Source organism: Streptomyces sp. NPDC048473, assembly GCF_043200155.1.
Taxonomy (GTDB): domain Bacteria; phylum Actinomycetota; class Actinomycetes; order Streptomycetales; family Streptomycetaceae; genus Streptomyces.
In genome coordinates, this window is sequence record NZ_JBICXE010000015.1 from 111,172 (window position 1) to 165,902 (window position 54,731).

Annotated in this window: 54 protein-coding genes, 1 tRNA gene and 1 pseudogene (2 of these 56 only partly in view); 26 read left to right on the forward strand and 30 right to left on the reverse strand. The window is 70.4% G+C overall.

The features are described from left to right. Both ACGFU7_RS23945 and ACGFU7_RS23950 read right to left on the reverse strand, forming a co-directional pair. A protein-coding gene (locus ACGFU7_RS23945; protein ID WP_393698068.1) for a hypothetical protein crosses the window boundary here: on the reverse strand, window positions 1-11 show its start. The gene continues 232 nt to the left of window position 1, outside the view; 11 of the gene's 243 nt are visible here — the first part of the coding sequence; the start codon lies at window positions 9-11; the stop codon falls past the left edge of the window. Then, window positions 8-256 carry a hypothetical protein gene (locus ACGFU7_RS23950; protein ID WP_114245784.1) on the reverse strand — a complete coding sequence of 83 codons (249 nt, stop codon included), beginning with the start codon at window positions 254-256 and terminating at the stop codon, window positions 8-10. The genes ACGFU7_RS23945 and ACGFU7_RS23950 overlap by 4 nt, the downstream gene beginning before the upstream one ends. Before the next feature lie 135 nt (window positions 257-391). Here ACGFU7_RS23950 and ACGFU7_RS23955 point away from each other — a divergent pair, with 135 nt between their 5' ends. Both ACGFU7_RS23955 and ACGFU7_RS23960 read left to right on the forward strand, forming a co-directional pair. Further along, on the forward strand, window positions 392-1,030 hold the full coding sequence (locus tag ACGFU7_RS23955) for an AAA family ATPase (protein ID WP_393698070.1): 639 nt from the start codon (window positions 392-394) through the stop codon (window positions 1,028-1,030). Between the two features lie 310 nt (window positions 1,031-1,340). Further along, the gene (locus ACGFU7_RS23960) at window positions 1,341-2,204 is read left to right on the forward strand and encodes a hypothetical protein (RefSeq protein ID WP_393698071.1); all 864 of its coding nucleotides are present in this window, start codon (window positions 1,341-1,343) and stop codon (window positions 2,202-2,204) included. A 349-nt stretch (window positions 2,205-2,553) separates the two neighbouring features. On the opposite strand, the gene ACGFU7_RS23965 is transcribed toward ACGFU7_RS23960, so the two are convergent. After that, entirely contained in the window at window positions 2,554-3,312 is a 759-nt protein-coding gene (locus ACGFU7_RS23965; protein WP_393698073.1) for a phosphoglyceromutase, read from the reverse strand. A gap of 216 nt (window positions 3,313-3,528) precedes the next feature. Between ACGFU7_RS23965 and ACGFU7_RS23970 the strand changes: the two genes are divergently transcribed. Beyond that, window positions 3,529-4,875 (forward strand): MDR family MFS transporter, encoded by a 1,347-nt coding sequence (locus ACGFU7_RS23970; protein ID WP_393698074.1) that lies wholly within the window; start codon window positions 3,529-3,531, stop codon window positions 4,873-4,875. A gap of 143 nt (window positions 4,876-5,018) precedes the next feature. Here the strand turns inward: ACGFU7_RS23970 and ACGFU7_RS23975 are convergent, their stop codons facing one another. Next, window positions 5,019-5,168, reverse strand: a complete 150-nt coding sequence (locus ACGFU7_RS23975) for a hypothetical protein (RefSeq protein ID WP_393698076.1) — start codon at window positions 5,166-5,168, stop codon at window positions 5,019-5,021. Between the two features lie 206 nt (window positions 5,169-5,374). Beyond that, window positions 5,375-6,052 (reverse strand): phosphate signaling complex protein PhoU, encoded by a 678-nt coding sequence (phoU, locus tag ACGFU7_RS23980; protein ID WP_393698078.1) that lies wholly within the window; start codon window positions 6,050-6,052, stop codon window positions 5,375-5,377. Between the two features lie 196 nt (window positions 6,053-6,248). Here phoU and ACGFU7_RS23985 point away from each other — a divergent pair, with 196 nt between their 5' ends. Both ACGFU7_RS23985 and ACGFU7_RS23990 read left to right on the forward strand, forming a co-directional pair. Then, a complete protein-coding gene (locus ACGFU7_RS23985) occupies window positions 6,249-7,523 on the forward strand; it encodes a sensor histidine kinase (protein WP_393698079.1) in 1,275 nt (424 codons plus the stop codon). Further along, window positions 7,520-8,200, forward strand: coding sequence for a response regulator transcription factor (locus ACGFU7_RS23990; protein ID WP_030977814.1), 681 nt, complete (start codon window positions 7,520-7,522; stop codon window positions 8,198-8,200). The genes ACGFU7_RS23985 and ACGFU7_RS23990 overlap by 4 nt, the downstream gene beginning before the upstream one ends. Window positions 8,201-8,299: 99 nt before the next feature. On the opposite strand, the gene ACGFU7_RS23995 is transcribed toward ACGFU7_RS23990, so the two are convergent. Next, window positions 8,300-8,974 (reverse strand): DUF461 domain-containing protein, encoded by a 675-nt coding sequence (locus ACGFU7_RS23995; RefSeq protein ID WP_393698081.1) that lies wholly within the window; start codon window positions 8,972-8,974, stop codon window positions 8,300-8,302. Window positions 8,975-9,604: 630 nt separating this feature from the next. On the opposite strand from ACGFU7_RS23995, the gene ACGFU7_RS24000 reads away from it, so the two are divergent. From ACGFU7_RS24000 to ACGFU7_RS24030, 7 genes are all read left to right on the forward strand, one after another. Further along, window positions 9,605-10,087, forward strand: coding sequence for a CarD family transcriptional regulator (locus tag ACGFU7_RS24000; protein ID WP_006380568.1), 483 nt, complete (start codon window positions 9,605-9,607; stop codon window positions 10,085-10,087). A gap of 333 nt (window positions 10,088-10,420) precedes the next feature. Next, the gene (gene ispD, locus ACGFU7_RS24005; protein WP_393698083.1) at window positions 10,421-11,167 is read left to right on the forward strand and encodes a 2-C-methyl-D-erythritol 4-phosphate cytidylyltransferase; all 747 of its coding nucleotides are present in this window, start codon (window positions 10,421-10,423) and stop codon (window positions 11,165-11,167) included. After that, complete coding sequence (gene ispF / locus ACGFU7_RS24010) at window positions 11,157-11,660, forward strand: 2-C-methyl-D-erythritol 2,4-cyclodiphosphate synthase (RefSeq protein ID WP_393698084.1); 504 nt, start codon at window positions 11,157-11,159, stop codon at window positions 11,658-11,660. Before ispD ends, ispF begins: the two co-directional genes overlap by 11 nt. Before the next feature lie 317 nt (window positions 11,661-11,977). Then, a complete protein-coding gene (locus ACGFU7_RS24015) occupies window positions 11,978-12,382 on the forward strand; it encodes a PPOX class F420-dependent oxidoreductase (protein WP_393698086.1) in 405 nt (134 codons plus the stop codon). A gap of 83 nt (window positions 12,383-12,465) precedes the next feature. Beyond that, complete coding sequence (gene cysS / locus ACGFU7_RS24020; protein WP_393698088.1) at window positions 12,466-13,869, forward strand: cysteine--tRNA ligase; 1,404 nt, start codon at window positions 12,466-12,468, stop codon at window positions 13,867-13,869. A gap of 80 nt (window positions 13,870-13,949) precedes the next feature. Next, window positions 13,950-14,906 (forward strand): 23S rRNA (guanosine(2251)-2'-O)-methyltransferase RlmB, encoded by a 957-nt coding sequence (gene rlmB / locus ACGFU7_RS24025; protein WP_393698090.1) that lies wholly within the window; start codon window positions 13,950-13,952, stop codon window positions 14,904-14,906. A 115-nt stretch (window positions 14,907-15,021) separates the two neighbouring features. Further along, window positions 15,022-16,659, forward strand: coding sequence for a DoxX family membrane protein (locus tag ACGFU7_RS24030; RefSeq protein ID WP_393698092.1), 1,638 nt, complete (start codon window positions 15,022-15,024; stop codon window positions 16,657-16,659). 88 nt (window positions 16,660-16,747) lie between these two features. Here the strand turns inward: ACGFU7_RS24030 and ACGFU7_RS24035 are convergent, their stop codons facing one another. From ACGFU7_RS24035 to ACGFU7_RS24045, 3 genes are all read right to left on the reverse strand, one after another. Beyond that, entirely contained in the window at window positions 16,748-17,458 is a 711-nt protein-coding gene (locus ACGFU7_RS24035; RefSeq protein ID WP_393698093.1) for an NDP-sugar synthase, read from the reverse strand. Window positions 17,459-17,492: 34 nt separating this feature from the next. Then, window positions 17,493-17,906 (reverse strand): hypothetical protein, encoded by a 414-nt coding sequence (locus ACGFU7_RS24040; RefSeq protein WP_393698095.1) that lies wholly within the window; start codon window positions 17,904-17,906, stop codon window positions 17,493-17,495. 224 nt (window positions 17,907-18,130) lie between these two features. Beyond that, the gene (locus ACGFU7_RS24045; protein ID WP_393698097.1) at window positions 18,131-19,267 is read right to left on the reverse strand and encodes an ABC transporter ATP-binding protein; all 1,137 of its coding nucleotides are present in this window, start codon (window positions 19,265-19,267) and stop codon (window positions 18,131-18,133) included. A gap of 178 nt (window positions 19,268-19,445) precedes the next feature. Here ACGFU7_RS24045 and ACGFU7_RS24050 point away from each other — a divergent pair. After that, window positions 19,446-19,519, forward strand: a tRNA-Thr gene (locus ACGFU7_RS24050). Between the two features lie 220 nt (window positions 19,520-19,739). On the opposite strand, the gene ACGFU7_RS24055 is transcribed toward ACGFU7_RS24050, so the two are convergent. From ACGFU7_RS24055 to ACGFU7_RS24070, 4 genes are all read right to left on the reverse strand, one after another. Continuing rightward, window positions 19,740-20,750 (reverse strand): hypothetical protein, encoded by a 1,011-nt coding sequence (locus ACGFU7_RS24055; protein ID WP_393698098.1) that lies wholly within the window; start codon window positions 20,748-20,750, stop codon window positions 19,740-19,742. A gap of 57 nt (window positions 20,751-20,807) precedes the next feature. Continuing rightward, on the reverse strand, window positions 20,808-21,341 hold the full coding sequence (locus ACGFU7_RS24060; protein WP_393698100.1) for a hypothetical protein: 534 nt from the start codon (window positions 21,339-21,341) through the stop codon (window positions 20,808-20,810). A 72-nt stretch (window positions 21,342-21,413) separates the two neighbouring features. Continuing rightward, entirely contained in the window at window positions 21,414-21,740 is a 327-nt protein-coding gene (locus tag ACGFU7_RS24065) for a hypothetical protein (protein ID WP_393698102.1), read from the reverse strand. 295 nt (window positions 21,741-22,035) lie between these two features. Beyond that, window positions 22,036-22,782, reverse strand: a complete 747-nt coding sequence (locus tag ACGFU7_RS24070; protein WP_393698103.1) for a TetR/AcrR family transcriptional regulator C-terminal domain-containing protein — start codon at window positions 22,780-22,782, stop codon at window positions 22,036-22,038. Between the two features lie 130 nt (window positions 22,783-22,912). On the opposite strand from ACGFU7_RS24070, the gene ACGFU7_RS24075 reads away from it, so the two are divergent. Then, a complete protein-coding gene (locus ACGFU7_RS24075) occupies window positions 22,913-24,418 on the forward strand; it encodes an MFS transporter (RefSeq protein WP_393698105.1) in 1,506 nt (501 codons plus the stop codon). Window positions 24,419-24,663: 245 nt separating this feature from the next. Further along, a complete protein-coding gene (locus ACGFU7_RS24080; RefSeq protein ID WP_393698107.1) occupies window positions 24,664-25,104 on the forward strand; it encodes an NUDIX hydrolase in 441 nt (146 codons plus the stop codon). Window positions 25,105-25,859: 755 nt separating this feature from the next. Here the strand turns inward: ACGFU7_RS24080 and ACGFU7_RS24085 are convergent. Together ACGFU7_RS24085 and ACGFU7_RS24090 are read right to left on the reverse strand one after the other, a co-directional pair. Continuing rightward, window positions 25,860-27,260 (reverse strand): NAD(P)/FAD-dependent oxidoreductase, encoded by a 1,401-nt coding sequence (locus ACGFU7_RS24085; protein ID WP_393698109.1) that lies wholly within the window; start codon window positions 27,258-27,260, stop codon window positions 25,860-25,862. Between the two features lie 61 nt (window positions 27,261-27,321). Next, window positions 27,322-27,996, reverse strand: coding sequence for a rhomboid-like protein (locus ACGFU7_RS24090; RefSeq protein ID WP_393698110.1), 675 nt, complete (start codon window positions 27,994-27,996; stop codon window positions 27,322-27,324). Between the two features lie 33 nt (window positions 27,997-28,029). On the opposite strand from ACGFU7_RS24090, the pseudogene ACGFU7_RS24095 reads away from it, so the two are divergent. Both ACGFU7_RS24095 and ACGFU7_RS24100 read left to right on the forward strand, forming a co-directional pair. Then, window positions 28,030-28,366, forward strand: a pseudogene (locus ACGFU7_RS24095) (hydroxyurea phosphotransferase); the annotation flags it as partial. Window positions 28,367-28,403: 37 nt separating this feature from the next. After that, window positions 28,404-28,880 carry a GNAT family N-acetyltransferase gene (locus tag ACGFU7_RS24100; protein WP_393698112.1) on the forward strand — a complete coding sequence of 159 codons (477 nt, stop codon included), beginning with the start codon at window positions 28,404-28,406 and terminating at the stop codon, window positions 28,878-28,880. A 12-nt stretch (window positions 28,881-28,892) separates the two neighbouring features. On the opposite strand, the gene ACGFU7_RS24105 is transcribed toward ACGFU7_RS24100, so the two are convergent. Next, entirely contained in the window at window positions 28,893-29,894 is a 1,002-nt protein-coding gene (locus ACGFU7_RS24105) for a zinc-binding dehydrogenase (RefSeq protein WP_393698114.1), read from the reverse strand. A gap of 94 nt (window positions 29,895-29,988) precedes the next feature. Next, a complete protein-coding gene (locus tag ACGFU7_RS24110) occupies window positions 29,989-31,197 on the reverse strand; it encodes an NAD(P)-binding protein (RefSeq protein ID WP_393698116.1) in 1,209 nt (402 codons plus the stop codon). Window positions 31,198-31,306: 109 nt separating this feature from the next. On the opposite strand from ACGFU7_RS24110, the gene ACGFU7_RS24115 reads away from it, so the two are divergent. After that, window positions 31,307-31,984, forward strand: a complete 678-nt coding sequence (locus tag ACGFU7_RS24115) for a pentapeptide repeat-containing protein (protein ID WP_393698118.1) — start codon at window positions 31,307-31,309, stop codon at window positions 31,982-31,984. Window positions 31,985-32,014: 30 nt separating this feature from the next. On the opposite strand, the gene ACGFU7_RS24120 is transcribed toward ACGFU7_RS24115, so the two are convergent. The 3 genes from ACGFU7_RS24120 to ACGFU7_RS24130 all read right to left on the reverse strand — a co-directional run bounded on the left by ACGFU7_RS24120 (window position 32,015) and on the right by ACGFU7_RS24130 (window position 34,713). Beyond that, window positions 32,015-32,512: a hypothetical protein gene (locus tag ACGFU7_RS24120; RefSeq protein ID WP_393698120.1), complete on the reverse strand. Its 498-nt coding sequence runs from the start codon at window positions 32,510-32,512 to the stop codon at window positions 32,015-32,017. Window positions 32,513-32,725: 213 nt separating this feature from the next. Further along, the gene (locus ACGFU7_RS24125) at window positions 32,726-33,400 is read right to left on the reverse strand and encodes a response regulator (protein ID WP_393698122.1); all 675 of its coding nucleotides are present in this window, start codon (window positions 33,398-33,400) and stop codon (window positions 32,726-32,728) included. Further along, entirely contained in the window at window positions 33,397-34,713 is a 1,317-nt protein-coding gene (locus ACGFU7_RS24130) for a sensor histidine kinase (RefSeq protein ID WP_393698124.1), read from the reverse strand. Before ACGFU7_RS24130 ends, ACGFU7_RS24125 begins: the two co-directional genes overlap by 4 nt. A gap of 203 nt (window positions 34,714-34,916) precedes the next feature. Here ACGFU7_RS24130 and ACGFU7_RS24135 point away from each other — a divergent pair, with 203 nt between their 5' ends. Both ACGFU7_RS24135 and ACGFU7_RS24140 read left to right on the forward strand, forming a co-directional pair. Further along, window positions 34,917-35,474, forward strand: coding sequence for a heme-binding protein (locus tag ACGFU7_RS24135; protein ID WP_393698126.1), 558 nt, complete (start codon window positions 34,917-34,919; stop codon window positions 35,472-35,474). Between the two features lie 219 nt (window positions 35,475-35,693). After that, on the forward strand, window positions 35,694-37,103 hold the full coding sequence (locus tag ACGFU7_RS24140; protein WP_393698128.1) for a M1 family metallopeptidase: 1,410 nt from the start codon (window positions 35,694-35,696) through the stop codon (window positions 37,101-37,103). Between the two features lie 26 nt (window positions 37,104-37,129). Here ACGFU7_RS24140 and ACGFU7_RS24145 read toward each other — a convergent pair whose 3' ends face one another. Then, window positions 37,130-38,710 carry a M4 family metallopeptidase gene (locus ACGFU7_RS24145; RefSeq protein WP_393698130.1) on the reverse strand — a complete coding sequence of 527 codons (1,581 nt, stop codon included), beginning with the start codon at window positions 38,708-38,710 and terminating at the stop codon, window positions 37,130-37,132. Window positions 38,711-39,125: 415 nt separating this feature from the next. Next, window positions 39,126-39,701, reverse strand: coding sequence for a TerD family protein (locus ACGFU7_RS24150; protein ID WP_393698132.1), 576 nt, complete (start codon window positions 39,699-39,701; stop codon window positions 39,126-39,128). Window positions 39,702-39,937: 236 nt separating this feature from the next. Between ACGFU7_RS24150 and arfB the strand changes: the two genes are divergently transcribed. Next, on the forward strand, window positions 39,938-40,372 hold the full coding sequence (gene arfB, locus ACGFU7_RS24155; protein ID WP_393698134.1) for an alternative ribosome rescue aminoacyl-tRNA hydrolase ArfB: 435 nt from the start codon (window positions 39,938-39,940) through the stop codon (window positions 40,370-40,372). Window positions 40,373-40,496: 124 nt separating this feature from the next. Here the strand turns inward: arfB and ACGFU7_RS24160 are convergent, their stop codons facing one another. After that, window positions 40,497-41,003, reverse strand: a complete 507-nt coding sequence (locus ACGFU7_RS24160) for a flavin reductase family protein (protein ID WP_393698136.1) — start codon at window positions 41,001-41,003, stop codon at window positions 40,497-40,499. 370 nt (window positions 41,004-41,373) lie between these two features. Between ACGFU7_RS24160 and cdgB the strand changes: the two genes are divergently transcribed. Both cdgB and ACGFU7_RS24170 read left to right on the forward strand, forming a co-directional pair. Next, window positions 41,374-43,017, forward strand: a complete 1,644-nt coding sequence (gene cdgB, locus ACGFU7_RS24165; protein WP_393698138.1) for a diguanylate cyclase CdgB — start codon at window positions 41,374-41,376, stop codon at window positions 43,015-43,017. Window positions 43,018-43,169: 152 nt separating this feature from the next. Beyond that, window positions 43,170-44,117, forward strand: a complete 948-nt coding sequence (locus ACGFU7_RS24170; RefSeq protein ID WP_393698140.1) for a carbohydrate-binding protein — start codon at window positions 43,170-43,172, stop codon at window positions 44,115-44,117. 73 nt (window positions 44,118-44,190) lie between these two features. Here the strand turns inward: ACGFU7_RS24170 and ACGFU7_RS24175 are convergent, their stop codons facing one another. The 5 genes from ACGFU7_RS24175 to ACGFU7_RS24195 form a co-directional block, all read right to left on the reverse strand. After that, on the reverse strand, window positions 44,191-45,042 hold the full coding sequence (locus ACGFU7_RS24175; protein ID WP_393698142.1) for a ketose-bisphosphate aldolase: 852 nt from the start codon (window positions 45,040-45,042) through the stop codon (window positions 44,191-44,193). 60 nt (window positions 45,043-45,102) lie between these two features. Next, a complete protein-coding gene (locus ACGFU7_RS24180) occupies window positions 45,103-46,131 on the reverse strand; it encodes a 1-phosphofructokinase family hexose kinase (RefSeq protein ID WP_393698144.1) in 1,029 nt (342 codons plus the stop codon). 180 nt (window positions 46,132-46,311) lie between these two features. Further along, window positions 46,312-47,466: an N-acetylglucosamine-6-phosphate deacetylase gene (nagA, locus tag ACGFU7_RS24185; RefSeq protein ID WP_393698146.1), complete on the reverse strand. Its 1,155-nt coding sequence runs from the start codon at window positions 47,464-47,466 to the stop codon at window positions 46,312-46,314. Beyond that, window positions 47,466-48,398: an ROK family protein gene (locus ACGFU7_RS24190; protein WP_393698148.1), complete on the reverse strand. Its 933-nt coding sequence runs from the start codon at window positions 48,396-48,398 to the stop codon at window positions 47,466-47,468. Before ACGFU7_RS24190 ends, nagA begins: the two co-directional genes overlap by 1 nt. Window positions 48,399-48,510: 112 nt before the next feature. Then, on the reverse strand, window positions 48,511-49,419 hold the full coding sequence (locus ACGFU7_RS24195; RefSeq protein WP_393698150.1) for an SIS domain-containing protein: 909 nt from the start codon (window positions 49,417-49,419) through the stop codon (window positions 48,511-48,513). Window positions 49,420-49,693: 274 nt separating this feature from the next. Between ACGFU7_RS24195 and ACGFU7_RS24200 the strand changes: the two genes are divergently transcribed. The 3 genes from ACGFU7_RS24200 (at window position 49,694) to otsB (ending at window position 52,331) form a co-directional block, all read left to right on the forward strand. After that, window positions 49,694-50,992, forward strand: coding sequence for an ABC transporter substrate-binding protein (locus tag ACGFU7_RS24200; RefSeq protein WP_393698152.1), 1,299 nt, complete (start codon window positions 49,694-49,696; stop codon window positions 50,990-50,992). 39 nt (window positions 50,993-51,031) lie between these two features. Next, complete coding sequence (locus ACGFU7_RS24205) at window positions 51,032-51,298, forward strand: DUF3263 domain-containing protein (protein WP_393698154.1); 267 nt, start codon at window positions 51,032-51,034, stop codon at window positions 51,296-51,298. Between the two features lie 154 nt (window positions 51,299-51,452). Continuing rightward, window positions 51,453-52,331 carry a trehalose-phosphatase gene (gene otsB, locus ACGFU7_RS24210; protein WP_393698156.1) on the forward strand — a complete coding sequence of 293 codons (879 nt, stop codon included), beginning with the start codon at window positions 51,453-51,455 and terminating at the stop codon, window positions 52,329-52,331. A gap of 4 nt (window positions 52,332-52,335) precedes the next feature. On the opposite strand, the gene ACGFU7_RS24215 is transcribed toward otsB, so the two are convergent. Further along, entirely contained in the window at window positions 52,336-53,727 is a 1,392-nt protein-coding gene (locus tag ACGFU7_RS24215; protein ID WP_393698158.1) for a trehalose-6-phosphate synthase, read from the reverse strand. 54 nt (window positions 53,728-53,781) lie between these two features. Beyond that, a protein-coding gene (locus tag ACGFU7_RS24220; protein ID WP_393698225.1) for a glucosyl-3-phosphoglycerate synthase crosses the window boundary here: on the reverse strand, window positions 53,782-54,731 show its 3' portion. 1 nt of this gene lie beyond the right edge of the window; the window shows 950 of its 951 coding nt (coding positions 2-951); the start codon is cut by the window's right edge — 2 of its three bases fall inside, at window positions 54,730-54,731; it ends in the stop codon at window positions 53,782-53,784.

Consider the following 54,731-nt stretch of genomic DNA (forward strand, 5'->3'; position numbering starts at 1 on the left):
CGGAAGCTCAAGCGACGGTCCGCCTCTCGGCCTCGTCCTGCGCCAGCCGGTCCAGGATCTTCTCCGCCTCCGGATCGGGTACGGCCTCCAGCATCCAGTGCCGCATGACCGCCTGGATCTCGCTCACACCGGCGTCGTTGATGGCGCGGTCGAACTCCTCACGTCTCTCCTCGGGCAGGGTGGCCCGGATGTCCGGAATGCTGTTGGGCACGTCGACTTCGGCGCCGCCGACGAAGGTCTTCAGGGGCTCGCCCATGATTGCTCTCCCCGCTCTCCTTGCTCTCTCCGCACGGCCCGTCCGATCGGCTCCGCCCATGCGCGGGCCGGTGCTCGGGACACGGTAGCGCCAGGGCCCGCGGCCAACGCGGAGCCCACGCGATACGTTCACCCCATGACGGGAACAACATGGGACATATTGCTGCTCGGTGGGGCGTCCGGCGTCGGCAAGAGCCGGGTCGCTGCGCAACTGGCCGATGAGGCCGAGGCGTTCGTGGTCGAGTTCGACGACGTGGTCAGCGCCGTCGAAGCCATGACGACGGCTGATGGCCACCCGGCTCTCCACCACTTCGACGACATAGCCGACACCGCGCAACTCGCCACCGAGCAGGTGCTGAACCTCCAGATCGCCACCGCCGGGGCCCTGGAGCCCGCGGTGCTGGGCGTCGTCCGCAACCGCCTGACCGTCGACGTACCCGCCGTGATCGAGGGCGACTACCTCACCCCGGCGGCTGCCGCGGCAGCGATCCAGGAGGGGCGGGCGGCGGGCCGCCGCGTGCGGGCGGTGTTCCTGCACGAGGGGGACGCGGACCGGATTGCTGCCAACTACGCCTGCCGGGAGCCCGGCAGCGGCGAGCAGCGGCATCGGGCGCGGGTGAGTGCGGAGTACTCGCGGTGGCTCAGCGACCAGGCGTCTCTGCACGCACTGCCGGTGGTCGCGTGCCGCCCGTGGGGCACGCTGGCTGCGCGCATCGGGCGGGTGTTGGGTGCGGAGGGAGATCGGTATGGGCTGCTGGAGGTTCCCGGGGCGTGAGGAAGTACGGGGGTGAGGGGCGTTGCCACTTTCGTCCGGCCCGGGAATGAGTTGCACGTAACGCAGGTAGCCACGCACGAGGGGGCCAGCCCGTTCGAGCCGGGCCAGGTGGGTCGACACCCGCTTCAGGAGTTCGATCACTGCGAGTTGTTGCCTGCTGGAAGGCGGCGTCCTGCGAGCCGGGCGGTCTACCTGCTGCCGCGTCCGTCCGTCGGAGTTCGGCGTCGTTGATGTCAGGTGCGGATGTCACCGGCTCTGCAGACAGGCTGCGTCGTCGGCAATGTCAGCTGCGTGGGGTTGAGTGGGGCGCATGGATCACTCCAAACTCCTGGCCACCGTATGGCAGATGCTCGACGCAAGATCGCCCAGCGATGCACCGAGCATTATCGATGTGCCGGACGGCACCACTCTGCAGGAGCTCGTCGCCGCAATTGGCGGGCGCGCGGGCCGGTTCCGGAACATCGCTTCGGGCGGTTTCACCGCCCCCTCGCTCGCTGAGCGCACAGGGCTGCCCCTCGTCGAGCCCTTTGGTGAGAAAGTACTGGAGATGCGGGGGTGGGCTTACTGGTCCCACTGGATCGGGTGCGGCCAGGTTGCCTCCCCGGAGGGAAGTCGGTTGGTCGTCGTGGTCGCAGGGCGTGAGGATCCTGCGGCCGGAGGACTCCCGGAGGACGCGTCGTGGACTGAGAAGCTGCGCATTCTCACCGGATGGGAACCGATACCCCAGCCGGCCGTCGACTGGTCCGCCGCTGAAGCCGCCCTGGGCACGGCGCTTCCGAGGGACTACAAGGAGACCGTCGATCTGTTCGGCGTGGGCAGCTTCGACTGGTACCTGGACCTCCTCGTCCCGGGCATTGTGGGTATGGACCTCGTGAAGTGGGCCGAGAGCGACGTGGAGCATGCCGCTGCACTGTGGCACCCCTATGTCGCCCACCCGGCACCCCACGGGCTGCTGCGTTGGGGGACGTCGGAACAGGAGATCGACTTCGTCTGGCAGACGGGCGCTGCTGACCCTGACGACTGGCCAGTGCTCGTACGGCACGACTTCCATAGCTGGGAACGATTCGACTGCGGCTTTGGTGAGTTCGTCCTGCGCATGCTGACGGACGTGCAGTTCGGATTTCCTACGAGCGGCATCGCCGCCCACTCCTTCGTAAGTTTCGACCTGCCGTAATTCTGGGGTGTGGTTGGACCAGGGCCGCTCGACACCTTCGCCCCGGGAACGAGTCAGGGGCCCGAACCGCTTCGCGGATGAGGGCCCTGACCCTGCACTTCTCTGTCGAGGCAGGGGGATGTGAACCCACGACCCTCGCGGAGCACCTCGGTCACTCGGACCCCGGGCTGACGCTCCGCGTGTACGCGCACCTGATGCCCTCCAGCCAGGAACGCACGCGCTCGGCTGTGGCCGCTGTCTTCGCTACGGCCCGATCGAGCACCTGACGGCCCAGCGACGGCCCCAGCGCAAGAACGAGCCCCCTACTCGCGGATAAACCGCAGGCAGGGGGCTTGTCTTGGTCGCGTTACTACTTCTTGCCCTGGTTCTTCACGGCCTCGATGGCGGCCTTCGCCGCGTCCGGGTCGAGGTACGTGCCGCCCGGGTTGATCGGGCGGAAGTCGGCGTCCAGCTCGTAGGCGAGCGGGATGCCGGTCGGGATGTTCAGGCCCGCGATGTCGGCGTCGGAGATGCCGTCGAGGTGCTTGACCAGGGCCCGGAGGCTGTTGCCGTGGGCGGCGACCAGGACCGTGCGACCGGCCAGGAGGTCCGGGACGATGTCGTCGTACCAGTACGGCAGCATGCGCTCGACGACGTCCTTGAGGCACTCGGTGCGCGGGCGCAGCTCCGGCGGGATCGTCGCGTAGCGCGGGTCGTCGCTCTGGGAGAACTCGGTGCCGTCCTCAAGGGCGGGCGGCGGGGTGTCGTACGAGCGGCGCCAGAGCATGAACTGCTCCTCGCCGAACTCGGCGAGCGTCTGCGCCTTGTCCTTGCCCTGCAGGGCGCCGTAGTGGCGCTCGTTCAGCCGCCAGGAGCGGTGGACGGGGATCCAGTGGCGGTCCGCGGATTCCAGCGCGAGCTGCGCGGTGCGGATGGCGCGCTTCTGGAGGGAGGTGTGCAGGACGTCGGGGAGCAGGCCGGCGTCCTTGATCAGCTCACCGCCGCGGACTGCCTCCTTCTCGCCCTTCTCCGTGAGGTTGACGTCCACCCAACCGGTGAACAGGTTCTTCGCGTTCCATTCGCTCTCGCCGTGGCGGAGGAGGATCAGCTTGTACGGTGCGTCGGCCATGGGTCCGAGCGTAATCGAAGCCGTACGGGCGCTGCGCGGCCGGTCACAGGGCGGGACAGGTGGGGCGGGTGAGGGGTGCGTGAGGGGTCCGGGGCGCGACGATTGACGGGCGGCGTCAATTGACTGGCGGACCGGAATCCGGGATTCGTAATGTTCGGTTAGCCACCGGACCTCTTACCGGCGGTGCCCGTTCCGTACTTCCCTGGGGGATTCCGTATGTCTGTCGCCGGTCTCAGACGGGCCGCACGCGAATCCGTGTCCGGTCTCCCCAGGGAGTTCTGGTGGCTGTGGACCAGCACGCTGGTCAACCGCCTCGGGGCGTTCGTCGCCACGTTCATGGCGCTCTACCTGACCCTGGACCGGGGCTACTCCGCCTCGTACGCCGGTCTGGTCGCCGCGCTGCACGGGCTCGGCGGGGTCGTGTCCTCGCTCGGGGCGGGGGTGATGACCGACCGGCTGGGCCGCCGGCCCACCATGCTCATCGCGCAGACCTCGACCGCCGTGTCCGTGGCCGTGCTCGGGTTCATGGTCCATCCGGTGGCGATCGCGGCCGTCGCCTTCGTCGTCGGCATGGCCAGCAACGCCTCTCGGCCCGCCGTGCAGGCCATGATGGCCGACATCGTTCGGCCCGAGGACCGGGTGCGGGCCTTCTCGCTCAACTACTGGGCGATCAACCTCGGCTTCGCCGTCTCGTCGGCCGGGGCCGGGTTCGTCGCCGAGTACAGCTATCTCGCCGGGTTCCTGGGCGAGGCCGCGATGACGCTGGTCTGCGCCTTCGTCGTCTTCATGAAGGTGCCCGAGTCGCGGCCCGAGAAGCCGGCGGTGTCCGGGCGTGCGGTCACCGGCGCGGACGAGGTCCGGCTCTCCACCGTGCTGCGCGACGGCCGGTTCATGAGCGTCGTCGGGCTGTCCTTCGTCATCGCCCTGATCTTCCAGCAGGGGTACGTGGGGCTGCCGGTGGCCATGGGGGCGGACGGGTTCTCCAGCTCCGACTTCGGCACCGCCGTCGCCGTCAACGGTGTGCTGATCGTGGTGCTCCAGATCCCGGTCACCCGCTTCATCCAGCACCGCGATCCGCGCCGGCTGCTCATCGTGTCGTCGCTGCTTGCCGGGTACGGATTCGGGCTGACGGCGTTCGCCGGTTCGGTCGCCGTGTACGCGCTGACCATCTGTGTCTGGACGGTCGCCGAGATCGTCAACTCGCCCATCCAGAGCAGTCTGGTGGTCCGGCTCTCGCCCGCCCGGGGCCGCGGCCGCTACCAGGGCATGTACACGATGTCCTGGTCCGCAGCCGCGCTGATCGCACCCCTGATGTCGGGCGTGGTGATCGACCGGTTCGGGGCGCAGTGGCTGTGGGGGGCGTGCGCCGTCCTGGGGACCGGGGCCGCGCTCGGGTACTGGCTGCTGATGCGGAATCTGCCGGGGGCGGACGGGGCGGCAGTGCCCGAGGGGAACCGGGTGGCGGGGAGTGCTGTCCCGGTCGGGCCGGGGGCCGACGCCGGCCTCGATGCCGGGCCGGGCCACCACGCCGGTCCCGAGCCTTCCGTCGAGCGGATGGGCTGAGACTGCCGGTAGCGGGCAGGGCGGCCGCGGGGGCCGGCAGGGGCTGCCCCGCACCGCGCCCGCACACGACGGCGCCCCGCGCAAAGCAGAGCGCAGCCTGCTCCGCGCGGGGCGCCCTTCCGGCTCCGTACCGGCCCGGCCGGTCAGCCGGTGCAGCCACCGCACTGGCACGGGGCCCCGGACTGGCAGCCGCATCCGCAGCCCGAGCCGCAGCCGCAGGCGCCGAGCACGGTCAGGTGCACCACTTCAGCGGGTGCCTCCTGCTGGGGGTCGGTCGTGGGGGAATCGGCCATGGTTCCTCCTCATTGCGCACGACAGGGCCGTACGCCACAACGAAGCGCGTACGACCGGGGCGTACGGACAAGGCGTGCCGCCCCACCCCATTGCATGCCCAACCGGGCGGGCGCATCAACGGCGCACGCGCGCAGAGACACATGTGCGACCGGATGCGACCGCGTACGCCATCAAGCGTCCTGCGCTCTCCGCCCCCACTTTCCGGCTACGCGCCCTCCACCGGTGTCTGCTGCTGGATGTCGTCGGCGTGCTCACCCGTCACCAGGTAGACCACGCGCTTGGCGACCGACACCGCATGGTCGGCGAAGCGCTCGTAGTAGCGGCCGAGCAGCGTCACGTCGACGGCCGTCTCGATGCCGTGCTTCCAGCGGTCGTCCATCAGGTGCTGGAACAGCGTGCGGTGCAGCAGGTCCATCTCGTCGTCGTCCTGCTCCAGCTGGAGCGCCAGATCGACGTCCTTGGTGATGATCACCTCGGCCGCCTTGGCCATCAGGCGCTGCGCCAGCTGTCCCATCTCCAGAATGGTGGCGTGCAGGTCGTGCGGCACCGCCGATTCCGGGAACCGCAGCCGGGCCAGCTTGGCGACATGCTGGGCGAGGTCGCCCGAGCGCTCCAGGTCGGCGCTCATCCGCAGCGACGTGACCACGATCCGCAGATCCGTCGCCACGGGCTGCTGGCGCGCGAGCAGGGCGATGGCCCGCGCCTCCAGGTCGTGCTGGAGGTCGTCGACCTTCTGGTCCGCGGCGATCACGGTCTCCGCGAGCTTGAGATCGGCATCGAGCATGGACGTCGTCGCCCGGCCGATCGCCGACCCGACGAGCCGGGCCATCTCGACCAGCCCTTCGCCGATCGAGTCGAGTTCCTCGTGGTACGCGTCACGCATGGAAGTCCCTCTCCAGTCCTCACTAAGGCCGGGGCCAGGTATGAACCCCACGCTGCCACCATGGGCGGCGTACGCGTCGGCTTCCGGCCGCCCAAGTGAACCAACCCTTGCTCCTCGGTGAACTCTGGGCGACGAGTGTTCGGATACGCACCCGGATGGCTGGGAGACTCCTCCCGGACCCGCATAACCTTGACGTATGGACGTGAACGCGGCAGTCGCCGCAGCTGCGGCGATCGGCGGTGCGTGTACCGGCGTGATCGCCATGCTGGCGTTCCGCTGGAGCGAGCGCGACCAGAAGAAGCCGACGCGCACCTCCCTGCGGCCCGACAGCAACGCCCCCCTGCCCCCGGGGGTGGACACGGTCCTGTCCGTGCTCAGTTCCTCCGCGGTCGTGCTCGACGAGAGCGACAGCGTGGTCAAGGCCAGCTCCGCCGCTTATGCGCTGGGACTGGTCAGGGGCGGGCGGCTAGCCGTCGACCCCATGCTGAACATGGCCAGGGACACCCGCAGGGACGGCGAGATACGGCAAGTCGAACTGGACCTCCCCAGGCGCGGTACGGGCCGCGGCGAGGCCCTCGCGGTCTCCGCCCGGGTCGCCCCGCTGGGCTCCCGGCTGGTGCTCCTGCTGGTCGAGGACCTCACCGAGGCCCGCCGCATAGAAGCGGTACGACGCGACTTCGTCGCCAATGTCAGCCATGAGCTCAAGACCCCGGTCGGCGCGCTTTCGCTGCTCTCCGAGGCCGTGATGGACGCCTCGGACGACCCGGAGGCGGTGGAGCGGTTCGCGGGGCGGATGCAGATCGAGGCGACCCGGCTGACCAACCTCGTACAGGAGATCATCGACCTCTCCCGGGTACAGAACGACGACCCGCTGGAGGACGCCGAGCCGGTCCGGGTGGACGAGCTGGTGGCCGAGGCCATCGACCGCTGCCGCCAGCAGGCCGGCTCGAAGCAGATCACCATGGCGGCGGGCGGCACCGCGGAGCTCCGTATCTGGGGCAACCGCGGCCAGCTCGCAGCGGCGCTCGGCAACCTCGTCGAGAACGCCGTCAACTACAGCCCCGCCCGTACCCGAGTGGGCATCGCCGCCAGGCGACTGTCCGTACCCGGCGGGGACCAGATCGAGATAGCCGTGACCGACCAGGGCATCGGCATCTCGGAGAAGGACCGCGAGCGGGTCTTCGAACGCTTCTACCGCGTCGACCCGGCCCGCTCACGGGCCACCGGTGGCACCGGCCTCGGCCTCGCCATCGTCAAGCACGTGGCCGCCTCGCACGGCGGGGAGGTCACGGTCTGGAGCTCGGAGGGCCAGGGCTCCACCTTCACCCTGCGGCTGCCCGAAGCGGGCTCCGTACGGGAACGGGACCGCAGCTCGGGCGGACCGCTCATCGTCAACGGCGACGAGGGCCCCTACGGACCCGCTCACCCCGACACCCTTGAATCATTCCCTGCCCCGGAGGTCCTTCCGTGACCCGAGTGCTCGTCGTCGAGGATGAGGAATCCTTCAGCGACGCCCTGTCGTACATGCTCCGCAAGGAGGGTTTCGAAGTCGCCATCGCGGCCACGGGCCCGGACGGGCTTGACGAGTTCGAGCGCAACGGCGCCGACCTCGTGCTGCTCGACCTGATGCTGCCGGGCCTGCCCGGTACGGAGGTCTGCCGTCAGCTGCGCAGCAGGTCCAACGTCCCCGTGATCATGGTCACGGCCAAGGACAGCGAGATCGACAAGGTCGTCGGCCTGGAAATAGGAGCCGACGACTACGTCACCAAGCCGTTCTCCTCGCGGGAGCTCGTCGCCCGCATCCGCGCGGTGCTGCGCCGCCGCGGTGAGCCGGAGGAGGTCACGCCGGCCGCCCTGGAGGCGGGCCCGGTCCGGATGGACGTGGACCGCCACGTCGTCACGGTCTCCGGCGGCAAGGTGGATCTCCCGCTCAAGGAGTTCGACCTGCTGGAGATGCTGCTGCGCAACGCGGGCCGGGTCCTGACCCGCATGCAGCTGATCGACCGGGTCTGGGGCGCGGACTACGTGGGCGACACCAAGACCCTCGACGTCCACGTCAAGCGCCTGCGCGCCAAGATCGAGCCCGACCCGGGCGCACCGCGCTTCCTGGTGACGGTGCGGGGCCTCGGGTACAAGTTCGAGCCGTAAACCGGCCCGTAAACCGGCCCGTACGTAAACGGCGGAGGGCGCGCCCCCCGAAAGGGAGGGCGCCCTCCGCCGTTTACGTATCTGCGTGCGCGCGTACGGTCAGTCGGCCTGCGTCGATGCGGACGCGGCGTCGCTCGGGATGACCGTGTCGCTCTCGGACCCCGACTCGCCAGGAGCCCCCGGGGCCTCGGAAGCGGAACCGGGCGGCGTGGCGGAGGACCCCGCCGCGGGCGACTGCGACTGCGACGGCTGCGCCGGCAGCGAGCTCGGGCCGAAGCCCTTGAAATAGCTGCTCGCCGGCACGACGAACGCGCCGAGCGGGATCTCACCGGTCGAGCTGAACTTGAAGACGACGGGCTGCACATTGCCGGCCTGCGCGGCCTCTCGGCTGTTCGCGATCACGGCGGACGCGTTGCCCTTGCCGCCGAGAACCACCTTGCCGCCGGCCGGGACCACGACCGGTCCGGCTCCCTTGGCGGCGTGCAGCTCCACCGCGGCGCTCGTACCCGGCAGGGTGACGGCGTCCAGGGTCTGCGGCTTGACGCCGTTGTTGAACAGCGTCGCGGTGACGACGGCCGGGCCCTCGGCGTTGCGCTCGGGCTGGGTGACGACGTTCGCGTTCTGGATGCTGATGTCACCGGAGGTGGTGGCAGCAGTGTCCGGCCTGACCTTGAGCGTCGCTGCGTCATTGCCCGCACCGCACGCGGCGAGCGAGGCGATCGAGAACGCGATGGCTGTGGCGGCGAGGGCGCCGTGTCGAAGGCTGCGGCTCACGGCGGCGGCAACTCCTTGAACGTTCGGTCTGCGGACGGGAGGGGCAGGCGACGTAAAGCCGCCCTAAGGGTGTGTCAGCGGCCTTAGGCTACCGAGCCGTCCCGCCCGCCCTGCACCCGACCCGCCCCTTCGCGCCCCTTCGTGCTCCGGCACTTCCCCGGGGCCGGTGCCGTTCGGGGCTCGCACCCGGCCGGGGTTTGCGGACCGGCGCATCCCGAAACCGGCCGACACGCGACGTTCACATATCTCCGGTGATCAATTCATGGAGCGTGCCGCATTCCGCGCGCATAACCGATCCCACCGGGGCGTTGATCAATTCCATTGATCAACCGCACTTACACCCGTACGGGTGATCGACCTCCGAACGGAGTACGGAAAGTTCATCATCCGGAATCCGGCAAAACGGGACGTTCAACCACTTCGCAGGGGGGTTCGGATGGGTGTAACGTGCGCGTTTCGCCTCGCCCGTACAGCCGCTCCGACCTGCGAATACCGTCTCCCGTGAGCCTTCCGCAGCACGTACGTGTTGCTGTTGTCAAGCCCCGAGATATGCCCTGACCTGCGAAAACGCCATTCAGGAGAAGCTGTTCTCGTGTTACTCTTGATAGCCACGGAAGGGGTACCTGTCACATGACGTTCAAGGTTGGCGACACCGTGGTCTATCCCCATCACGGGGCCGCGCTGATCGAGGCTATCGAAACTCGTCAGATCAAAGGCGTGGACAAGACCTACTTGGTGCTCAAGGTCGCCCAGGGCGACTTGACGGTTCGCGTGCCGGCGGACAATGCGGAGTTCGTGGGTGTGCGCGACGTAGTCGGGCAGGAGGGGCTGGACCGGGTCTTCGAGGTGCTGCGCGCACCGTATGCCGAAGAGCCGACGAACTGGTCCCGGCGTTACAAGGCAAATCTGGAGAAGCTCGCCTCCGGCGATGTCATCAAGGTCGCCGAAGTTGTTCGCGACCTGTGGCGTCGTGAGCGCGAGCGTGGACTCTCCGCAGGTGAGAAGCGCATGCTCGCCAAGGCTCGCCAGATTCTGGTGAGCGAGCTCGCTCTCGCGGAGAACACGAACGAAGACAAGGCCGAGGCTCTGCTCGACGAGGTACTCGCGTCCTGAACCGGCTCGCGCCGGTCGTAAAAAATGTGCCGCGGTGCCCGCTGACAACCGTATTCACGGTATGTCGTCGGGCGCTGCGGCATGTCCGGATTCGGCCACGCCGTGTCCGGATTACGTTCTGACTCACCGATGCGTTGGCTTCATCGGCGATCCCCCCGATACGTTGCTCACGATCTTGTGTAGCCGATCCCGAGCGACCGGCGCGGCTTGTCCGACTTCGACCGGGTGTCACGGAAAGGGCCCGGTCGAGTCATGGCATGGCGCCCGGCTCGCTTGTGGCCATACCCATGTCGGCTGTGGAAACAAACATGCCGAAGCTTCGGAGTGCAACCGATGTCTGATCAATCGCGTTCGTACCGCACCGCCGCCGTGATTCCCGCGGCCGGCCGCGGCGTACGGCTCGGCCCGGGCGCCCCCAAGGCGCTCCGCGCGCTGGGCGGGACGCCCATGCTCATCCATGCGGTACGCGCCATGGCGGCGTCCCGTTCCGTCTCCCTGGTCGTCGTCGTCGCGCCGCCGGACGGCGCCCCCGAGGTCAAGAACCTGCTCGACGAGCACGCCCTGCCCGAGCGCACCGACTACCTCGTCGTGCCCGGCGGCGAGACCCGCCAGGAGTCGGTGCGGCTCGGCCTCGACGCCCTGCCCGAGGACGTATCCGTCGTCCTCGTCCACGACGCGGCGCGCCCGTTGGTGCCCGTCGACACCGTGGACGCGGTGATCGAGGCGGTACGGGACGGGGCGCCCGCCGTCGTACCCGCGCTGCCGCTCGCCGACACCGTCAAGGAGGTCGAGCCCGGTGCGCCGGGGGAGCCGGAGCCGGTGCTCGGCACGCCCGAACGGGCCAGGCTGCGCGCCGTACAGACTCCGCAGGGCTTCGACCGCGACACGCTCGTACGCGCGCACGGGACCGTCGCCGTCAGCGGCGAGGGCGCCACGGACGACGCGGGCATGGTGGAGCAGCTCGGGGCGCCCGTCGTGGTCGTACCCGGGCACGAAGAGGCTTTCAAAGTGACCCGGCCGCTGGATCTGGTGCTGGCCGAGGCGGTACTCGCGCGCAGGAGGGCGAACGATGGCTTCTGAGGAACGGACCGGGCCCGTTGTCCCGCTCGTCGGGATCGGCACCGACATCCACGCCTTCGAAGAGGGCCGCGAGCTGTGGTGCGCGGGGCTGCTGTGGGAGGGCGAGGGGCCCGGCCTGGCGGGGCACTCCGACGCCGATGTCGTCGCGCACGCCGCGTGCAACGCGCTCTTCTCGGCCGCCGGGCTCGGCGACCTCGGGCAGCACTTCGGCACCGGGCGGCCCGAGTGGTCCGGCGCCGCCGGAGTCACCCTGCTGACCGAGGCGGCGCGGATCGTACGGGCCGAGGGTTTCGAGATCGGCAATGTCGCCGTTCAGGTCGTCGGCGTACGGCCGAAGATCGGCAAGCGGCGCGACGAGGCGCAGAAGGTGCTGTCGGCCGCTGTGGGGGCGCCCGTCTCGCTCTCCGCCGCCACCTCCGACGGGCTCGGCTTCACCGGGCGGGGCGAGGGCCTCGCGGGGATCGCGACCGCACTGGTCTACCGCACGGGCTGACCCGCCGGTGGGTGGGGGCGGGGCCCCTCCGTGCCGTCTCCTCGGAACCGACGCGGCACCCCGGTACGTACAGCGAACCGGTCATCTACGTCAGTCCCTGCGGGGACGCCCCTGCACGGCCCCCTGTCTCACTCGCACCTGCCGCCCGGTGGCACTGCCCGCGGACGCACGGCGTCCCGGACCGCCCACCCCCGGCACAGGGCGGAGTGACCTCGTGAACCCCGAGGCACACGAACGCGGGAACGGGAAGCGGGAGCGGTGACACGGGGTTGGGTACGGGTAGAAGCACCACCGATCCCGCTTGGAGGACGTACGCCATGACCGCCGCACTCTCCGCAGAACTCAAGGCGCTTCTCGACACGCCCGTCTTCGTCACCGTCGCCACCATCCAGCCCGACGGCAGCCCCCAGGTGTCCCCGGTCTGGGTGAAGCGCGACGGCGACGACGTGCTCATCTCGACGACGGTCGGCCGCCGCAAGGAGCAGAACCTGAGCCGAGACCCGCGGGTCTCCGTCGTCGTACAGCCCTTCGACGCCCCGTACACGTACGCCGAGATCCGCGGCACCGCCGCGCTCACCACCGAGGGCGGCCAGGAGCTCATCGACGAGCTGTCGGTGAAGTACACCGGCAAGAAGTACGCGGAGTTCAACCCCGCGTCCGGCGACGACGACGAGCGCGTGGTCGTCCGGATCACCCCGCGGAAGGTCGTCGGACGCATCTAGGAGACACTCCGCCGCCACAAAACTTTTGCCCGCGATCCCCAAGGGGTCGCGGGGCACTGGTGCGCGCCCACTACCCTTGAGGCGTGACTATTCGCCTGTACGACACCAGCGCCCGGCAGATCCGTGACTTCGTACCGCTCACAGCGGGCTGTGTCTCGATCTACCTCTGTGGCGCGACTGTCCAGGCCGCCCCGCACATCGGGCACATCAGGTCCGGGCTGAACTTCGACATCATGCGCCGCTGGTTCGACTACCGCGGCTACGACGTCACGTTCATCCGGAACGTCACCGACATCGACGACAAGATCATCGCGAAGTCGGCCGAGCAGGGCCGCCCGTGGTGGGCCATCGGGTACGAGAACGAGCGGGCGTTCAACGCCGGCTACGACGCGCTCGGCTGCCTCCCGGTCACGTACGAACCGCGCGCGACCGGCCACATCACCGAGATGATCGAGATGATGCGGGGCCTGATCGAACGCGGTCACGCGTACGCGGCCGACGGCAACGTCTACTTCGACGTGCGCTCCTTCCCCGGCTACCTGGAGCTCTCCAACCAGGACCTGGACGATCTGCGCCAGCCGTCCGGCGACGGCGAGACCGGCAAGCGCGACCAGCGCGACTTCGCGATGTGGAAGGTCGCCAAGCCGGGCGAGCCGAGCTGGGAGACCCCGTGGGGCCGTGGCCGCCCCGGCTGGCACCTGGAGTGCTCCGCCATGGCGCACAAGTACCTCGGCACCGCCTTCGACATCCACGGCGGCGGCATCGACCTGATCTTCCCGCACCACGAGAACGAGATCGCCCAGGCCAAGGGGTACGGCGACGACTTCGCGAAGTACTGGGTGCACAACGGCTGGGTCACCATGTCCGGCGAGAAGATGTCGAAGTCGCTCGGCAACTCCGTGCTCATCAGCGAGATGGTCAAGCAGTGGCGTCCGATCGTGCTGCGCTACTACCTCGGCACCCCGCACTACCGGTCGATGATCGAGTACAGCGAGGAGGCCCTGCGCGAGGCCGAGTCCGCGTTCGCGCGGATCGAGGGCTTCGTGCAGCGCGTCGTCGAGAAGGCGGGCGGCGAGGTCGCCGCGGCCCCCGAGGTGCCGCCGGCGTTCGCCGAGGCGATGGACGACGACCTGGGCGTCCCGCAGGCGCTCGCGATCGTCCACACCACGGTCCGCCAGGGCAACTCCGCACTCGCCGCCGACGACAAGGAAGCCGCCGTCGCCCGGCTCGCGGAGGTCCGCGCGATGCTCGGCGTCCTCGGCCTCGACCCGCTGGACGAGCACTGGGCGGGCGAGAGCGATCGCGGCGACGATCTGCACGGGGTCGTCGACACGCTCGTGCGCCTCGTCCTGGACCAGCGCCAGTCGGCCCGCGAGCGCAAGGACTGGCCCGCCGCCGACGCCATCCGCGACCAGCTCAACCAGTCCGGACTCGTCATCGAGGACAGCCCGACCGGACCACGGTGGACACTCGGCCCGCGCCAGTAGTCCTCCCATGTGCCGCCCGGCGTTCCGGGCGGCACACTTCACTTACATACGCATTTCTGAAGCAACGAAACAGGTAGGTCATGGCCGGGAACAGCCAGCGCAGGAACCGCCGCACGTCCAACAAGAAGGGCATGCAGGTCGGCAGCGGCGGTAACCGACGCCGTGGTCTCGAAGGCAAGGGACCGACGCCGCCCGCCTCCGCCCGCAAGGGACACAAGAAGAACCGGGTCGCCAACGCCGCGGCCAAGCAGGCCGCGGTCCGCCGCCCCGCGCCGAGGCGCGGCGGCGCCAAGGGCACGTCCGAGATGGTCGTCGGCCGCAACCCCGTCTACGAGGCCCTGCGCGACGGCGTCCCGGCGACGACCCTGTACGTCCAGCAGTACATCGACAACGACGAGCGGGTCCGCGAGGCGCTCCAGCTCGCCGGCCAGCGCGGCAACATCAACCTGATGGAGGCGCCGCGCCCCGAGCTGGACCGGATGACGAACGGCCTGAACCACCAGGGCCTCGTCCTCCAGGTCCCGCCGTACGAGTACGCGCACCCGGAGGACCTCACCGCGGCCGCGTACGACAACGGCGAGGACCCGCTGATCGTCGCTCTCGACGGTGTCACCGACCCGCGCAACCTGGGAGCCATCGTCCGTTCCGTCTCCGCGTTCGGCGGCCACGGCGTGGTCGTGCCGGAGCGGCGCGCGGCCGGGATGACGGCGGGCGCCTGGAAGTCCTCGGCGGGCACGGCGGCCCGTACGCCGGTCTCCCGGGTGACGAACCTGACCCGGGCCCTGGAGGGCTACCAGAAGGCCGGCATCACGGTCGTCGGCCTCGCCGCGGACGGTGAGCACACCGTCGAGGACCTGGAGGCACTCGGCGGCCCCGTCGTCATCGTCATCGGCAGCGAGGGCAAGGGCCTGGGCCGCCTCGTCGGCGAGACCTGCGACTACCGGGTCCGCATCTCGATGCCGGGCGGCGCGGAGTCGCTGAACGCGGGTGTCGCGGCCGGGATCGTCCTGTACGAGGTCGCGCGGCGCCGGGCCTGAAGTCCACCCGGCCGGGGGGCGGCCGACCGGGGCGCCCCCTGCCGGAGCTCATTGACGGGCCTCGGACACTTCGGGCCCGTCAAGGCAGTGTCCTAAACACACATCACTCGGTTAGATGAGTGTGGACACCAGAACGCCTCGGTTCGACGAACAACCCGCCCTGAGCATGACCAAGGTGGACTGCGACCCTGCGCAGGTCATCGTCAACCACGCCAGCTTCCGGGTGCAGCTCGCCCCCGGCCAGCGCCCGCGGCTGCGCGGTCTGGCCACCGCCGGCGCGCCCAGGATCCCCGCCATGAGCGGCGGCGCCGGAGCAGTGCGCGGCAGGCGCTCGCCCGTCGTGTGGAGCGGCAGGTCCGCCCCCGGCGACCCCGGCGCCACCGGACTCCTCCAGGCCGTACGGAACTCCACCGCGGGCCGCCCGGCCACCGCGTACGACCCCTACGAGCCCTACGCCGCGCATGCCGGCCACGAGTTCGACGGCGGGCTCGGCGCGGGCGGCACACAGGTCATCGAGCGCCTCGAAGAGACCCAGCCCAACCCCGTCATTCCCGCGCCCCACCAGCCGGGCCGCCACCGCAACGGACCCCTGCTGCCGCCCATGCGCCGGGCGGTCGGCGCCTACGACCCCGTCGACACCGAGCCGTACGGCCGGGAGGCGTACGACGAGGACGAGCACGACGACCTCATCGAGGGCCGGGGGCAGCGCCACGGCAGCGATTCCGTACGGCACGCGTACTATCCCGGGCGCCGGATGAACCTCGGCGTCGTGCTGCTGCCCATGCGTGTCTTCCTCGGCTTCATCTCCATCTACGCGGGCATGGGCAAGCTGTGCGACCCCGTCTACTTCGACGGCGGCGAGCGCGGCTCCATGGTCAAGTGGCTGACCTCGCTGCACCCCTGGGGGCTGGCCGAGCCGCTGCGTGACTTCGCACTCTCGCACCCCGTCGGCGCCGGACTCACCGTCGCCTTCCTCCAGGTCGTCGTCGGCGTCCTCACCGTCCTCGGTCTCTGGCAGCGGGTCGCCGCCTCCGTCGGCGCGCTCCTCTCCGCCGCCCTGCTGGTCACCGTCAGCTGGCGCACCGTCGCCGTCTACGACGCGCCCGACATCATCTACCTCGCCGCCTGGAGCCCGCTGATCATCGCGGGCGCCCCCGTCTACTCCGTCGACGGGCGGCTCGCCGGTGAGGCCTGGCGCAGGCTCGGCCCGCGCTCGGCGATCTGGGACCTCCGCCGCCGGGTGCTGCGCCGGGGCGCCGTCGTCGCCACCGTCGTCGTCGGCCTCACCCTTCTCGTGGGCTCCATGCTCGGCGGCGCGGTCCGCTCCTCCGAGGTCGTCACCGTGCCCGGCCCGAACGGCGACCCGACCAACCAGCTCCCCGGCTCCCCGCTCCCGCAGGAATCCCGCAGCGGCCGGGCCTCCCACACGCCCGGCGGGCAGCGCCCCTCGCCCTCCCGCAGCAGTGCCTCCACCACCCCGTCCGCCAAGGCGTCCACGCCCGCTGCGGGCTCCGTCCGCGAGTCCGGCCAGGCGGGGGCGGGTGCCGGACAGCCCAGCCAGACCCAGGGCACCGCCCAGCAGCTCCCGCAGCGGACGACCCCGCAGCAACCCCCGTCCAGCAGCTCGGGCCCGAGCTCTTCCGGCTCCACCGGCACCGGCGGCGGCTCCACCGGCGGCGGCTCGGACAGCGGCGGTTCCACCGGCGGAACGTCCGGTGGCGGGCAGAACCCCATCGGCGGCCTGCTCGGCTGAGACACCGGACCGCAGTACTGCAGTACGCGAAGGGGCGGTCACCGGTTCGTTCCGGTGACCGCCCCTCCGCGTACTCCGCGGCTCTTCGCTACTGCCCGTCGAGCTCCTTGGCGGCCTCGGTCAGGTCCTTCGCCGTGTCGATGGCCCGCCAGTACGCCCCGTGCGGCAGCGGGTACCCGGCCAGCCTGCGCTCACGGGCCAGCCGGGGGAACGTCGTCCGCTCATGGTCGCCCCGGTCCGGCAGCAGCGTCGTGAACGTCGGCGAGAAGACGTACACACCGGCGTTGATCAGATACGGCGACGGCGGCGACTCGATGAAGTCGGTGATGTGCCCGAACGCGTCCGTCTCCACGGCGCCCCACGGGATACGGGGACGGGCCAGAGCCAGGGTGGCGGTCGCATCGCGCTCGGCGTGGAACGCGGCCATCTCGCGCAGGGAGAAGCGCGTCCAGATGTCGCCGTTGGTGGCGTACCAGGGCTGGTCCGGATCGGGCAGCCGGGCGGCGGCGTACTTCAGCCCGCCGCCGCGTCCCAGGGGCTCGGACTCGACGACGGTCGTCACGCGCAGCGGCAGCACCGCCGCGTCCAGCCACTCCTGCAGCACCTCGGCCAGATGACCGCACGACACCACGGCGTCGGTCACGCCCTCGGCGGCCAGCCAGGAAAGCTGATGGCCGATGATCGGAGTCCCGGTGCCCGGGATCTCGACCATCGGCTTGGGGCGGTCGTCTGTGTACGGGCGCAGCCGCGATCCCTGGCCACCCGCCAGGACCACGGCCTGCGTCGGATACGTATGCATGCCAGGCACGATATGCGGTGCCCGGACCAGCGGGTCAGCTGAACTGTGCGACACCCGAGGCGAACGACGTGTCGCAGACGGGACGCGAGAACCGGTGGGCGCGCGTCGGACCGTACTGCTCGACCGCGGCACGGCCCAGCGCCTTGGCGATCGACATGCAGTGCCGGGCGAGCGAGGGGCGGCCCTCGACGGAACGCTGCAGGTCCGTCAGCGCGACACCCGGGTCCTTCTGCCGAAGCTCCACGAGCAGCCGGTCACGGAGGATGTCCTGCGGGGTGCGCGCCTTGGCACGCTTGGAAACGCTGTGAGCCGACGCGGTCAGGACCTGCGACTCGGAGTTGTGGGCTGCCCACGGCACGCTGGTGACGGCGAGAGTCCCGGAGAGGACCATGACGACGGGCAGTACGAGAGCGAGAGTTCGGCCGATGCGGCGCGCGGTGTGGGTCACGCAGCGAGCGTAGCGGGCAGTGATGATTTGGCGACATTTCGTCACCCTTGAGGGGGATCGTTCGAGGGCGTTTTTCGAATCGCGTGTTGACGAACGGTGCCGAAATGACCGGTGTGCCGGGGATTCCGGCGCCGTACGGATCCAAACCCATGCACGCCCCGCGGCGTGCGAACGGCCCCGCACGAAGAACGTGCGGGGCCGTTGTGGTGCGGGTGTGCGGGGCGTCAGTCGGTGAGACGCTCACCCGTCGAGGTCGAGAAGACGTGCAGCTCGTCCGGGCGCGGGACGACGTGCAGCTTGGTGCCCTTCTCCGGAACGGCGCGGCCGCCGACGCGGACGACCAGGTCCTTGTCCTCGCCGCCGACCCGTGCGGAGCCGTAGACGAAGCCGTCGGCGCCGAGCTCCTCGACGACGTTGACCGAGACGGCCAGACCGGCCGGGGCGTCGGCGCTGTCCTTCGAGAGGGACTTCGCGGCGGCGCCGCCGTGCTCGACGATGTCGAAGTGCTCGGGGCGGATGCCGACCGTGACGGTCGTGTCGCCCTTGTCCGCGGCGGCGGAGAGCGCCTCGCGGGAGACCGGGACGACGCTGTTGCCGAACTTCACACCGCCGTCGGTGATCGGGACCTCGACCAGGTTCATGGCCGGGGAGCCGATGAAGCCGGCCACGAAGAGGTTCGCCGGCTTGTCGTACATGTTGCGCGGCGAGTCGACCTGCTGGAGCAGACCGTCCTTGAGGACCGCGACACGGTCACCCATGGTCAGGGCCTCGACCTGGTCGTGCGTGACGTACACGGTCGTGATGCCCAGACGGCGCTGGAGCGAGGCGATCTGCGTACGGGTGGAGACACGGAGCTTGGCGTCGAGGTTCGACAGCGGCTCGTCCATGAGGAAGACCTGCGGCTCACGCACGATGGCGCGGCCCATCGCGACACGCTGACGCTGACCACCGGAGAGCGCCTTCGGCTTGCGGTCCAGGTAGTCGGTGAGGTCCAGCATCTTGGCGGCCTCTTCGACCTTCGCCCGGATCTCGGTCTTGTTGATACCGGCGATCTTCAGCGCGAAGCCCATGTTGTCCGCGACGGACATGTGCGGGTAGAGCGCGTAGTTCTGGAACACCATGGCGATGTCCCGGTCCTTCGGGGGCAGGTGCGTGACGTCGCGGTCGCCGATGCGGATCGCGCCGCCGTTGACGTCCTCAAGACCCGCGAGCATGCGCAGGGAGGTCGACTTGCCACAACCGGAAGGACCGACGAGGACGAGGAACTCGCCGTCCGCGATGTCGATCTCGAGCTGGTCCACGGCCGGCTTCGTGGAGCCGGGGTAGACGCGGGACGCCTTGTCGAACGTGACACTGGCCATGCTGAATCTTCTCCTTCACCGGCAGGAACGTGCCGGACGATCCGAGTAAGGGAGTGGTCTGGTCCACTTGGGTGAATCCTCAGCGACGCTACCTGGCCATTTGAAATCTGTCAGTAGTTCGAGGCACGCGAATTTTGGGACCGCACAGGCAGCGGTGTTGGTTACACTGCTCCGGCACGCCTCCTTAGCTCAGCTGGCCAGAGCAACGCACTTGTAATGCGTAGGTCGTCGGTTCGAATCCGACAGGGGGCTCAGATGAAACCCCAGCTCAGACGGCGTCTGAGCTGGGGTTTTCTGTTCATCGGACGCGGCGACGACGCCGGGCGCGGGCCGCGCGGGTGTCCGTGGTCTCAGCTGCGGTCTCAGAGACGGGTTCCGGGCCCTCGGAATGAAGGCGTCTCCCATGCGGCGCATAGCGTCCTTCGAGAGGTGAGATCGGCCCTTCACGTAGGCATCGGCGCAGGAGAGGTCGCTACACGTCAGTCGTTCTTCTGCCGTGTCGGCGGCGGACGCGGGTGGTGGCGATCAGGAGGGCGGTACTCAACAGGAGGATCCCCGGGATCAGCGTCTTGAGTGCGCCACCGCCGGACGCTTCGGTGTTCACCGCGGCTGCCGGGGCGGTGCCCTGGGTGTGCGGGAATTTGATCTTCGCGTGGAACTTCTTGACGAGCAGTCCGCTTTTCAGTTCAAGGGTGGCGCGCCAGGGGCCGTCGGCTACTTCGTCGGTTACCGGAATCATCACCGGCTCGGACTGATGGGGTGCCAGGCTCGTGCCCAGCTGTACCTGGTAGGGGCCCGCGCTCAGGCTTCCCGACACCGAGGAGAGCTTCAGGGTGCCGGACAGGTCCAGAGCGCGGCCCCCCGTGTTGATGATCTGGGCGCGCACGATCGCGCGTCCGTCCGGGCCGCGTGCAGCCGTCATCGTGCGCGCCGTGAAGTTCGGGGCCGGAGGGTTGTGGCCCCCGACTGAGAGATACATCCGGATGCCGGTGCGGCTCACCAGGGCGACACCACCACCTCGACCGCCCCTGACTTGCGCCCAGACCACGGCATAGCTCTCACCCGGCGCCGCGTTCCTGGGCACCCTGATTGTCACGGTGTCGCGGAGGGTGTCGTGGGCGGGAACATCGAGCGTCCTGCGTCGCAGCCTTGTCCAGGACGAAAGCTCGTTCCGCTTCCTGCCGGCTGCCCCCACGAACGAGCCGTGGGTGATGGCGGCTGCGGCCGGATACACCTCGACGTGCAAGGTGGAATCAGTGGTGTTCAGTACTTCGATGCGGCGGTGCACGGTCGTGCCCGGCGTCAGGTTGTCGATGATGTAGTGCCGTGCTCGTGGATCGTCGGCCAGGTCGGCTGGGATGTCGACGAGGCGTACGCCGACGCTTCCTGGGCCGGAGTCCGACGAACGTGGCGGCGCCGCTGCATTGGTCGCAGGTGAGGCAGCGCCGGTGGCCGCGACGAGTGCCGCGGCCACCAGAGCCAAAACAGGAACGAAACTGCGCAAGGCGGAGAACCCCCCCAGTGATTTCGGTGTGCTGGATCAGGCCACGGAATGGGTGATCGTCGAGCTGTAGGTGCCGGCCAGTGCGTCCGCCGGGACCGTGACGGAGATGGTTGGGTTCCACACGGCGCTGTTGATCCCGGACACGCTGGTGGCCGTCTGGACAGGACCCGGCGGGTAGAGGGGATCCAGATTGCTGGCGTTGACGATGGCGTTGCCGGTGACCGTGGCGGATGGTGTGCTGTAGCTGCTGGAGCCGGGGGCGGAGACCGAGATGTTCTGCGGTCCTGTGAAGTCGGTTCCGTTCGCGGTGACGACCCAGCCGGTCGTACCACCCCGGTTGTCCGCCACAGTGACGTTCCCGAGCTGTGCGCTGACCGTCTGGGGGGTGCTGCTGGCGGCGACGGTACCCAGGCTCACCGGCCCCGTCGGCACAGTGATGTCGATGGTGCCGGTGGTAATCGAGAGCGTCACCGGCGTGGTTCCGCTCTGATCGGCCGATGCCGGGAGGGGGATGGCCAGAGCCGCCACCAGGCCGGCTACGAGTGAAGCGGCCGCGATACTTCTGCGCATCTTGATCCTCAATTGGGGGTCACAGGTGCAGGTGTAAGTCACCTCCGCCCCGGTATCGGCAGAAGACCGCCTTCACCTGCGCTTTCTCTGCTTCTTTTCACCGGATCGGCCGAGTGGCTCCCGTGCCCGCTGAGTCTCCGACCGGTTCTCTCCCGCGCCTGCCAGGAGGCGTCCGGTCCTCGACGCCTGGCCGCTTGGCAGGCAGGCGGCCAGGCTCGACGCCTCCCGGTCGGGCAGCAGGTCCACCGGACGGCGCGTCTCGACGTCGACCAGCGCCGTGCCGTAGTAACGGCCTTTGCGCGTCGCGTACGTGTTGACTCCCACCACCAGCGGGGCCGGAACTTCCGGCTCGGGCGGTGCGTCGACCAGCCGCAGCACCGTACTGAGGCGGACGGACACCTTGAGGCACCGGCCGGGCGGGCACCGGCCCGGCTGCGCGGTGTGCGTGAGCGATGCGTGAGCGGACGGGGTGTCATGGGGTGGACTGGGCGTCGAGCGGGCCTCGGCCGCACCTCCCTGACCAGTGGAAACTGGATTCGGTGGTACGGCCCGGCACCCGCCGTCATGATCTTGCAGGTGTCATACGTAGGTCGTCGGTTCGAATCCGACAGGGGGCTCAACGAGAAGCCAGGTCGGACCGCGTCCGGCCTGGCTTCTCTTGTCCTTTGGGACCTGAACCTTCCCGGCCGGAGCGCTAGCGCGGGAGCCGCAGCGCCAGGCCGTCGAGGACGACTTCCAGGCCGTAGGCGAACTTGGTTTCGCGGATCTCTACGGGGTCGACGGCCGTGGGTCCGGCGTAGACGTCGGCGAGGTGGTCGTGGGCGGCCGCGGCCCGCCGGGCGGCGGGCATGAGGCGGGCGATGAAGGCGGCCTCGGTCTCGCCGGAGCGGGCGATCGTGGTGAGCCAGGCCGCCTCCGTGGCGCTCATGCCGATGACGTACGACAGGACGGTGTCGATCGCGCGGCTCGGCTCGGGGAAACCGGCGGCCGTGAACAGGGCGGCCAGTCGCTCGGTGAAGGACATGAGGTTGGGGCCCAGGTAGGCGAGGCCCGCCTGGCCGAGGACCGAGGTCAGCCACGGGTGGCGCAGGGCCGTCGCGCGGAAGGACCGGGCGGCCTCGGTGGCGGCGGCGCGCCAGTCGGGGCTGTCGGCCTCGGGGGCTGTCCGGACGAAGTCCGTGGACGGGACGGCGATCTCGGCGAAGACCTCGTCCACCGCGAGCTCCATCAGCTCGTCCTTGGTCGCGACGTGCCGGTAGAGGGAGGTCGCGCCGGCGTTCAGGCGGGCGCCGAGCTTGCGCATGCTGAGCGCCTCGATGCCGTCGGCGTCCAGCATCACGATCGCCTCGCGGACGATTGCGGCCCGGCTGAGCGCGGGCTGGTCGGGCCGGCGCTCCTGCCGGGCCCACACGGACGGGATCGGGTTGGTCTTGGCTGCCATGGCGCCTCCTCGATGCGATGCGTACACCGTTCGCATTCAGCGTACACGAAGGGGGCTTGCGTGCGTCGTTCTCATCTGCGTACAGTGTTCGCATCGAAGGAACGGTGTGCGCAACCCGAAAGGAAACCCCATGGAGACCCGCAATCCACGCCGCTGGTGGATCCTCGTCGTGCTGTGCCTCAGCTCGCTGGTTCTGGTGGTCGACAGCATGGCGCTGACCGTCGGGGTGCCGTCGATGACCGAGGACATCGGCGCGAGCGCACAGGACACCCAGTGGATCCTCGACTCCTACATCCTGGTCTTCGCCGGGCTCCTGCTCACCTCCGGCAGCCTCGGCGACCGGTTCGGCCGCCGGAAGATCATGATCATCGGCCTGCTGCTCTTCGGTGCGGCGTCGCTGGCCGCGACCTTCTGCACGAGCCCCGGCGAGGTGATTGCCGCGCGGGTCACGATGGGCGTCGGCGGGGCGCTGATCATGCCCTCGACGCTGTCGATCCTCATCACCGTCTTCGACGACGAGGAGCGCGGCAAGGCGATGGCGGTGTGGAGCTCGGTGTCGATGCTCGGCCTGGTCGGCAGCCCGGTCCTCGGCGGTGTGCTGATCGACCACTTCTCCTGGCACTCGATCTTCTTCATCAACGTGCCGGTCGTCGCGCTGGCCGTCCTGGCGGGCCTCACCCTCATGCCGGAGTCGAAGGGGCCGTGGCAGAAGCCCGACCCGCTCGGCGCGGTGCTGTCCGCGGCCGGTATCACCGCCCTGGTCTGGTGGATCATCGAGCTCCCGCAGCACGGCGCCTTCGGCGGCCGGTCGGCGATCACCCTGGCCGTCGCGGTCGTCGCCCTCGCCGGGTTCGTGGTGTGGGAGAACGTCACCGCCGCGCCGATGGTGCCGCTGGTCCTGTTCAAGCACCGCAACTTCAGCGGCGGTTCGGTGTCGCTGACCCTCGTACAGATCGGCAACGGCGGCCTGCTGCTGGTGCTCACCCAGTACCTGCAGTTCGTGCTCGGCTACTCGCCGATCAAGGCGGGCCTCGCGTTCGTGCCGCTGGCCGTTGCCGCGCTGGTCGGCAACATCGTGGGTACCGGGCTCGCCGCGAAGATCGGCAACCGCCTCCTGGTGCTGGCCGGAATGCTCGTCATGGCCTCCTCCTTCGCGCTGCTGACCACCGTCTCGGCCGGCACGGGCTTCGCCGTCCCGGCGGTCGCGCTCGGCCTGCTCGGCCTCGGCGCGGGCCTTGCGATGCCGGCCGCGGTCGGCGCGCTGATGGGCACCATCCCGGCGGAGAAGGCGGGCGTCGGCTCGGCCCTGAACGACACCATCCAGCAGGCCGGCACCGCGCTCGGCATCGCGATCCTCGGCTCGCTCCTGACGAGCGGCTTCCGCAACGAGATGCCCGCCGACGCACCCGAGCAGGCCAAGCAGTCGATCGCCGGCGCACTGGCCGCCGCCCACGGCGACACCGGACTGGTCCACGCCGCCCGGGAAGCCTTCACCGACTCGATGTCGGCCACCTTCACCATCAGCGCGATCGGCGTTCTCGCCGCCGCCCTCCTGGCCACCCTGGTCATGCGCGACACCAAGCCCGGGGCCGCCCCCGCTCCGGCTCCGGCGGAGGAGTCCGAACTCATTGCCTGACCTCGTGAAGAAGGCCGGTGCCCCGGGAGGGCGCCGGCCTTCTTCCGTTGCCGGACAGGTGGTGGTCGGCTTGGGGGCGGACCAGCATGCCCTCTACTGCGGGTGGTTCACCTTCGTCCGTCCACGGAAATCCGCCCGGACCCTCTCGGCGTACGGTCGATGGATTGTCCGCACGAGGTGGTCGAGGCCGCGCAACCTGAAGTCCGGAGGGGCACAGTGACCGGAGGGGCACAATGAAAAGGCACGTGCGTTCGCGCGTATCGGCGTATGCCGTTGCCACCGTGCGGGACCAACTGCTGTTGACTCAACTCTCGGATGCCTCACCGGTCTTCGAGCCCGGGCTGTGGCACCTTCCCGGCGGGGGAATCGATCCGGGCGAGCAGCCGCGGGAGACGCTGGCACGCGAGCTGCACGAGGAGACCGGCCTCGAACTCCTCGACGCCCGCCTGGTGGATGCGCGGGCATATACGGCCACCCGGCTCGGGATCAGCTGGAACCTGGTGGGTCTCTTCTACATCGTCGAGCTCAAGCCCGGACCGCTCGTGGTCACCAAGGCCGATGACTCCACGAGCGCGGTCGAGTGGATGCCCCTGTCCGGCCTGGAGGACTCGATGCTGTCCCCGGCCGCGATCGACGGTCTCGGGATGATCGGTGCGCGAGGGGGGCGGTCCGCGGCCGCCCGCTGAGCCGGACGTTCCGGGGCGTGCCGCCGGTGGACGAGATGTTCACCGGGGCCGACGCGATCGCGGGGTTCGAGGCATTCGGGCCCGCCTGCCTGACCGGTGCGCCCGAGGCCCCGGCCCCCGGTTCCGGTACGCACCCGCTCACCGGCTGCCCGGCCGGCGCGACCGACCCCGTACCTCCGAACAACGCCGCACCGAACGGCTACCTGCGGCTGACCGACGCCTCCAACGACCAGTCCGCCGCGGTGCTCTACAACCACGCCCTCCCGGCGAACCAGGGCCTGGTCACCACCTTCGACCAGTGGCAGTACGGAGGCACGACCACCCGTGTGACCTGCGGTGAGACCACCCTCGCCCCGGCCGGTCAGTCCGGTGACAGCACCTTCTGCAGCGGCGCCTACCGGGTCACCGAGGCCGATGCCAAGCACGGCAAGGTCACCAACCTCGCGGTGGCCACGGCCGAGAACGGAAGCGTCCGGTCGAACCAGGACCAGGCCCGCATCGCCGTCGAGAAGAAGTCGTGCCACGAGAAGCACTGCAAGCCGAAGCCGAAGCCGTGCCATGACAAGCACTGCTCGAAGCCGAAGCCCAAGCCTTGTCACGACAAGCACTGCTCCAAGCCGAAGCCGAATCCGAAGCCCAAGCCGTGCCACGGCAAGAACCCCTGCCGCTCGGTGTGGCACGAGCTCCGCACAGCTGACCGAACGAACCATGGGCACCCGCCACCACCCGGTGGCGGGTGCCCGTCCGTTTCCCGGTCAGTGCCGTCCCGCCAGCCGGTCCGCGGCCTTCGCGATGGGGTCCGTTCCCGGGCGGGGCGAGGTGAGTTCGCGGCGGTCGGCGGTGCGGTAGGCGGCGTACATGCCGTGGACGCCGAGCCAGCGGAAGGGTTCCGGTTCCCAGCGGCGGACCTTGTGGTTGACCCAGGGGAGAGTGGTCAGGTCGGTGGGGCCGGACTGGCCGGAGTCCTGCTGGATCAGGTCGCGCAGGGTGCGGGCGGCCAGGTTGGTGGTGGCGACGCCGGAGCCGACGTAGCCGCCGGCCCAGCCGAGGCCGGTGGAGCGGTCGAGGGTGACGGTGGCGCACCAGTCGCGGGGGACGCCGAGGACGCCGGACCAGGCGTGGTCGATGCGGGCGGCCGCGGTGGTGGGGAAGAGGCGGACGAGGATGTCGCGGAGGGCCTCGATGGTGGCGGGCTGGGTGCGGCCGTCGTTGTCCGTGCCGGACCCGTAGCGGTACGGGACGCCGCGGCCGCCGAGTGCGATGCGGTCGTCGGCGGTGCGCTGGGCGTACATGTAGGCGTGGGCCATGTCGCCGAGCGTTTCGCGGCCGTCCCAGCCGATGGTGTCCCACATGGACCGGGGGAGCGGCTCGGTGGCGATCATCGAGGAGTTCATGGGGAGCCAGGTGCGCTTCTGGCCCTTGAGGTTTGCGGTGAAACCCTCGGTGCAGCGCAGGATGTACGGGGCGCGGACGGTGCCGTACGGGGTGTGGGCGTGCTTGGGCCTGATCTCGGTGACGGGCGTCGACTCGTGGATGGTGACGCCGAGCGCCTCGACGGTCGCGGCGAGGCCCTTGACGAGTTTGACCGGGTGCAGGCGGGCGCCGTGCGGGGTCCAGGTGGAACCGACGGCTCCGGTGACGTTGATGCGTTCGCCGGTCTCGCGGGCGCCGCGCAGGACGCGGTCCTTCTCGCCGAAGGCGATCTCGACGGAGTGGAAGTCCTTGAGCCGGGCCAGCTGGGCGGGGGTGTAGGCGACTTCGAGGACACCACCCTGGTGGATGTCGGCGTCGATGTTCTCCTCGGCGGCCACGCGGACGACCTCGTCGACGGTGTCGTTCATCGCCTGCTGGAGGCGGACGGCGGCTTCGTGGCCGTGGAGCTTGGCGTAGCGGTCGCGGCCCGCGATGCCGTTGTACAGCCAGCCGCCGTTGCGCCCGGAGGCGCCGTAGCCGCAGAACTTGGCTTCGAGGACGGTGATGTTGAGGAAGGGGACGGCCTTCTTGAGGTAGTAGGCGGTCCACAGCCCGGTGTATCCGCCGCCGACGATGCAGATGTCGGCGGTGGAGTCGCCGGGCAGGGGCTCGCGGGGGGTGGGGGTGCCTTGGTCCGCGTACCAGAACGATATGCCGCCGTTGACGGTGCTGACGGTGCTCATGTTGCCCCTGCTTTGTCCGGTGTGAAGCCCTGGTTGAAGCTGTTCTTTATGGGGCGGGACGTTACTGCGCCGGAGGGGTTTTCGTCTTCGGTCGGGACCGGGTCAGTGGGTAGCAGGCGAGGCCGATGAGTACGGAGGTGAAGTGGCCGAGGTCGGTGAAGGCGCGGCCGGTGATGAGCGGGATGCCGTAGAAGACGAGGACGGCGAAGAGATACACGTACCGCCAGGGCGGCGGGATGCGGTACGTGAGGACGGCGACGACACCCGCGAGCGCGTAACTGACCCCGACGTCGAGCGTGTTGGCAGCGGCCGGCGGTACGTGTCCGTGCCGGATGGCCCAGGCCAGGACGCCTTCGCTGACGAGGGTGGCGAGGACATGGGCCGCGATGACGACGGCGAGCCAGCGCAGGGTGCCGAGCCAGCGTTCGGCGGGGGCGTGGAAGACGGTGTAGAGGACGGCGTAGGGAGCCCAGTGGCCGCTGTCGATCCAGAAGGCGCTGGCGATCAGTACGCGTACCGGGTCCTGGGTGAGTTCGTGGATGTTGGTCGAGCGCTGGCGCAGGAAGTCCTCTTCGAAGTCCGGTGACATCTGGTGGACGATGAAGGTGGTGACGAAGAGTGCGATCAGCCAGATGTAGGTGCCGGGTGCGCTGCGGATCCATGAGCCGACGCTGCGGATCCACGAGCCGGCGACGGTGCGCGGCCGGGTGGGCGGGGCGGGGCTGCTCGGAGTCATATCCGATTGATGCACGGCTCTACGATCGTCCGCGTGATTGACATTCCGGACGAGCTGATCGACACCCGGTCCACGTTCGACGGGGCGGCCGGGCGGGCCTTTCTCGCGGCGCTGCCTGGGCGGGCCGCCGAGTTCCTGGAGCGGTAGGGGCTGCGGCGGGACGGTGAGGCGTTCTACGGGGTGCGCGCTGGTGCTTCCGGTGGTGCGGGTGGCGGACGGTCGCAGGGCGGCGTTGAAGCTTCAGCCGGTGGACGAGGAGACGGTGGGGGAGCCGGGGCGGCTGCTGCAGAACGGTCTGTGGGATGTGTCGGGTGGGGAGCGACGGCTGGAATCGAACCAGGCCGAGACCGCACGGCAGTTGCTGGGGCGGGGCCGGCGGGGTACAGACCCGTGCTTACGCTGCCCTCATGATTCGTACCGCTACCCCCGCCGATGTCCCCGTCATCCACGCCATGGTCCGTGAGCTGGCCGATTACGAGAAGGCCCTGCACGAGGCGAACGCCACCGAGGAGCAGCTGCACGAGGCGCTGTTCGGCGAGCGGCCCGCCGCCTACGCGCATATCGCCGAGTCGGACGATGACGGCGAGGTGGCCGGCTTCGCGCTGTGGTTCCTGAACTTCTCCACGTGGCGCGGGGTGCACGGCATCTACCTGGAGGACCTGTACGTACGTCCTGAGCGGCGTGGCGGCGGGCACGGGAAGGCGCTGCTGACGGAGCTGGCGCGGATCTGTGTGGAGCGCGGCTACGAGCGCCTGGAGTGGTCGGTGCTGAACTGGAACACCCCGTCCATCGCGTTCTACGAGTCGCTGGGTGCGCGGCCGCAGGACGAGTGGACGGTGTACCGGCTGACGGACGGGGCGTTGACGAAGCTCGGCGGTGAATGAGCCCTCGCCCGGTTACGGGATCAGGACGACCTTGCCCCTCGTGCCCCGGGTCTCCAGGGCGCGGTGGGCGGCGGCCGCTTCGGCGAGCGGGTAGCGCTGGACGGCGGGGCGGAGCCGGCCGGAGGCCGCCTCGGAGAGCGAGCGGGCTTCGAGGGCGCGCAGGCCGCCCGCCTTCGCCATCATGACGGGGCCGAGCACGCTCCCGGAGGTGATGCCGCGTTCGGCGAGTTCCTCGTCGGTGAAGGTGAGCGGGGCTCCGTCGTGGAGTCCGGCGCCGGACCAGCCGAACACGATGTGCTGCCCGCCCTTGCCGAGGAGGTCGACGGCGGCGCGGCCGGTGGTTCCCCCGACGGAGTCGTAGACGACCGTGGCGCGGCGGCCGAGTCCGTCGAGGTGGGTGCGGACCTGCCGGGGCCAGTCGGGGAGCGTGTAGTCGACGGCGAGGTCGGCGCCGTTCGCCCGGACGGCGGCGACCTTGGCGGGGCCGCCGGCGAGGCCGATGACGGTGGCCCCGGCGTTCTTGGCGTACTGCACGATCAGGGTGCCGATGCCGCCCGCGGCGGCGGGGACGATGACGGTCGAGCCGGGGCCGAGGTCGGTGAACTGCAGGATGCCCAGGGCGGTGCGGCCGGTGCCGATCATGGCGACGGCTTCGGCTTCGTCGAGGCCGTCCGGGACGGTGTGCAGCTTCTCGGCGTCGACGACGGTGAGTTCGGCGTAGCCGCCCGGGACCATGCCGATATGGGCGACGACGCGCTTGCCGAGCCAGCCGGGGCCGGTGCCCTCGCCGAGTGACTCGACCCGGCCCGCGACCTCGCGGCCCGGGATGGTCGGCAGCTCGGCGGGGGCCGGGAACGGGCCCGTCATGCCCTCGCGCAGGGCCGTGTCGAGAAGGTGTACGCCCGCTGCGGCGACGGCGATACGTACCTGGCCCGGGCCGGGTACGGGGTCGTCGGTCCGCTCGTAGGTGAGGTTCTCGGCCGGGCCGAAGGTGTGGAGGCGGATGGCGTGCACGGTGAACTCCCCGCTGGTGTCGGTCGCTGTGGGCCTGTGGGCCCGTGGGCCGTGGGCCTGCGGACCCGTGGGCCTGTGGGGCCACCCTCCGACCTCAAGTCCGCTTGAGGTCAAGTCCTGTCGTGGAGGTGCGGGTGGTGGTCCGGCTCTCGGAAGCCCTGAGGGCGAGCAGCGCCGCCTCCATTCCGCTGTTGAACGACACCTCGCTGAGCAGTCCGGGCGCGGCGACCTGGTCGCCCGCGAGGTAGATGCCGTTGCCGCGGTCGATGGCGGGGCGGTCGCGCCAGGTGGTGCCGGGACGGTCGACCGCGCCGGTGCGGCCGGAGGCGAGGGCCTCGCGCCGCCATACGGTGCGCTCGCGCCAGCCCGGGCAGCCGAGGTCGAGCAGCTCCTCGGCGCGGGCGATGCCGGTGGCCCTGGACTCGCCGGGGGCGAGGGGGAACTGCCCCTGGACGAGCTGCTGTCCGACGGGTGCGAGGGTGCGGTCCTGCGCGCTGAAGCGCTCGATCCAGCCGGGGGCGTCGAGGTCGGACACGGCGAAGGCGTCGCCGCGCCGGGTGCGCAGGGCCAGGTCGATCAGGGCGGTCCTGCCGCTGTCCCAGGTCAGTGAGGGGTCGTGGAGCAGGGTGCGGGCCGAGTCGAGGGAGGTGGCGACGATCACCGGGCCCTGTCGGGCCAGGGCGTCGAGGGTGCCGGCGTCGACGCGGGCCGCCGTCTCGATCCGGACGCCGAGGTTCCAGGCGCGGGCCGCCATCCGGTCGATGACCTGGGCCCAGCCGCCGACGGGGTAGCGGGCCTCGGGTGGCAGCGCGGCGGCGCGGCGCAGCCGTTCCTGGACGAACGCGGCGGAGAGCGCACCGGGGTCGTGGTGGTAGAGCGCGACGGCGGCGTAGTGCGCGGCCGCGCGGGCGCCCGCCTCGCCGACCTGCCCCGCGGCCCAGGTGCGGAAGTCGGTGTCGACGGGGGCCTGCTCGGCGCGGCGACGGGTGAGGCGGAGGAGGGCGAAGGGCGGGGTGCGGCGCAGGGTGCCGCCGAGGCGGAAGCGGAGCCGGGCGCCTTCGAGGAGCGGGAGGGTGGCGACGGGGCCCAGGAGGCTGCGGCGGTCGAGCCAGGTCCAGTGCGGTCCGCGGCGGTAGAGGGCGTGGGGTCCTTCGTTGGTGCGGTACGGGCCTTCGGCGGTCCTGGCCCGTCCGCCGAGAGTGTGGTGGGCCTCGTGGACGGTCACCAGGGCGCCGGACTCGGCGGCGGTGATCGCTGCGGTGAATCCGGCGAGGCCGCCGCCGATGATGTGGATGCGCTGCATGGTCCCGGTCTCCTTCGCTGAAGGCGCTGCTGTGCACGGGACGGCTCGCGGGGCCCCGTTTGTGACATCGGCGAGGGGCGTTGTCAGTGGGGTGGGTCACGATGGGGGCATGGCACGCAGCAGCAGGAAGACGGACACCATCGCAGCGGCACGGCGGCCGGAGGTGCGGCTGCCGCCGCTCGTTGCGTACGACGGCGGAGGACTCGAGCCGGACGGGGACTACGACGGTCTGCGCTTCGAGGGGACGGATCTCGGCGACGAGTCGGGTCCGGGAGCCCGGTTCATGGACTGCGCGCTGGACGGCTGCGCACTGGACCGTACGGAGCTGGTCAGGGCCCGCTTCATAGACTCGGTGCTGACGGGCGTACGGGGTGTGGGCACCGATCTCGCGGGGGCGTCGCTGCGCGATGTGGAGGTGGTGGACGCACGGCTGGGCGGGGTGCAGCTGCACGGCGCGGTGCTGGAGCGGGTGCTGGTGCGCGGCGGGAAGATCGACTACCTGAATCTGCGCAAGGCGCGGCTGAAGGACGTGGTGTTCGAGGGCTGTGTGCTGTCCGAGCCGGACTTCGGGGATGCGCAGCTGGTGCGGGTGGAGTTCCGCGACTGTGTGCTGAAGCGGGCCGACTTCAGTTCCGTACGGATGGAGTCGGTGGACCTGCGGACGGTCGCGGAGCTGGACATCGCCCGCGGGGTGGAGCGGCTGGCGGGTGCGGTGATCAGCCCGTCACAGCTGATGGAGCTGGCTCCGGCGTTCGCGGCGCAGATCGGGGTGCGGGTGGAGGCGTAGCCCGCCGGGGGCGGGTCGGATACGGCCGGGTCAGATACGGGGGAAGCGGGCCTGGAGGTCCCAGATCACGGGGTTGTCGGCGAGCCCGTCGTGCATGTCGGCGAGGTCGGCGATGAGGTCGTGCAGGAAGTCGCGGGCCTCGCGGCGCAGCAGCGAGTGGCTGAAGGTGAGCGGGGGCTCGTCGCCGGGCATCCAGTCGGCCTCGACATCGACCCAGCCGAAGCGGCGCTCGAAGAGCATCCGGTCGGACGACTCGGTGAAGTCCAGCTCGGCGAACTGCCGCCGGTGCGAGCGGTTGCCGCGCGGGTCCTGGTCGATCTGCTCGACGATGTCGCACAACGCCCACGCGAAGTCGAGCACCGGCACCCATCCCCAGGCTGTGGACACCTCGCGGTCCGCCTTGGTGTCCGCGAGGTAGACGTCCCCGGAGAACAGATCGTGCCGCAGGGCGTGGACGTCCGCGCGGCGGTAGTCGGTCTGCGGGGGATCGGGGAAGCGCCGGGAGAGGGAGTAGCCGATGTCGAGCACAGTTCGATGGTGTCATGCCCGGAGGTGCGTCAATGCCGTTGCGGTTGGCTACTCGATCAGGTGATGGATGAGGAATCCCATGTTCTGGCACGAACGGGTTCGGAATGTGCTGCGGACGCTGGACCACCGTGGGGTGGTCGTGGATGACGCGGTCCGGGAGCGGAACGGCTCGTGTCCGGATCTGCAGGTGCGCGACACCTGGGTCGCGCACCTTCACGGCGAAGACGGCCGACGACCTCCTCGTTCAGGAAGGTTGATCCAGGGCAGCAACCGCTGCTCCTTCGCCACGGCTACGGCGCCTGCGCGGGTGTCGACGCCGAGCTTGTCGTAGATGCGGCCCAGGTGGGTCTTCACCGTGGCCTCGCTGATGAACAGGGCGCGGGCGATGTCACGGTTGCCCAGGCCCTGGGACAGCTGGGCCAGGATGTCGAGTTCGCGGTCGGTGAGGGTGGGCCGGGGCTTGCGCATCCGGGCCATGACGCGGCTGGCCACGGGCGGGGAGAGCGTGGTGCGGCCCTGGGCGGCCGAGCGGATCGCGGCGAAGAGCTCCTCCGGGCGCTCGGCCTTGAGCAGGTAGCCGGTGGCGCCCGCCTCGATGGCGCGGGTGATGTCGGCATCCGTGTCGTACGTGGTGAGGACCAGCACGTGGACGCCGGTGGCGGCGATGCGGCGGGTGGCCTCGACGCCGTCGATGCCCTCGCCGAGCTGGAGGTCCATCAGGACGACGTCGGGGGTGAGTCTGGCGGCCAGGGCGACGGCCTCCTCGCCGCTGCCGGCCTCGCCGACGACCTCGATGTCCGGTTCGCTGCCGAGGAGGGCGAGCAGCCCGGCGCGTACGACGGCGTGGTCGTCGCAGAGCAGGATGCGTACGGGCGGCGTCGCGTTCATGAGAGGTCCTCCGGTGCGGGTGCGGGCGTGAGGGGGACGGCGGCGGACAGGACCGTACCCTCGCCCGGTGCCGACTCGATCGTCAGCGTGCCGCCGAGCTGGTGCAGCCTGGCCCGCATCGCGGGCAGCCCGTGGCCGCGTACGCCGCCGGTGGCCGCCGCGGTGCGCCCGGCGGGTGCGAAGCCTCGCCCGTTGTCGGCAATGTCCAGGACGATCCGGTCGTCGAGACGGGTCAGCGTCAGCGCGGCCTCCGTGGCGTGCGCGTGTTCCCTCACATTGGCCAGTGCGCCCTGCGCGATGCGCAGCAGCGCCGACTGCACCCGGTCGGGCAGCGCGGTGTGCTGCTCTCCCTCCACATGGCAGCGGACGGTGAGCCGCCCCTGCGCCTGTGTCGTCTCGCGTGCGGCCAGTGCGTGCAGGGCCGCCTCCAGGCCGCCGCCCTCCGCGAGATCGGCCGGGGCCAGGTCGTGGACGAAGCGGCGGGCCTCGGCGAGATTGCGTTCCGCGATGCCCGTTGCCGTACGGACATGGCGGCGGGCGGTCGCCGGGTCGGCGTCCCAGGTGCGGTCGGCGGCCTGGAGCAGCATCTGCTGGCTGGACAGGCCCTGCGCGAGGGTGTCGTGGATCTCCATCGAGAGCCGCTGGCGTTCGGCGAGGGTTCCCTCGCGGCGTTCGGTGGCGGCCAGTTCGCGGCGGGTGCGCAGCAGGTCGTCGATCAGTTCGTGCTGACGAGCGGCCTGGCGCTGCATATGGACGAAGACCGCTGTCGCGATCGCCGCCACGGCCGGCGGGGCCAGCACCAGGTTCGGGTCGAAACCGTCGGCCAGCCGCAACTGCGCGGCGACGACGAACACGGTGAGCAGAGCGACGAGCGCGAGTGCGGCGCGTGGCGGAAGGATCCGCAGCCCGGTGTAGAACAGCGGGACCGCGCACCACGCGAAGCTCGGCGCGAGGACGACCAGCACCATCCACACGGCGACCAGCACCCCCAGCCACACCACGCTGCGCGGCGTCGGACGCGAACCGAGCACCGGCCCGAGCACGTACAGCACGGCCAGGGCGACGGAGAGCGCGATGATCCACGGGGTGCGGGCCTCGCCGGGGTGCCGCAGCAGGAAGCGGGCGAGCGAGGCGCCGAGCAGCAGGAAGAACGCGGCGTGCATCAGGAGCGTGAGCCATCGGGCATCCGGGTCTCCGGCCCCGGTTGCGCCGTTACTGCTGTGGCCGCAGGCGCCGGTCCGTCCCGTGACCGTGCCGGGTGCCGGTCGGGTTCGGTGCTCCACCTCGTACCCCTCGCTCCCCACCGTCGTCATCGGCACTGCTGACCTGCACAGATACGTCCATGGTTGCCCCGGATGACCACCCCCGCATCAACCGATCGGCCGATGGGGCCGTCGGCCGTCCCGCGCGCGGTGTCGAGCCGGTTCGCCGACCGTACGGCGTCGGACGCGGCCGGAGGATCGATGACAGAGCCGAACGAGCTCACCCACTGACACTGCTGCTCAAGGAGCTCACCATGAAGAAGCTGTCGCTGCGCACCCGCGTCCTGACCGGTGCCGTTGCCGCCGCCGCCCTCGGCGCCGGAACCTTCGGCGCCATGTCCGCCAACGCCTCCGCCCCGGCCGCCGCACCCGCCGCCGGCCTCGGCGCCGACACCGCGAACCGGAACCTCCAGCAGTCCACCCACCTGACCGTGGCCGCCGCCACCAAGGCCGCGCAGGCCGCGCTCGACGCCGCGAAGAAGGAGAATCAGCGCGTCTGCGTCGCCGTCGTCGACCGCAACGGCAACACCATCGTGACGCTGCGCGGTGACGGCGCGGGCCCGCAGGCGTACGAGTCGGCCGCGAAGAAGGCGTACACCGCCGTTTCCTGGAACGCGCCCACCTCCGAGCTGGCCAAGCGCCTGGAGCAGGCCCCGAACCTCAAGGACATCCACGGCACCCTGTTCCTCGCGGGCGGTTCCCCGGTGCAGGTCAAGGGCGCCCCGGTGGCGGGCATCGGAGTGGCGGGAGCCCCCAGCGGCGACCTCGACGAGAAGTTCGCGAAGGCCGGCGTCGCCACCCTCGCGAAGTAACGACCTGGTGCACGATAGCGAGCGGGCTCCCGACACCCTGCGACTCCGCCTCCGGCGTTGCCGTCAGTCGACGACGCTCCGCGTCGCCTCCCTCCTCCGCCTTGGATTCGAAGCCGCATGACGCCGCTCGCTGGTCCACTCTTTATCGTGCACCAGGTCGTAAGCCCCCGGCGTGCCCGCACAGGCGCATCCAGACATTTCGCGCCTAGGATCACCGGTGTGGATCAGCGAACACCTGTACGCCGCACGGCCCGCGCCGCCGCCCTCGCCCTGCTGGTTCTGACGACCTCCACCGGCTGCACCGGCGGCGTCGAAGGCACCCCCGGCGCCGCCGGTCTGCGCGACCCGTACTTCCCTAAGCTCGGCAACGGCGGCTACGACGTCACGCACTACGACCTCGTCCTCGATGCCGACCCGGCCGCCCACCGTCTGCGTGGCACCGCCACGATCACCGCGCGCGCCACCCAGGACCTCAGCTCCTTCAACCTCGACCTCGCCGGACTCACCGTGCAGTCCGCGACCGTCGAGGGCCGCCCGGCCGCCGTCAACCGGGCGGGCCGTGAGCTGACGCTGCGCCCCGACGCCGAGGTCGAGAGCCGGCTCCACAAGGGCAGGACGTTCCGTACGGTCGTCCGTTATTCCGGCTCCCCGCAGACCCTCACCGACCCCGACAAGTCGAAGGAGGGCTGGCTGAGGACCGCGGACGGATCGGTCGCGCTCGGGGAACCGACCGGTTCCATGGCCTGGTTCCCCGGCAACAACTACCCGGGCGACAAGGCGTCGTACGACATCACCGTGACCGTTCCCAAGGGCCTGACGGCCGTCTCCAACGGCGAGCTGACATCCCGCAGGACCTCGGGCGACACCACCACGTACCAATGGCACACCGCCGAACCGATGGCGAGCTATCTCGCGACGGTCGCCATCGGCCGCTTCGACACGAAGGCGTCGACCACCCCGGACGGCATCAAGGTGTTCACCGCCGCGGACACGACGGTGGCGGCGGACAGCGCGCGGATTCTCGCCCGGGTTCCCGAGGTCGTGACATGGGAGGCGGAACGTTTCGGCCCGTACCCCTTCTCCGCTACCGGCGCGATCGTCGAGCGTCCGGGGGACGCCGGATATGCGCTGGAGACCCAGAACCGGCCGTTCTTCCCGGGGCCGCCCGACGCCGGACTGCTCGTCCACGAGATGTCCCACCAGTGGTTCGGGGACTCCGTCACGCCCGAGAGCTGGCGGGACATGTGGCTCAACGAGGGCTTCGCGACCTATGCGGAGTGGCTGTGGGAGGACGACCAGGAGGGCAACCCGGTCCAGAACCGGTTCGACGCCGCCTTCGAGGACGACGACAACTGGGCCTTTCCGCCCGCCGATCCGCCGACCGCCGCGGACATCTCGAAGGCGCCGGTGTATGGGCGCGGGGCGATGGTCATCCACAGGATCCGGCAGGCTGTGGACGACGACAAGCGATTCTTCGCGCTCATCAGGGGCTGGACGAAGGCCCACCGGCACGGCAACGCGTCGACCGCCGACTTCACCGCCTATGTGGAGAAGACGACGGGTCAGGATCTGACGGAGCTGTGGAACACCTGGCTGTACGGCAGGAGCCGGCCCGCCTCGAAGGACTGACCGGCTCCTGCGTACAAACAGTGGCGCTACTTCACGTTGACGCCGCTCCATGCGGCGTCGACCGCCGCGAGCTCGGCGCTGTCCGCCCCGTACAGGTCGGTCGCCGCCTTCTCGGTCGCCGTGCGGGCGGCCGCGTAGTCGGTGGTCGACGTCATGTACTCGGAGAGGGCCTTGTACCAGATCTGGACGGCCTTGTCCCGGCCGATGCCGGTGACCGTGGAGCCGTCGATGGTCGGGGAGTCGTAGTCGACGCCGTTGATCGTCTTCGCGCCGCTGCCCTCGGACAGCAGGTAGAAGAAGTGGTTGGCGACGCCGGAGGAGTAGTGCACGTCGAGGTCGCCGACGCTGCTGTCCCAGTAGTCCGCGGAGCCGCCGTCCTTGCTCGGCTTGTCCATGTAGCGCAGCGGGGTGCCGTCGCCGTTGATGTCGATCTTCTCGCCGATGAGGTAGTCGCCGACGTCCGTGCTGTTGTCGGCGGCGAACTCCACCGAGGTGCCGAGGATGTCGCTGGTCGCCTCGTTCAGACCGCCGGACTCGCCGACGTAGTCGAGGTTGGCGGTGGACGCGGTCAGGCCGTGGCTCATCTCGTGGCCCGCGACGTCGAGAGCGGTGAGGGCGCTCTTGTTGTCGGCGCCGTCGCCGTACGTCATGCAGAAGCAGCTGTCGTCCCAGAACGCGTTGACGTACGCGTCGCCGTAGTGGACCCGCGAGTACGCGGCCTTGCCGTCACCGGCGATGCCGTCGCGGCCGAAGGCCGACTTGTAGAAGTCCCAGGTCTTCGCGGCACCGTAGGCGGCGTCGACCGCGGCGGTCTGGCGGTCGTTGCCGGTGCCGTCGCCCCAGGTGTCGTCGTCGTCCGTGACGAGGGCACCGGTGCCGCTCTCGCCCTGGTTGAGGTCGTACGTCTTGTGGCCGCCGCGGTCGCCGTCGGTCAGCTCGAAACCGGAGCCGGCCGCGGTGGTCGTCAGGTCGACCTGGCCGCTGTACTGGCTGTGGCCGATGCCGGTCTCGATCGCCTCGAAGCTCTGGAGCTTCTTGCCGGTGGTCGCGTCGGTGATGGTGTGCAGCCTGCTCGGCGTGCCGTCCTTCTGCACTCCGGTCTTCACCGTCTCGATGGCGAGGACGGGCTTGCCGCTGCCCGCCCAGATCACCTTGCGGCCGCTCGCCACGGTCTTGATCTTCGCCGTTGTCGACGGCACGGATATCCGGGCCCCGGTCGCCTTGGTGACGCTCTTGAGCTTTCCGCTGCGGGCGGTGTGGGTGACGAGGTCGCCGCCGATGACCGGGAGTCCGGCGTAGGTGCGCTCGTAGCGGGTGTGGACGGTACCGTCGGCGTCCTTGATCACATCACGGGCGATCAGCTTCTCCTGGCTGCCGAGCCCGAGGGAGTCGGCGGTCGAAGAGGCGTCGGACTGCGCCGACTTGATGGCGGCGGTGCGCTTCGGGGCGCTGTTGGCACTGAAGGGGACGGCACTGCGAGAGGCGGAGGGACCGTCATTGCCGTTGTCCGGCGCGGCGTTTGCGGAACCGGTCTGGACGCCGACGACGACCATCGCGGCCACGGCGGCCAGGGCTGCGGCGCGACGGGTGTTCATGTGGGGGGTCATGCGTTCTCCGTTGCTCGTTCCGTGGGGGGTTACGAGCCGAGAGCGTGCCACCGAATGACCAACATTGACGGTGTACTAACAAATACCTCACATTTTTTTGACCACTTCTTGTCCGAATGGGGTGCGATTGTGTTCGCTATCCGGCGGGGTGCGGCGGGGTGCGGTGGGGTACGGCGGGGTTCGGTGGTGGTGGCGGCCGGGAACTCCGCATACCGAAACGCCGCGCACAGCTCCGGCGGTGCGGAGCATGTGTGCGACGTGTGAACGACCGCAGGACCGGCCGGAGGCGTACGCGGTCATCTACGGTTGTTCGCAGAGTACTTGTGCAGAACGGACCGGGCTCGAAGCCGGTCTGTGCGCACGCAGAAGCCCCCGGCCGTGACGGCCGGGGGCTTCTGCGTGATGAGCTTCTGGGTCAGAGGTTGACGCCGAAGTCCTGCGCGATGCCGCGCAGGCCCGAGGCGTAACCCTGGCCGACCGCGCGGAACTTCCACTCCGCGCCGTTGCGGTAGAGCTCGCCGAAGACCATGGCGGTCTCGGTGGCGGCGTCCTCGCTCAGGTCGTAGCGGGCGATCTCCGTGCCGCCGGCCTGGTTGAGGATGCGGATGAACGCGTTGCGCACCTGGCCGAAGTTCTGGCTGCGGGTCTCGGCGTCGTAGATCGAGACCGGGAAGACGATCTTGTCGACGTCGGCCGGCAGGCCGGCCAGGTTGACGTTGATCTGCTCGTCGTCGCCCTCGCCCTGGCCCGTGACGTTGTCACCGGTGTGGACGATGGTCTGGTCCGGCGTCGACTTGTTGTTGAAGAAGACGAAGTGGCCGTCGGAGACGACCTTGCCGCCCGGGTTGACCGCGATCGCCGAGGCGTCGAGGTCGAAGTCGGTGCCGGTGGTGGTGCGGACGTCCCAGCCGAGGCCCACCGTGACGGCGGTCAGGCCCGGGGCCTCCTTGGTGAGGGAGACGTTGCCGCCCTTGGACAGGCTTACAGCCATGGGAAGTCCCTTTCATCGTCGATTGCGGGCTTCATGCCATCACGAAGCTACCGTCACAGGTCATAACGCGGGCAAGGGACCTGGAGGTTCCTGCTCCCTTTACTTTCTTTACCGAAGTCCCCCGGTCGGCCCGACGGCCGGCAGGGCTCGTACGGCGCTTGCACGGCACTTGCACAGCACTCGTACGGCACTCGTGCGGCAAAAGAAGGTGACGAACGCCCCGTGGGCCAGGGAACATGGGTGTCATGTCCGGGCCCTATGTCATCCGCGGTTCGGTCTCCCTGCCGGAGGCCGAGCTCATGTGGCGTTTCTCGCGGTCCTCCGGGCCCGGCGGGCAGCACGTCAACACCAGCGACTCCCAGGTGGAGCTCCGCTTCGACCTCGCGGCGACCGAGTCGCTTCCCGAGGTGTGGAAGGAGCGGGCGCTCCAGTGTCTGGAGAGCAGGCTCGTGGGCGGGGTGATCTCGGTACGGGCGTCCGAGCACCGCTCCCAGTGGCGCAACCGCGAGACGGCTCTCGTACGGCTCGCGTCCCTGCTGGCCGAGGCCACGGCGCCGCCCCCCAGGCCGCGCCGCAAGACCAGGATCCCGCGCGGCATCAACGAACGCCGCCTGCGCGAGAAGAAGCAGCGCGGCGACACGAAACGCGGCCGCTCCGGCCGCGACTGGTAGCCGCCGCCGCGCGATTCGGGCGACGTCCCCTGCGTGACCGGACGACCGCCGGCCTGTACGACGGACGGCGCCCCGCGCGATGCCGGCCCCGTTCACCGCCAACCGCGCGATGCTGCCGCCCCCTTCACCCCAGCTGCCGGTACCGCCCCCGGAAGTACGTCAGCGGCGATCCGTCCCCGCTCGGCAGGGCCGCGCTCAGCACGCGGCCGATCACCAGCGTGTGGTCGCCCGCCAGGACCCGCTGCTCGGTGCGGCACTCCAGCGTGGCCAGCGCGCCTCCGACCAGTGGTGCATGGCTGACCTCTCCCCTCGTATAGGGGATGTCCTCGAACAGCAGTCGGTCGCTGATCCGGCCCTTCATGGCGAACCGTCCGGCGATGTGCCGCTGGCTCTCGGTGAGTACGGAGACCGCCCACAGCGGCTGCTCCGACAGCAGATCGTCCATCCGTGAGTCGTTGCGCAGGCTGACCATGACCAGGGGCGGGTCCAGCGACACCGACATGAAGGCGGTCGCCGTCATCCCGACGTCCTCGCCGCGCCCGTTCTCGTCGAGCGGCGGCTCTTCTGCGGTGATCAGCACGACTCCGGCGGCCAGCCGGGCGAGGGCGCCTCGGAACTCATCGTTGCTCACCCCCTCAGCATGGGGGATGGGCTCGGAACGCGGGGCGGGGGGCTTTGTCTGCAGCACATCGGGCACGCTAGCCGCGCACGGCCTGCCATCGCATCGGGCCAGGGGACCAGCCGGGTCCTAGGACCCGCGGTCCATGGCGGCGGCGGCCCGGCGTTGCAACGTACGGATTTGCGTTCAAGAAAAGGACGGAACGCCTCCGCACGGCACTCGAGCCCCTTTACCATCTGTTGTGACTTGAGTCACAGAGTGCAATATTTGCTGACCCTGTGTACCGACTGGGCAGCTCACTGTGATTCAGTGGCCGTGACACTGCAGTAAGTACGTCGATATGAAACCTGGAGTGCTGTCGAGGTCTCGGGGAGTGCGAGCAATGGAGGCCGAGTCGGAGCCGTATGTCCGTCTTGCGACGATGCGGCAGTTGCACCAGGCCGTGGCCGATCTCAATACGGCGCGGAGCCTGGCCGACACACTGCAGACCGTGGCCGACGGAATCGTCGCCGGTCTCGGCTACGAGCTGGCCTGCGTGAATCTGGTCCGTCCCGACGGTGATCTCGTCGTCGCCGCCTTCGCCGGCAACAGCGCCGCGGAAGCCCTGATCACCGGCCGCGTCGGCTCGCGCGCCTCCTGGGAGCGCAGGCTTTCGATGGGTGAGGCCTGGGACGAGCTCTGCTTCATATCGCACACCGACGGCTGGGTCCTCCTCGACGACGACGTACCGCAGTGGCACACCGAGGGCCCCGAACCCCGCTTCGAGGACGAGTGGCACCCCCAGGACCGGCTCTATGCCCCGATGTACGCGTCCGGCGGCGGCCTCGATCTCCTGGGCGTCATTTCCGTCGACCGCCCGCGCAACGGCCGCCGCCCCGGCGCGTGGGGCCGTGAGGCGCTCCAGATGTACGCATCGCAGGCGGCCATTGCGATCAGCAACGCCCGGCTGAGAGCAAACATGCAGCGCGCCCTGGTCCGGCTGGAGCGGGAACAGCAGGCGCTGCGGGCCAGCGAGGAGTCCTTCCGCCAGGCCTTCGAGTACGCCCCCAGCGGCATGGCCATCGCCGAGATGGGCGGCGACCAGCACGGCCGGCTGCTGCGCACCAACGACGCCCTGTGCCGGCTGCTCGGCCGTCCCGCGTCCGTCCTGCGCCGCTACTCCTTCGCCGACCTCGTCCACCCCGAGGACGTCGGCACCCTGCTGCGCACCTCCGCCGAGGGCGGCCGCGCCGAGCTGCGGCTCGGGCGGCGGGACGGCACCTATCTCTGGGTCTCGCTGCGCAACTCCGTCGTCGCCGACACCGCGGACGGCCCGCGCTTCCTGCTCACCCATGTCGAGGACATAGAGGAGCGCAAGCGCCACGAGCTGCATCTCGCGCACCGCGCCTCGCACGACGCGCTCACCGGTCTGCCCAACAGCGCCGAGCTGCGCTCCCGGCTCGGCTCCCGGCTCTGCGAGCGCCCGCACTCGGTGGCCACCACCGCGGTCGAGGCGCTGGACGCGGCCTACGGCGGCCTCGACGATCCGGACGCGCGGACGCACGGCTACGACGTGGACTCGGCGCCCGGCGGTCCGTACGACCACCATGTGCATTCCGTCGCACCCGACACCGAGCACGACGACGGGGCGAAGGGCCTCGCGGTCCTCTTCTGCGACCTCGACGGCTTCAAGTCCATCAACGACCGCTTCGGCCACCACACCGGTGACGCCGTACTGATCGAGGTCGCCCGCCGCCTCAGCACCTGTGTCCGCGACGGCGACACCGTCGCCCGGCTCGGGGGTGACGAATTCGTCGTTCTCGCCGACGGGCTCGGCGCCGCAGACGCCGCGGACCTGGCCGTACGCCTGCGAAACGCCATCATTCCGCCCATTCGGGTCGACGGGCGGGCGGTGCGCGTCGGGGCGAGTTTCGGCATCGGCTGGGCCGCCTGCGGCATGACCGCAGAAGAGGTGCTGCGCTCCGCCGACCAGCGGATGTACGTGGAGAAGCGGTCCCGGTCGAAGGTTCACCGCAGGGCCGGCTGACGTTCACGGCAGCGTTGTTCCCGTATCCCACCGCGGTTCCAGGACGTGCGACGGCAATTCTTGGTGTGCTCTGTTCGGGGTAGGCTCGGCCGGTCGGCCACGGCTGGCGAAATTCGGCGACGGCTGGCGACATGGTGAGGAGTGACCCAGGGATGACGGCCGGGAACAACGGCGCAAGCAAGCCCGAGGACGACGATCCGTTCGGCTACCTGTACGAGGACGGACAGGCGGCAGGCGCCCAGCCGCCGCGGCAGGGCGGATACGGCTACCCGGGTCCGGCGGCCCCGCAGCAGCCCGGCGTGCCCCGGACCTCGTACAACCAGGTGCGGACCGTCGGCGAGCGCCAGTACGGGCAGCAGGTGCCGCACCAGCAGCCGTACGGCCAGCCGAACGCGCAGTACGCCGCTCCGGAGACGTACCCCGGCGGCGCCCCCACCGCGCAGCAGGGCGGCCGCGGCCGCACCGGCGGCCCCGGCAAGGGCGGCCCGAACACCAAGGGCCTGCTCATCGGCGCGGTCGCGGTGGTCCTGGTCGTGCTCATCGGCATCGGCGCCGCGCTGTTGACGGGCGACGGCAACAAGGACAAGAAGAAGGACGGGGCCACCTCGTCCGCCGGATCCGGCCAGGTCGAGGAGTCCCCGAAGCCGAAGCAGTCCGAGAGCTCCGAGGCCCCGGCCGAGCTGCCGAAGCAGGACGCGGCGACGCTGAAGCTCGGCGGCACGGCCCAGCTGGACAACACGACCAAGGGTGCCAAGAGCGCCAACGGCCAGTACATCAACCTCAACGAGGTCGGCAGGTCGGCGACCTGGTCGGTCGAGGTTCCGCAGGCCGGTGAGTACACGCTGTTCGTGACGTACGGCGTGCCGGGCAAGGACGCCAAGACCTCGCTCACGGTCAATGCCGAGACTCCCCGCTCCATCAACATGGAGAACTTCGCCCAGGCCCCCGAGGGCGATCTGTCGAAGGGCTGGACGACGACGTACGCCTACGTCAACCTCACCAAGGGATCGAACACGATCATGATCTCCTGCAACGAGGGCGACCAGTGTGATGCCAACCTGGACCAGCTGTCGCTGAAGGCCGGTCACCAGAAGCGCTGAGCGCGCTGCGAACGCAGTCCGGCCCCACCGCCCGAGGAAGGCGGTGGGGCCGGTTCGTTTCTGCCCGGTCCGCTCAGCCCATCAGGGCGAGGAACCCCGCCACCGTCGCGGCCATCGCCTCGCGGCCCGGCGCGATGTACTTGCGCGGGTCCACGCCCGTGGTGTGCTCGGCCAGGTACGCCCGTACCGCACCCGTGAACGCCGTGTTCAGGGCCGTGCCCACGTTGATCTTGACCATGCCGGAGGAGGCGACGGCCCGGCGGATCTCGTCGTCCGGGACACCGCTGGAGCCGTGCAGCACCAGCGGGACCGGGACCGCGTCGCGCAGCCGGCCGATCAGGGCGTGGTCCAGGGCGGCGGTGCGCTCGGTCATGGCGTGCGAGGAGCCGACCGCGACGGCCAGTGCGTCCACCCCGGTGTCGCGGACGTACGCGGCCGCCTCGGCCGGGTCGGTACGGACGCCGGGGGCGTGGGCGTCGAGCGGGGCCTCGCCCTCCTTGCCGCCGACCTTGCCGAGCTCGGCCTCGATCCAGATGCCGCGCTCATGACCCCACGCCACCGCCTCGGCCGTGGCCCGCACGTTCTCCTCGTACGGAAGCTTGGAGGCGTCGAACATCACCGAGCCGAAGCCCTCCGTGTGCGCCTGGTGCAGCAGTTCCACGGACTCGACATGGTCGAGGTGGAGCGCGAGGGGGGCACTGGAGGAGCGGGCGACGGCGGCGGCCGCGGCGGCGACGGCGGAGAGCCGTCCGCCGTGGAACTTCACGGCGTTCTCGGAGATCTGCAGGATGGCAGGCGCTCCGGCCCGCTCCGCGCCGGCCGCGATGGCCTCCGCGTGCTCCAGCGTGATGACATTGAAGGCGGCGATCCCGCGTCCCTCGGCCTGGGCGGCGGAGACGAGTTCACCGGTGCTGACGAGCGGCATGCTGACCTCTTGCTACTTCTTCGGACCGGCTGAACGCGCGGATCCGGGACGGGCGCGGCCTCAGGCCGCCGTTGTGTGTTCCTCGATACCGACGCGCGGCAGCAGCTCCTCGTACGCCGCGCGGTCGAAGTCACCGGCTGTCGGGGAGAGCACGGTCGCCGTCGACAGTGCCACCGCCCGCCGCAGCCGGTCCGGCCAGCTCAGGCCCTCGACGAGGCCGGACAGCAGCCCGGCCACCGCGGAGTCGCCCGCACCGGTCGGATTGCCCAGGACCTTGGCGGGCGGGGACGCCTGCCAGATGCCGTCGGGGGTGACCGCCAGCATGCCGTCCGGACCCAGTGACGCGATGACCCCGTGTGCGCCGCGGCGGCGGGCGTCGCGGGTGGCGCGCAGCGGTTCGCGGGAGCCGGTGAGCTGGGCGAGCTCGTCGGCGTTGGGCTTGATCAGATCGGGGCGGGCGGCGATGCCGCGGCGCAGCGGTTCGCCGCTGGTGTCCAGGAGCACGGGGACGCCGGCGCTGCGGGCCAGGCGGACCAGTTCGGCGTAGGCGCCGACATGGATGCCGGGCGGCAGACTGCCGCAGAGGGCGACGGCGTCGGCCCCGGTGAGGAGCTCCTCGTACCGGCCGAGGAGGGCGGTCCATTCGTCGGCGGTGACGAGCGGGCCGGGTTCGTTGAGCTGGGTGGTGTCGCCGGTGGCCCGGTCGACGACGGCGATCGTGCGGCGGGTGTTCCCGGCGACGGTGACGAGGGCGTCGGTGATCGGCGCGGCGGCGGGCGCGGTGCCGTCGGCGGATGTGGCACCGCTGCTGTCGGCGGGCGTGGCACCGTTTCCGGCCTTCGTGTCCGTGCCCGCGTCCTGCGGTGACAGGCTGCCCAGCAGTTCGCGCAGTACGGCTCCGGTGGAGCCTCCGGCGAAGCCGGTGACCGCCGTTTCGTGGCCGAGGGCGGAGAGTACCCGGGCCACGTTGAGGCCCTTGCCGCCGGGCCGTTCGGACATGTCGCTGACGCGGTGGCTGGCGTGCGGGACGAGCTCCGGGACGCCGTACGTCAGGTCGAGTGCCGTATTCAGTGTGACCGTGAGGATCACCGCGGCCGCTCCCTCGATCCCTGTTCCGGAGCGCGAATCCTTGGACGGAATGCGCTTTCTCTGCCTGTTTCCCAGGCGATCATGTCAAAGAGGCGGCGGTCGGCCCAGACCTCCGGATCAACCGCCGTCTCTTCGTTACGTATTCGACCCGTCGTCAATAACCGTCGATAACAGGTCGAATCAGCCGATCCGGGGATCGATGATCCATTCGCCCTTGCGCATGACGCCCTTGAGTGTGAAGTCCGCGTCCAGGACCACCAGGTCCGCGTCCTTGCCCGGCTCCAGCGAGCCGACCTTGTCGTACACGCCGAGCAGCCGTGCCGGGTTGGCGGAGATGGACTGCACGACATCGCCGACCGGGATCCTGTCGATGGTCACGGCCCGGTGGAACGCGGTGTCCAGGGTGAGCGTGGAGCCCGCGATCGAGTTGCCTTCGACCAGCCGCGCGACGCCGTCCTTGACCTCGACCGCGAGCGGGCCGAGCTGGTATTGGCCGTCACCGAAGCCGGCCGCGTCCATGGCGTCGGTGATCAGCGCGACGCGGTGGGCGCCCGCGTGGTGGTAGGCCAGCTCCAGGGCGGCGGGGTGCAGATGCGTACCGTCGTTGATCAGCTCGACGGTGATCCGCTCGTCCTCCAGCAGGGCCGCGATCGGGCCGGGCGCGCGGTGGCCGAGGCCGGGCATCGCGTTGTAGAGGTGGGTGGCGACGGTGGCGCCCGCGTCGATCGCCTCGACGGTCTGCTCGTACGTCGCGTCGGTGTGCCCGATCGCGGCGATCACCCCGTGCTCGGCGAGCAGCCGCACGGACTCGATGCCGCCCGGGAGTTCGGTGGCGAGCGTGACCATCTTCGCGGTGCCGCGCGCCGCGTCCATCAGCTTGCGGACCTCGGCCGGGTCCGGGTGGCGCAGCAGATCCTCGCTGTGCGCGCCCTTGCGGCACGGCGAGATGAACGGCCCCTCGAAGTGGATACCGGCCAGGTCGCCCTGCTCGACCAGCTCGGACAGGACGCCGGCCCGCTGGGCGAGGAAGTCCATCTCGCCGGTGACGGTGGAGGCGACCAGGGTGGTGGTGCCGTGCTCGCGGTGGGTGCGGATACCGGTGAGGACCTCGTCCACGGTGCCGGAGGTGAAGGACGCGCCGCCGCCGCCGTGGTTGTGCATGTCGACGAAGCCCGGGACCACCCAGTGGCCGCTCAGGTCGACGGTCGGGGCACCCTCCGCCGCGCTGCCGACGATCCGGGTGCCCTCGACGATCACCCGGCCGTCCTCGACGGTCCCGGTGGGAAGTACCACCCGGGCGCCTGCGAGAACTGTGCTGTCTGCGCGTCCGGCCATCAGGCGGATACCTCCGTGGAGAGAAGATCCCAGGCGAGCAGCCCTGCGCCCAGGCATCCGGCGGTGTCCCCGAGGGCCGCCGGGACGATGTGGGGCAGCTTCTGGAACGTGACACGTTCCTCGACGGCCGCACGGAGTGGTGTGAACAAGGTTTCCCCGGCCTCGGCGAGACCGCCACCGATGATGAGCGTGCTGGGGTCGAGCAGCGTCAGCGCGGTGACCAGCCCGGCGGCGAGCGCGTCGACCGCGTTCCGCCAGACCTCCACGGCCGCCGGGTCGCCCGACTCGACGGCCTTCGCGCAGTCCGCGGCGTCCGCCGTCGGGTCGCCGGACGCGGCGGCCCAGGCCCGGGTCACCGCGGAGGCGGACGCCAGGGTCTCCAGACAGCCGCGCTGGCCGCAGCCGCAGTCCGGGCCGTCCGGCCGGACCACGATGTGGCCGATCTCGCCCGCGTACCCGTGTGCGCCGGACTCGATGGCGCCCGCGATGCCGATGGCCCCGGCGATCCCGGTGCCCAGCGGTACGAAGAGGAAACGGTCGGCGCCCTTGCCCGCGCCGATCCGGCCCTCGGCGAGCCCGCCGGTGCGCACATCGTGGCCGAGCGCGACGGGGACACCGCCGAGCCGCTCGCCGAGCAGTTCGCGCATCGGTACGTCGCGCCAGCCCAGGTTGGAGGCGTAGACCGCGATCCCGTTCTCGGCGTCGACGATGCCGGGCACGGCGACACCGGCCGCGACAGCGCTTTCGCCGAGGTGCTCCTCGCCGTACGCCCGCAGGTCCGCGGCGAAGGCGAGGATCGACTCCACGACGGCGTCGGGACCGCGCTCTCTGCCGGTCGCCCGCCGCGCCTCGTACAGCAGGGCGCCGTCGGCCCCGACCAGTGCGGCCTTCATTCCGGTGCCGCCCACATCGAGGGCGATGACGTGTTTCACGGGAAACAGTTTCGCCCGAGGAACGCAAAAGGTCTAGTCCACTATCGCGGTTTGTTGCGCACCCATACAAAATCGGTCCTGCGACCCGGCGGCAGTGGACCCGGCAATGGGCTCAGGACGAAAGGATCACGCTGCGCGAGAGGTTGCGCGGGTGGTCCGGGTCGTACCCCTTCGACTCCGCGAGCTCGACCGCCAGCCGTTGCGCCCGGATCAGATCCGCCATCGGGTCCGCGGTGGCATGCGCGACCAGCGTCCCGCCCACCCCCGCCACATCACCGGCGAGCCCCTCCGGCAGCGGACCGAACACCCATGCCACCCGGTGCGGTCCGGTGATCGAGATCGGGCCGTGGCGGTACTCCATGGCCGGGTACGACTCCGTCCAGGCGCCCGCCGCCTCACGCATCTTCAGCCCGGCCTCCTGGGCCAGGCCGTACGTCCAGCCGCGCCCCAGGAACGTCCACTGCTCGGCCGAGACCACCGCCTCGTCCAGCGGCTCCGTCACCGCGAGCTCCGCGTCGACCGCCGCGGCGGCGACCGTCTTCACCCCGGCCGGAAGTGGACCCGACGCCTCCAGGCCGGCCCGCAGAAAGGCCAGTGCGGTGGTGGCGAAGCGGGTCTGGACGACCGACTCCTCGTCCGCCCAGTCCAGTACGGCCACCGCGTCGGCGGCGTCCATGACCGGCGTCTTCGGGTCGGCGGTCAGCGCGACGGTGGTGACCTTGCCGCGCAGCTCGCCGAGGAGCTCCAGCACCTCGGTCGTCGTACCGGAGCGGGTGATCGCCACCACCCGGTCGTACGGCCGCCCGGCCGGGAACTCCGACGAGGGATACGCGTCCGTCTCGCCCTGCCCGGCCGCCTCGCGCAGCGCCGCGTACGCGATCGCCATGAACCAGGAGGTGCCGCACCCGGTGACGGCGACCCGCTCACCCGGCCGCGGCAGCCCGTCGAACACCGCCCCCGCCTCTGCGGCACGTCGCCAGCAGCTGGGCTGGGTGGCAATTTCTGATGCGGTACGCGACATGCTGGACGGCTCCTTGCGGCGAGGAACGGAGTGGAACGGTAACGATGCGGGCGGTGCGGGACAGCAGCGGTGCAAAGGTCTGGACCATGAACAGCCTTGCGTCGAAACCTACTTAGCAGTGTGCGCAGGTCAAGGGCAATGCCCCCGCGCGCCAACCGGCCACGGGTCCGGTTACGTTGCGAAAGCGATATACCGGTGGAGTAGACCTCCGGCGATCGCTCGGGAGAGGATCGCAGCTCATCCGGAATGCCCCACGAGGACGTGGCCGGCGCGGATGACGCAATGGACGAGGACGGACTGGGCTGTGCAGCGGCGCTACTTGGGACTGACCGCGGCGGTGGCCGCACTGGGATTGACGGCAACGTTGTCGGGATGCGGCGGCAGCAGCAGCGGATCGGGGGATGTCACCCTCAAGCTCGTCGCGGCGGACTACGGCAACAGCGCGGCCAACAGCTCCAAGAAGTACTGGGCCGAGCTCGTGAAGGGCTTCGAGGCGTCCCACCCCGGCATCAAGGTCGATGTCAGCGTCTATTCGTGGAAGGACGTCGACCGCAAGGTCGCCGAGATGGTGAAGAAGGGGCAGGCCCCCGACATCGCCCAGATCGGCGCGTACGCCGACTACGCCAAGGCCGGCAAGCTCTACCGGTCCGAAGAGATGCTGAACATCCCCACCCAGGCCAACTTCCTGCCGCGCCTCGCCGCTGCGGGCAGCGTGGACCAGACCCAGTACGGACTGCCGTTCGTCGCCAGCACCCGGCTGCTCTTCTACAACAAGAAGTTCTTCGCCCGGGCGGGCCTCGATGCCCCGCAGACCTGGGACGACATACGCAGCGACGCGGCGGTGCTCAAGCAGCGCGGTGTGACGTACCCGATCGCTCTGCCGCTCGGTCCGGAGGAGTCCCAGGCCGAGACCATGATGTGGCTGCTCAGCGGGGGCGGCGGCTACATCGACGACGTCGACTCGTACGAGATCGACTCACCCGAGAACATCAAGACGTTCGACTGGCTGAAGACGAACCTGGTCGACAAGGGCCTCGTGGGCCCCGTCGCCCCCGGCAAGCTCGACCGCGGCAAGGCGTTCGACGCGTTCACGCGCGGCGAGGTCGGGATGCTGAACGGTCACCCGACGCTGATGCAGGAGGCCGAGAAGAAGGGCGTCTCCGTCGGCATGGTGCCGCTGCCCGGTATCGGTGGCCCCACAAAGGGGTCGATGGGCGTCGCCGACTGGATCATGGGCTTCAAGCAGCGCGGTCACCGTGTCGAGATGGGCAAGTTCTTCGACTATCTCTTCACCGACAAGAACGTCATCGACTTCGCCGACGAGTACGACCTGCTGCCGGTCACCGACAGCGCCTCCGCGGCGATGGAGTCCGACCCCAAGTACAAGCCGCTGTGGAAGTTCCTGGCCGCGCTGCCGAACTCGGAGTTCTACCCGTTCGGCAAGACGTCCTGGGCGCGGGCCAGCGAGTCGATCAAGGAGAACATCGGCAACGCGGTCGCGCCGAGCGGGCGCCCCGAGAGCGTGCTGGGGAAGATCGCGCAGGACGCGAGGGCGGCGGAGGACGCGGAGTAACGGCCGGCGGCGCTTCGGCCGGGCGATATGTTGGCTGATATGACCGCCCCTCCGAATGGCCCCGACGACACGGACGGCCCCGTCGGTCTCTCCGACAGGGACCGTGCCGTGCTCGCCGTCGAACGGCAGTCGTGGGCCGGGCCGGGGGCGAAGGAGCGCGCGATCCGCGAACAGCTCGGCATCTCGCCCACGCGCTACTACCAGCTGCTGAACGCGCTCCTCGACGACCGGCGCGCGCTGGAGGAGGACCCGGTGACGGTGAACCGCCTGCGCCGGGTACGCGACGCGAGACGGGGGCGCCGCTGAGGGGCGTTCCCGGGTGCGGCGTGAATTTCGGCCTCGCCGGCGTTTGAGGCGCGGGGTCCGACGGGGTGGAACCCCGGGTTCGGGAAGGGGCGGGTAGGGGAACAGGCCCGCCGCAGGCGCCCCCAACCCCCGCACCCCGCTATAGGCTCCCCTCATGGGCAGCAACCCGGAAGCACCCGCGCCGAGCGAAACCCCGTCCGAGCTCCCGATCCCCACCACCCCATCCGGCCGAGAAGCTCTCGCCGCGATCCTCGCGCGCCCGGACCGTGCGGTCATCGCGCTCGATTTCGACGGGACGCTCGCCGACATCGTCCCGGACCCGGAACAGGCCCGCGCCCACCCCTGCGCCGTCGACGCGCTCGTCGCGCTCGCCCCGAAAGTGGCCTCCATCGCGGTGATCACCGGCCGCCCGGCCGGCGTCGCGGTCCGGTACGGGGGCTTCGCCGGGGTGCCGGGGCTCGACCACCTCGTCGTCCTCGGCCACTACGGCGCCGAACGCTGGGATGCCGTGTCCGGCACGGTCCACACCCCCGCCCCGCACCCCGGCGTCGCCGCGGTCCGCGCCGAACTCCCGGGCGTGCTCGACCGGTTCGATTCGTGGCACGGCACCTGGATAGAGGAGAAGGGCCAGGCGCTCGCCGTCCACACCCGCCGCGCCGCCGACCCTCAGGCCGCGTTCGAGGCCCTGCGCGGCCCCCTCGGCGAGCTCGCCGCCCGGCACGGGCTGATCGTCGAACCGGGCCGCCTGGTCCTGGAGCTGCGCCCGCCGGGCATGGACAAGGGTGTGGCGCTCGCCCAGTACGTACGGGAGACGGACGCCGAGTCCGTCCTGTACGCGGGTGACGACCTGGGCGACCTCGCCGCGTACGCCGCCGTGGAGAAGCTCCGCGCCGGGGGCCCCGACGGCATCCCCGGCCTGCTGGTCTGCAGCGGCAGCGCGGAAGTGCCCGAACTGGCCGAGCGGGCCGATCTGCTGCTGACCGGCCCGGGAGCCGTCGTCGCCTTCCTGGCAGCCCTGGCCGAACGGATCTGACGCCTCACTCCCGCCGCAGCGCGTCCAGCTGGTCCAGGAACCACTGCTGCGGCGGCAGCGCCACCGCCGCCGCGGCCAGCCGCTCCGTGCGCGCGGCCCGTTCGTCGTCCGCCATCATGAGCGCCTCGTGCAGCGCCGCCGCCGTCGCGGACACGTCGTACGGGTTCACCACGACCGCGTCGCTGCCCAGCTCCTCGTACGCCCCCGCCTCCCGCGACAGCACCAGCGCGCAGCCGTGGTCGGAGACGACCGGGACCTCCTTGGCGACCAGGTTCATGCCGTCGCGGATCGGGTTGACGAGCGCCACGTCCGCCAGCCGGTACGCGGCGAGCGAGCGGGCGAAGTCGTCCTTGACGTGGAGCACGACCGGCGTCCAGCCCGTCGTGCCGTACACGGCGTTGATCTCGTCGGCGACCCGCTGCACCTCCGCCGTGTAGTCGCGGTACACCGCCAGGTCCTGCCGCGACGGGTACGCGAAGGCGACATGGACGACGCGCTCGCGCCATTCCGGCCGCTCGTCGAGGAGCGCGCGGTAGGCGAGCAGGCCGCGCACGATGTTCTTTGACAGTTCCGTTCGGTCCACTCGTACGATCGTCCTCCGCCCGGGGCCGACCTGCTCCCGAAGCGCCGCCATCCGCTCGTCCACGTCCGCCTCGTGCGCGCGCCCGCGCAGGAAGTCCGCGTCCGCGCCGAGCCCGTGCACCCCGATCCTGGTCCGCCCGGTGCCGCCCAGGATCTCCGTACAGCAGCCGATGAAGGCGTCCGCCCAGCGCCGGGTCAGGAAGGCCGCCCGGTCCGCGCCCAGGATGCCGTGCAGCAGCTGCTCGGCGATGTCGTCGGGGAGCAGGCGGAAGTAGTCGACGGGCGCCCACGGGGTGTGCGAGAAGTGGCCGATCCGCAGGTCGGGGCGGAGCTCGCGGAGCATGCCGGGCACCAGCGCCAGGTGGTAGTCCTGCACCAGCACCGCCGCACCCCGGCCCGCCTCCTCGGCGAGCGCCTCGGCGAAGGCCCGGTTGTACGTTTCGAAGGACGCCCACTGCCGCCGGAACTCCGCGTCGAAGACCGGTTCCAGCGGCGTCTGGTACAGCATGTGGTGGACGAACCAGAGCACCGAATTCGCGATGCCGTTGTACGCGTCCGCGTGGACGGCCGCGTCGATGTCGAGCATCCGTACGCCCTGCTCACCGACCCCGCGCCGGACCGCCTCCCGGTCCCCGTCACCGAGCGCGGCGCACACCCACAGCTTGTCCTTGACGGCGCTCAGCCCGGAGACGAGCCCGCCGCCGCCCCGCTTCGCGTCGAGCGATCCGTCCGTGGCGAGGGTGTACGACACCGGGCCGCGGTTGGACGCAACGAGGACCTGGGCAGCGGGCTGGGCTTCGTGCTCGGAGACCATGTTGCGGAATCTAGCCCGATCACGAACCACCCAAACGTGCGAAGTCAGGCCGCGTCAGGCCGCGCGGCGCGAAACGTACTCCTCGATCTCGCGCATCGGGGGCCGCTCCTCGGTGTCCACCGCATGGGTACGCGGTACGAAGCCGTCCTCGCCGCGCTCGAACTGGGTGAGCGAAGGCCGCACCAAATGACCGCGGGACAGACGGAGTTGAGCGGTCCGGTAGATCGCCGCCGCCATCCGGCCGAGCGCCTGCCCGTCCTGGTGGCGGTGCTTGCGCACCCCCACATCGACCTGGGCCAGCGCGTCCAGACCCACCGTGTGCAGCGCGTCGACCAGGAGGCCCAGTTCCACTCCGTAGCCGACGGGGAAGGGCAGCCGTTCGAGGAGGGAGCGGCGTACGGCGTACTCCCCGCCCAGCGGCTGGACGAAACCGGCCAGCTGCGGCCAGTGCAGATTGAGCAGCGGACGGGCCACCAGTTCGGTGACACGACCGCCCTGACCTGCGGTGTCACCGAAGGGGCGGTCGTACATCGCCTTCACGAACTGCACGTCCGGGTCGGTCAGCAGCGGGCCGACGATGCCGGAGACGAAGTCCGCCGAGAAGTCCTTCAGATCGGCGTCGATGAAGCAGACGATGTCACCGCCGGTCACCAGGAGCGACCGCCACAGCACCTCGCCCTTGCCGGGCACGGCGGGTATCCGGGGGAGTATCTCGTCCCGGTGCACCACCCGGGCGCCGGCCTCCCGGGCCACCTTCGCGGTGGCGTCCGTGGAACCGGAATCGATCACCACGAGTTCGTCGACCAGCCGGACCTTCTCCATCAGCTCGCGCCGGATCGTCGCGACGATCTCGCCGACCGTCGCCTCCTCGTTCAGCGCAGGCAGTACGACGCTCACGCTTCCGCGACGCGGGTCGCGGGCCTTGGCGGCGATGAGCCGGTCCAGCGGGCGGTCGGCTGCCGACCAGGAACGCCTGGCCAGCCAGCGTTCGGCCTCTTCCAGCA

What these genes read in the sequence shown, in the direction of transcription:
- ACGFU7_RS23960 (WP_393698071.1), top strand. Translation starts at nt 1,341, where the DNA reads ATGGATCACTCCAAACTCCTGGCCACCGTATGGCAGATGCTCGACGCA.
- ACGFU7_RS24000 (WP_006380568.1), top strand. Translation starts at nt 9,605, where the DNA reads ATGACGTTCAAGGTTGGCGACACCGTGGTCTATCCCCATCACGGGGCC.
- ACGFU7_RS24150 (WP_393698132.1), bottom strand. Translation starts at nt 39,701, where the DNA reads ATGGCTGTAAGCCTGTCCAAGGGCGGCAACGTCTCCCTCACCAAGGAG.
- ACGFU7_RS24060 (WP_393698100.1), bottom strand. Translation starts at nt 21,341, where the DNA reads ATGCGCAGAAGTATCGCGGCCGCTTCACTCGTAGCCGGCCTGGTGGCG.
- ACGFU7_RS23965 (WP_393698073.1), bottom strand. Translation starts at nt 3,312, where the DNA reads ATGGCCGACGCACCGTACAAGCTGATCCTCCTCCGCCACGGCGAGAGC.
- ACGFU7_RS24145 (WP_393698130.1), bottom strand. Translation starts at nt 38,710, where the DNA reads ATGACCCCCCACATGAACACCCGTCGCGCCGCAGCCCTGGCCGCCGTG.
- ACGFU7_RS24085 (WP_393698109.1), bottom strand. Translation starts at nt 27,260, where the DNA reads ATGAGCACCGTCAGCACCGTCAACGGCGGCATATCGTTCTGGTACGCG.
- arfB (WP_393698134.1), top strand. Translation starts at nt 39,938, where the DNA reads ATGGGTGTCATGTCCGGGCCCTATGTCATCCGCGGTTCGGTCTCCCTG.
- ACGFU7_RS24170 (WP_393698140.1), top strand. Translation starts at nt 43,170, where the DNA reads ATGACGGCCGGGAACAACGGCGCAAGCAAGCCCGAGGACGACGATCCG.
- ACGFU7_RS24090 (WP_393698110.1), bottom strand. Translation starts at nt 27,996, where the DNA reads ATGACTCCGAGCAGCCCCGCCCCGCCCACCCGGCCGCGCACCGTCGCC.
- ACGFU7_RS24070 (WP_393698103.1), bottom strand. Translation starts at nt 22,782, where the DNA reads ATGGCAGCCAAGACCAACCCGATCCCGTCCGTGTGGGCCCGGCAGGAG.
- ACGFU7_RS24200 (WP_393698152.1), top strand. Translation starts at nt 49,694, where the DNA reads ATGACGCAATGGACGAGGACGGACTGGGCTGTGCAGCGGCGCTACTTG.
- ispD (WP_393698083.1), top strand. Translation starts at nt 10,421, where the DNA reads ATGTCTGATCAATCGCGTTCGTACCGCACCGCCGCCGTGATTCCCGCG.
- ACGFU7_RS24205 (WP_393698154.1), top strand. Translation starts at nt 51,032, where the DNA reads ATGACCGCCCCTCCGAATGGCCCCGACGACACGGACGGCCCCGTCGGT.
- ACGFU7_RS24135 (WP_393698126.1), top strand. Translation starts at nt 34,917, where the DNA reads ATGAAGAAGCTGTCGCTGCGCACCCGCGTCCTGACCGGTGCCGTTGCC.
- ACGFU7_RS24035 (WP_393698093.1), bottom strand. Translation starts at nt 17,458, where the DNA reads ATGCATACGTATCCGACGCAGGCCGTGGTCCTGGCGGGTGGCCAGGGA.
- ACGFU7_RS24215 (WP_393698158.1), bottom strand. Translation starts at nt 53,727, where the DNA reads ATGGTCTCCGAGCACGAAGCCCAGCCCGCTGCCCAGGTCCTCGTTGCG.
- otsB (WP_393698156.1), top strand. Translation starts at nt 51,453, where the DNA reads ATGGGCAGCAACCCGGAAGCACCCGCGCCGAGCGAAACCCCGTCCGAG.
- ACGFU7_RS24130 (WP_393698124.1), bottom strand. Translation starts at nt 34,713, where the DNA reads ATGACGACGGTGGGGAGCGAGGGGTACGAGGTGGAGCACCGAACCCGA.
- ACGFU7_RS24110 (WP_393698116.1), bottom strand. Translation starts at nt 31,197, where the DNA reads ATGCAGCGCATCCACATCATCGGCGGCGGCCTCGCCGGATTCACCGCA.
- ACGFU7_RS24015 (WP_393698086.1), top strand. Translation starts at nt 11,978, where the DNA reads ATGACCGCCGCACTCTCCGCAGAACTCAAGGCGCTTCTCGACACGCCC.
- ACGFU7_RS23975 (WP_393698076.1), bottom strand. Translation starts at nt 5,168, where the DNA reads ATGGCCGATTCCCCCACGACCGACCCCCAGCAGGAGGCACCCGCTGAA.
- ACGFU7_RS24045 (WP_393698097.1), bottom strand. Translation starts at nt 19,267, where the DNA reads ATGGCCAGTGTCACGTTCGACAAGGCGTCCCGCGTCTACCCCGGCTCC.
- cdgB (WP_393698138.1), top strand. Translation starts at nt 41,374, where the DNA reads ATGGAGGCCGAGTCGGAGCCGTATGTCCGTCTTGCGACGATGCGGCAG.
- rlmB (WP_393698090.1), top strand. Translation starts at nt 13,950, where the DNA reads ATGGCCGGGAACAGCCAGCGCAGGAACCGCCGCACGTCCAACAAGAAG.
- ACGFU7_RS24115 (WP_393698118.1), top strand. Translation starts at nt 31,307, where the DNA reads ATGGCACGCAGCAGCAGGAAGACGGACACCATCGCAGCGGCACGGCGG.
- ACGFU7_RS24195 (WP_393698150.1), bottom strand. Translation starts at nt 49,419, where the DNA reads ATGTCGCGTACCGCATCAGAAATTGCCACCCAGCCCAGCTGCTGGCGA.
- ACGFU7_RS23955 (WP_393698070.1), top strand. Translation starts at nt 392, where the DNA reads ATGACGGGAACAACATGGGACATATTGCTGCTCGGTGGGGCGTCCGGC.
- ACGFU7_RS23970 (WP_393698074.1), top strand. Translation starts at nt 3,529, where the DNA reads ATGTCTGTCGCCGGTCTCAGACGGGCCGCACGCGAATCCGTGTCCGGT.
- phoU (WP_393698078.1), bottom strand. Translation starts at nt 6,052, where the DNA reads ATGCGTGACGCGTACCACGAGGAACTCGACTCGATCGGCGAAGGGCTG.
- ACGFU7_RS24125 (WP_393698122.1), bottom strand. Translation starts at nt 33,400, where the DNA reads ATGAACGCGACGCCGCCCGTACGCATCCTGCTCTGCGACGACCACGCC.
- ACGFU7_RS23985 (WP_393698079.1), top strand. Translation starts at nt 6,249, where the DNA reads ATGGACGTGAACGCGGCAGTCGCCGCAGCTGCGGCGATCGGCGGTGCG.
- ACGFU7_RS23950 (WP_114245784.1), bottom strand. Translation starts at nt 256, where the DNA reads ATGGGCGAGCCCCTGAAGACCTTCGTCGGCGGCGCCGAAGTCGACGTG.
- ACGFU7_RS24075 (WP_393698105.1), top strand. Translation starts at nt 22,913, where the DNA reads ATGGAGACCCGCAATCCACGCCGCTGGTGGATCCTCGTCGTGCTGTGC.
- ACGFU7_RS24100 (WP_393698112.1), top strand. Translation starts at nt 28,404, where the DNA reads ATGATTCGTACCGCTACCCCCGCCGATGTCCCCGTCATCCACGCCATG.
- nagA (WP_393698146.1), bottom strand. Translation starts at nt 47,466, where the DNA reads ATGGCCGGACGCGCAGACAGCACAGTTCTCGCAGGCGCCCGGGTGGTA.
- ACGFU7_RS24030 (WP_393698092.1), top strand. Translation starts at nt 15,022, where the DNA reads ATGAGTGTGGACACCAGAACGCCTCGGTTCGACGAACAACCCGCCCTG.
- ispF (WP_393698084.1), top strand. Translation starts at nt 11,157, where the DNA reads ATGGCTTCTGAGGAACGGACCGGGCCCGTTGTCCCGCTCGTCGGGATC.
- ACGFU7_RS24175 (WP_393698142.1), bottom strand. Translation starts at nt 45,042, where the DNA reads ATGCCGCTCGTCAGCACCGGTGAACTCGTCTCCGCCGCCCAGGCCGAG.